This window comes from Treponema sp. OMZ 838 (genome assembly GCF_000775995.1).
In the GTDB taxonomy this organism is placed as follows: domain Bacteria; phylum Spirochaetota; class Spirochaetia; order Treponematales; family Treponemataceae; genus Treponema.
In genome coordinates this window covers 2594029-2651699 of record NZ_CP009227.1, presented here as the reverse complement: position 1 = coordinate 2651699, position 57671 = coordinate 2594029, and the positions used below count along the sequence as shown (strand labels likewise).

The following is a 57671-nucleotide window of genomic DNA, read 5'->3' as shown; positions in this document are numbered from 1 at the left end:
ACTTCTTTCCGACGAGGTTGACGGCAGCGATGCCTTTTTGACTGTTCATGCAGGAGCAGGCGGTACCGAGGCATGCGATTGGGCACGGATGTTAACCCGTATGTATCTCCGCTGGGCGGAGCGCCGCGGCTTTACCGTTGAAACACTTGATGAGCTGGAAGCCGATGAGGGCTTAAAGTCTATCACCCTACAGATAAGCGGCGACTATGTTTACGGTTTCTTAAAGGCGGAAACCGGCGTACACCGGCTTATCCGGATTAGCCCGTTTGATGCGAACGCCCGCAGGCATACCTCTTTTTCTTCCGTGTATGTATTCCCTGTGTTGGATGATACCATCGAGGTAAATATCAGACCGGAAGATTTACGGGTAGATACCTATCGTGCAGGAGGGGCCGGAGGACAGCACGTCAATAAAACCGACTCGGCAGTACGGTTGACGCACCTGCCTACCGGCATTGTCGTAGCGTGCCAAAACGAGCGAAGCCAAATCTCCAATCGGGCAACGGCGATGAGTATGCTTAAAGCGCGGCTGTACGAATACTACCGCAACGAAAAAGAAAAAGAGAACGCGAAATTCGCTGCTGAAAAAAAAGGCATTTCGTGGGGAAATCAAATCAGATCGTATATCTTTCAGCCCTATACAATGGTAAAAGATCACCGTACCAAACATGAAACAGGCAATATTCAAGCCGTTATGGACGGTGATATAGACGGCTTTATCGAAGACTTTTTGAAAAAACAATGGGCAAATCAGCTGATGTATGAGGACAGTCCTGAATGAAAATAAAACGGCTGTTCGTTGCTCTGATTGCGGCGGTAACTGCATTATGCGGTATTGCTCAAACAAAAGGTGAGATTCCTACATGGTCAATTACGGCATCAAAGTTTACACTTACCGATGTGCCTGAATTATATGCATCGTACTCGACCGCATTACCCGCCATGCTCAACCTTTTTTGCGCTGTACCTGCAAGCAGACTTGTAACCCCCGAAGAAAAAAGAGCGCGGCAGCTCATAGATTATGCTGCGAAAAAACTTGCACTTATCCGCGAACGGGCATCATTAATTGCAGAACGTGATTCGCTGTATCTTGCGGTAATGTCCGAAAAAGAGAAGCTGAAGCAGACCGCTGCGTTCAACAAGAAAATAACCGCAAAGGAAGCGGATATTCAAAAAGCTCAAGAGAAAATCGACAAATTACTGAATGATACTTCTTTTACCGCGGAAACACTCCCTGTTATGATATGGAAGGATGGTCAACAGGTATTTGAGCTCCCCGAATATACGAATATTTCGCAAGCGTTGAAGAGCGAAAATATCTCCGCAGTTATTGACGGGTCGATACAGGATTTGTCGGGGTATATGTATGTGTCTGTTGTATTGACAACCGGTTTGCCGGGTATGCCCGATTACCGGTTCAGCGAAGCGGGACCGTATCAATCAATCGAAACAATTGCCCGTTCATTAGCGGCGCAAATTATGACGGCGGTAAAAAATTCTCAGCCTGCAAAGGTTTTGCTGACAGTCGAACCGGAAGATGCGGAAGTGTATGTGGACAGCGAACCGCTCGAAGCAGGAAAAAAGTCTCTTTATATGTATGAAGGCAGTCATCGGCTTGAAGTGCTTGCTGCCGGTTACGATTCAGCCGGTAAGACTATCGAGGTTCAAGCAGGGCAAAATTATTTGCTGAACATAAAATTAAAAAAAGAAAACCTTATTTCCGTCGGGTTTCAGTTTATAAAACCCGATGCGGATGTCTTTTTGCATACGCAGTATTTTGCCGGTACGCCGTTTCAGACCGATGTTCCGGCAGGTAAAAATACAGCTATCAGTTTTTCATATAAAGATGTAAAAACCTACATTGTACTTCGACCTCATGATTTTATGCAGCCAGGGCAGACAACCTATCAGTTGCAAGCGATGCTCAATAAAGAAAAGACCAAGACCTTGATTGACCGGCGGCGGAATGTTCTGTACTGGTCGCTCGGCGCCTTTTATGTGTCGCTCCCTATCTTTATGATTTTACAGGGACTTACTGCAGATATGGCTTCAGCCGCCGCGGATTCCCGTTTGGGGAGTGATGCGGCAGTGCAGAGTAAATATCGTGCACTGTTTATCAGTTCTGCGGTGATGCAGGGAATAACAATCGGTTTAGGTATTAACTATGTGGTACAGCTTGGGCTGTATCTATATGCTGCCGATCAGAGTATTCCAAAAGAGGCTCGTAAGTTATAGCAGGTTTAAGGCGAACCTCTAAAAAATTTCGGTTTTTGGAAGTTCCCAACAGAAATATCGGATATACTGGAGAAAAATATGGCTAAAAGAAGTTTTTCCGAAGGTTTAAAGAAACTGTTCGGCATTCATTCCCGATTGGATGATTCTTTTTTTGAAAGCGTCACCGATACATTGGTAGAAGGCGATATCGGCGCTCAATTTGCATTCGAGATTGAAGACCTACTTCGTGCGGAATGTAAAAAACGGAAGGTTGAACAACAAGAACAGGTATTGCAGATTTTATATGATATTTTACTTCCCTTTTTGCCGGTTGCTTCTTTTACGCCGGAAAAAGATAAAACCTCCGTGTATTTGCTGCTGGGGGTAAACGGCGTGGGGAAGACGACAACTGCGGCTAAGCTTACTCAGTATTTTAAATCCCGCTTTGAATCGCCGATTATACTTGCCGCTGCGGATACCTTTAGGGCAGCCGCGATAGAGCAGCTTGAATATCACGGAAAACAGCTCGATGTGCGGGTTATTGCGCATCAGTACGGCGGGGATCCGGGAGCGGTTATCTTTGATGCTGCACAGGCAGTGCGGGCACAGGGAGGCGGTCTCGTTATTGCCGATACCGCCGGGCGGCTCCATAATAAGGAAAACCTCGTGCGGGAACTGCAAAAAATCAATAGGATCGCCGAATCGAAAACCGATGAGGGGTGTTACAAGAAAATACTCGTGCTGGATGTAACGGCAGGGCAGAGCGGCTTTAGGCAGGCAGAGGTTTTCCACGAGGCGGTCGGAGTCGATGCGGTCATTCTGACAAAATATGATTCAACGGCAAAAGGCGGTATCGCGCTCAGTGTGGGACGGCAGCTGAATCTACCGGTCATTTTTACCGGTACCGGCGAAAAATACGGGGACTTTGCGCCCTTCAATGCCGATACCTATCTACGCGAATTTATCGGTATGCCGGTATGAAACGGGTTGCTTTCTGTTTTTTCATTTTAGCGGTTGTACTTTGCCAATCGCCGTTCGGTGCTGCTGACGGAATTGAATCAACGGATGTTCCGGCCGGTACAACACCGGAGATTCCGGTAGATATTGCTTCGGATGTTCCGGCAGACACAGTGCCGGCAGATACTCCCCAAACAGAAAAGGTTTCTACTGAGGCCGTAAAGGATAGCGGCTCCGTCTCGCCGGCAATAGGCACGGACGGAAAAGAGACTGAAAGCGGCGAAGCGGCTTCCTCAACGGCAGGCGCTGATAGGAAAGAAGCCGAAAACGATAAGCAGGCCGATTTGACTTTCGCCTCAATTCATAGCAAAGGATTAACCGTTGCAGACGGTAATAAATGGTATTACGAAAGTTTTGACCGGCAGGGACGCTCCTCCTTCGCAGTGCTTTATAATGACGGTACGGCAGTTGAAAAAACGGAGTGGGCATATAAAGGTCGTACCCGCCATCCTACAAAAAAGAAGATACTCCGCACAGATAGTTCGGAAATATTTTGCTATGATGATGACGGACGGGAGCTGAGTATCGAGCAATACGAACAAAAAACATTAACATCAAAGACGGAAAATATCTATAACGGCGGCGGTAAGCTGATTGAACAGACGATCACCGCGAGGAAAAATATCGACAAATCGGTATGGGAGTTTGACGGGGATAAGGCTATTTCCCAAACCAAATATCGGAACGGAAAGAAAACCGCCTTTATCGAGTTGGACAATACTCCCCATATTATACACCTGTATATTGATGATAAAGAAGTATATGTAGGAGAGGAACCGTGAAGCGTACTGATCTTGCATGGATTTTGTTCGTATTGCGGCGGTTTAATGCCGCAGATACCAAGGGGCGTTCGGCGATTACCGGAATCCTTTCCGTACTGGGGATTGCCTTCGGGGTTACGGTCTTGATTGTTATCCTTGCTGTGATGAATGGTTTTCAGCGCAGCTTTATCGATACCATTTTGCAGGTAAGCTCGGCGCACGTACAGTTGTACGGATCCGAAGCGGCTCTGGAACAGGCGAAGGCCGTAGGCGGGTTCCAATCCTTTTATGTATTTTCAGAGACGCAAACAATAATGCAGGGCAACTACGGCAGGCAGCAGCCGGCAATACTCCGCGCCGTACCTGAAACGATATTAAGCGATGACCGCGGCTTTGCCGGCGCTGTAACAATGATGGAAGGTGACTTTAACCTTAGTGCGCCGCATTCCGTTGTGCTCGGATACGAGCTTGCCCGTATGCTTTCGGTTTCTGCCGGAGATAAGATTTCGCTCCTCGCGCTTTCGGGCACCGCGGATACCGATATTTTTCCGGAGGATGCTGAATGCACGGTCGCCGGTTTAATGAAGACCGGCTATTATGCAATCGATGCAGGCTTTGCTTTTATGTCAACGGAGACCGGCGCGTTGCTGTGCGGCACTCAGCAGGAGCTGTCAGCCGCAGTAAAGCTTCAAAATTCGGAGGCTGACGGGATATATATCGCCCGCATTTCTGCCGCCGTGCCCGAATTGAAGGCAGAATCATGGCGCACCTATAATCAAGCGTTTTTCGGAGCCTTGCGTATCGAAAAAAATACGATGTTTATGCTCGTTTTTTTGATCTTTGTGGTGGTTACGGTGAATATTTACAACGGAATGCGCCGTTCCATCTATGAACGGCGGGAAGAAATTTCGGTACTTGCTTCGTTGGGTGCTAAAAAAGAACATATCCAAGCCCTCTTTATCGCTAACGGTTTTACGATCGGGCTTTTGGGCGCTTCCATCGGCTTGCTTTTAGGACTGCTGCTTTCCGCGGACATCAATCGGGTCTTTTTATTGGCTGAATATTTGGTAAATGCCGTCATTGAAGCGGCAAATATTTTGTTGGAGCACACATTTTTTACGGGCTTTAGTATTTTCAGTCCTCAATACTTTTACATCGATTCGGTACCCGTGCGTATTTTCTTCAGCGAAGTTTTTTTAGTATTCTTATTCGGCGTCTTTTCTGCGAGTTTTGCCGCTTCAATTGCAGCTCGAAAAATTCTAACCCTTAAACCTGCGGAGGTGCTGCGCTATGAATAAACCGATTTTAGCGCTGACAAACGTTTCAAAAACTTTTCAGTCTGAGGCTGACTCAATCCGTATTTTACATAACTTAGACCTGATAATCGAACAACCGGCAAAAATCGCCGTAGTAGGGGAGTCCGGTTGCGGAAAAAGCACTTTTTTGAATATTGTCGGCGGCTTGGAACAGGCTGATTCGGGAGAGATTATTGCGGGCGGATATGAACTGCACCGGCTCAATGAAAGCGGATTGACGGACTACCGCCGCTTTTACCTCGGCTTTATCTTTCAGTTTCATTACTTGCTCAAAGATTTTACCGCCATCGAAAATGTGATGCTGCCCGCACTTATCGCAGGTATGCCGAAAAAAGAGGTAAAAGAGAAGGCGGCTGCCCTTTTGCAGGATGTCAAGTTGGAAATGCGGCTCAATCACTTTCCCGCTCAGCTGTCGGGGGGAGAGCGGCAGCGGGCAGCCGTTGCCCGTGCGCTTATCAATGACCCTTCGCTCATTTTAGCCGATGAGCCGACCGGCAATCTCGATCCTGCAAATGCGCGCGGGGTACAGGAACTGCTCTTTTCAATAGCGGATAAGCACCGTAAAACGCTTATCATCGTAACGCATGATCAAGGGATTGCCGTCGACACTGACCTGTGCTACCGGCTTGAGCAAGGGAAGCTGCAGCTCTTATGAACTTTTTATTGGCATGGAAGCTGGCGCTGCGGTATCTGGGGCTGAATGCGGGAAAGGCAGTTTCAAACGCGCGGAAGAGTTTAATCGGCGCTGTCTGGGGAATCGGTATCAGTATTATCCCCTTGGTTATCGTGCTTGTGGTGTCAGACGGGATGATCAAGGGTATTACCTCCCGCATGATTGAACTCGGCAGCGGGCATTTGCAGGTACTCGATCTGCGTCCTGCACCCCGCAGCGCACAAACCGCCGATGACCGGAAGCAGAGCGCTCAAGAGGTTTTTGATTCAATCCGCATGAACGCACATCCGGTGCTCACCGGTTCTCGGCGGCAGCAGGAAGGTACCGGTTTACTTATCGGCAAGACCGGCCGTAGCGGAGGCACAATACGGGCGATAGATGCGGGCTATTTTACTGAAAATCCCGCTGCACGGAACCTGTTAACGGTGGTAGACGGCAGTCTTGAGTTCGACGGTACCCGTTCTATCTTGCTCGGCAAAAAGATTGCGGAGCAAACCGGTCTTAAAGTCGGGGACAGTTGCTCGCTGCTCACGCTACTTCCGCAGTATTCAGGTAATCAGACAAAACCGAAGCTCACCCGTTTTAAGGTTGGCGGTATTCTTTCCTCCGGTTATCAGGAATTGGATGCATTATGGATTTTTATCCCATTGGCATCTGCCGATGCAGTGTTGTCGCCTCAGTCCTCGTTGAGCGCTCTTACGGTCAGCATTGCAGATCCTTTTAATGATACTTTGCTTATGGACGCAAAAGATACCATTCAGCAACTGTTGCCGGCGGGATTTTCGGTATATACGTGGCAGGATCTAAACCGCTCTCAATTTTATTCATTTCAGACTTCAAAGAATCTTTTGATGTTCATCATGTTTTTGATTCTTCTTGCTGCCTCGGTCAATGTTTCGTCGGCAATGGTGATGCTCATCATGGAGCGGCGGAAGGAAATTGCAATTCTTAAAGCGACCGGCGCGCATCCGTTTTTTATTACCCTGTCGTTTTTAATTGCAGGTCTCTTTACGGGAGCGGCAGGGCTCTGTATCGGCTTAACCGGCGGTATCCTTGCGGCCTTACACATCAACGAATTGTTTGTTGCTTTTGAACATGTAATCAATGCGGGACAGAGCGCACTCTATTATATGCTGGGAAAAACGGGCAGCCCCGAAACTATCCGTCTCTTAGCGCCCGAATACTATTTGGAATATATTCCCATTTCCTTAAATGCGGCTGAACTGTATATAATTGCTGCCGGAACGCTCATTCTGTCGGTGATTGTCTGCCTGCTGCCTGCCGTATATGCAGGTAAAGAAAAACCCTTGGACAGTATGCGGAAAGTATAGGACACCTCTAAAACCTCGGTTATCTTTGCTTCGCATCCTTCGGAATAGAGGTGCCCTATAGTCTTCAAGCAGTTGTCGATTTTTAAAAGGTTCTCCGCCCCTGCATAAGGTTAAAGAGCGATTCGAATATCTTTTTTACCGTGCTACCGTACCGTGCATCAAGCTGATCCAGTACGGAATCGATCTTTTTTTTCCTTGCTTTTCTGCTTCGGTAATCGAACCGCTTGAGCCCAGCAATGCTATCGCTTTTTCTACCGCAGGGGAATCAATGCCCTCTTGCCGCGCTTGTTCAAAATAAGCGGTAAGCGCCGCAGCATCTTCCGGATGTTTTTCGATATGCAGGATTACAGGTAAACTCTTTTTCCCTTCCACAATATCGTCGCCGCGTTTTTTTCCGGCATTTCCCGTGCTGATATTTTTTACATCATCGAGTATCTGGAAACCGATTCCGGCTCCTGCAAAAAGCGATGCAAAAACATTGCTTTCTTCATGTTCTTTTCCCGCAGCACGCATACCGGTATAGGCTGCAAGCGCAGCGAGCGCCCCGGTCTTTAAACTGATCATCAGCTCATAATCCTGCCGTGAGGGAAAAAAGCCGGCAGTCCGATGCCAGTGGATATCGAGTGCCTGCCCCTCATGCAAGGAACGGATATGCGTAAGCGCCGCGGCATATAAATCGAGCTTTATGCCGGCAGGAGCCTGATAGTCTTCGAGCGATTGCAATGCCCGAAAGTAAAGCCAGCTGCCTGAATTGAGCGCCGAATCGAGTCCGTAGGCCACGTGTGCGGCAGGTTGTCCGCGGCGCAGTTCGGAATTGTCTTCTATATCATCATGGATAAGACTTGCTGTGTGGATTCCTTCTATGAGCGGCGTAAGTGTGTAAATGTCATCACCGCTGCCCCCTGCAAGCTGATAGGCAAGAACCGCAAGCAGCGGTCTCCAACGTTTTCCGCCGCCGGACACCAACGAGGCGCACGGAGCGGATAAAAGTGCTATAGGACTTTGTTCTGCAGCGGTCTCCGGTACATCGGGTAAAAATGCAGTGCGCAGTGCGCCTTCAATCTTTTCAAGCCGTTGCTTAAATTCATCATTCATACTACTATTATATCTTATATTTTATTGATAGAGAACTACTCTTTTGGGGTAAAAAAAGGAACAGATGGGAAATCAGTATCGGGAACCGGACTATTGGTCGCGGAAGGCTTTTGCGGAAGGTTATCCTGCGCGGTCGGTCTATAAATTAGAAGAAATGCAAAAAAAATTTAATCTATTCGGGAAAAATGACAGCGTGCTTGACCTTGGCGCCGCTCCGGGGAGCTGGACAACATTTTTGCTCAGGTTTCTTTCTCCGGAAGGGCGCGTCTGTGCAGTGGATTTGCAGCCCCTTTCGGAATCGATACGGGATCCGCGGCTTTCGTTTTTCCAAGGAGATCTGACCGCGGCTGCTATGGCGGCTGCGGTAAAAAACTGCGGCCCCTACCGTTCCGTTATCTGCGACGCGGCGCCCGCCACCACTGGCAATAAAACCGTCGATACCGCTCGCTCCGCCGCCCTTGTCGATATGGCGCTTTACTATGCCGAAACACAACTTGAAGCTCACGGCAGCTTTGTCGTTAAAATCTTTCAAGGCGGCAGCGAACAGCAGTACCTACAGCAGATGCGAAAGCTATTTAAAACCGCCCGCGCCTTTAAGCCCGAAGCATGCCGCCGCAGCAGCTTCGAAACCTACCTACTCGGCCTAGACTTTAAAAGCCGTGTGTAAGCTCTCGTAGGACAACCGCAGTACAAGTATTTTAAGCGGTTGTCTTCCTCCTGTACGAAATTTCATAGGTATAAGGTGAGCGTCTACAATGATGCCGCTCACCTTAACCGTCAAGTTTTCTTTCGAAAACTTGCGCATTGATGTGTGCGCTTTTCGCGCACGAATGCAACAGTTTCCAAAATTCATATTTTGTTCAATTGTTGCATTTTAAGGAAATAAAATTTCGTACATCTTTTTTTGGCAGATGGGTAAACGCATCAGGCAGAGTAGATAAAAACTGCGGAAAAATTGAAACGATGAGACCATTTGAACCATCTTCAACTGTTGTACATCCGTGTACAACAGTTGAAGGCGAGTTTTGTGCACGCACAAAACATCGCTGCTGTATGGAACTACTGCCATCCTTGACAGTTCTGGTCGAATAGTTTCAATTTTTCCGCAGGGATGTTAAAAAAACGGCCTGATGCGTTTAACTTTGAAGTTCTCGATTATTTCCTTGACAACTCCTATCACTAGCCCTTACAATATATAGTATAGATAATTTTAACATCGTATGAGGAGCTTCGTGATGGGAATTGGAACAGAGAACATAAGAACGATTGCGATTGCAGGGCACGGACAGTCCGGCAAAACAACACTTATTGAAAATCTTGCGGCAGTAACGGGTACAATTGCACGGGCAGAATCGGTTGCAGGCGGTAAAACGGTCAGCGACTATACACCCGAAGAAATAGAGCGGAAAATTTCGATATATTCGGCATTAGTGTCAACAAATTGGAACGATACGGTAATCAATTTCTGGGATACTCCCGGCTCTTCGGACTTTATGGGCGAAGTTATCGCGGCTTTCCGGTCGGCGGAAACGGGATTGATGGTACTCGATGCAAAATCGGGAGTACAGATTGAAACCATTAAATATTGGAGAGACCTTGACCGCCGGAATAAACCCCGTTTGGTTTTTGTTAATAAGATGGATGAAGACCGTGCTGACTTTAATCACGCAATGCAGGATGTAAAAACACAGTTCAAGGCGGATGTCTTTGCGGTTACCTTCCCGATAGGAAAAGGCGCCGAGTTTACCGGTATTGTTGACGTACTCCACGGTACGGCATATCAAACAGATTCAAACGGTAAAGAAAAGGAAATACCTATTCCCGATTCGGCAAAAAAACAATATGAAGAAATGCGCGAGGTACTCGCAGGGGCTGCAGCGGAAGGCGACGAAGATTTATTGGTAAAATTTATCGACGAAGGCGAACTCAGCAGCGATGAAATTGCCAAGGGGCTCACGCTCGCGATGAAGAACAATAGAATTGTGCCGATCTTTGCCGGAGCCGCGCAAACAGGACTCGGGTTAACGGCTCTTTTACGCTTTATCACCGAGATTTTGCCTTCTCCTGTAGGCTGTTTGGAACGTGCGGTAAAGGGTGAAGAAGAGTGTACAATCAAAATCGATCAGGAGCCTGCATTCTCCGGCTTTATCGTTAAAACCGCAAATGATCAGTTTTCCGGGCGGCTTTCGTACATCAAAGTTATTACCGGTACGCTCGTATCGGATGCAGAAGTATATAACATCAATGAACAAAAGAAAGAACGCGTCGGTAAGTTATACCGCGCTGCGGGAAAGAAACTGACCGAAGTAAAAGAACTTGTAGCCGGAGATGTCGGCGTCGCGGTTAAACTTGCGGCAGCAAAAACCAACGATACACTTGCCGCCTCTCAAGATTGCCCGCCGTTTGTAAAACTGCGCAATCCCGATCCTATCTATTCGCTTGCAGTTGCCGCCCTCGATAAGAAAAACGACGACAAACTCGGCGAGCAGCTGCTCCGCGCCTGCGAGGAGGACATGACGCTTTCTTTTGTCTACAACCCCGAAACAAAGCAGAATGTATTCTCCGGCATGGGAGACTTGCATACCTCTATCGTGCTTGACCGCATTAAAAAGCAGACAAAGATTGAAGTGCAAACTTCTATTCCCCGCATAGCCTACCGCGAAACCATTCGGCAAAAAGCGCAAGCAGAGTATACGCATAAAAAACAGTCGGGCGGACACGGACAGTTCGGACGAGTCGTACTGGCGATTGAACCGCTGGAGCGCGGCGCAAAATACAGCTTTACCAATGCGGTATTCGGCGGTGCGATTTCCAAGGGCTACATTCCCGGTGTTGAAAAGGGCGTAAAAGAAGCAATGGAGAACGGTGTCATGGCGGGCTATCCCGTTGTCGATGTCGGTACGACGGTGTTGGACGGTAAAGAGCATCCGGTAGACTCTTCCGAAATGGCCTTTAAGATCGCCGCCCGAAACGCATTCAAAAATGCAATGCGTAATGCAGGTCCTATCCTTCTGGAACCGATTATGAATTTAACGGTCTATGTGGAAACGGCCTACCTCGGCGATATTATGAGCGATCTTTCTTCACGCCGCGGTCGCATTCTCGGACAGTCTCAACTTGCAAACGGTATTGAAGAAATTCGCGCGCAGGTACCGCACAAAGAATTGCTCCGCTACGCTATCGATCTGCGCTCAATGACCAGCGGTACCGGCTCTTTCGAAATGTCGTTTGATCATTACGATCCGATATCCGGTAAAATTGCCGATGAAGTAGTTGCCGCTGCCAAGGCATTTATCGAAGAACAAGACGAGTAATATCTTTAGCTGCAATACTTAAAATTAAGTCATTGATAAATAAAAATTTAATTTTAAGTTTGTTGAGGATGTCCCGAAAGACAGAAACTTTTGGGACATTCCCGTTTCCACCATATAAAAAAGTTGTACCATATACACAGAAAGGAGAATATTATGGCAGAAACAACAGCAATGCAGGAATATCAAAATCCTCCTAAAAGCATTCTTATTTTTGATTTATGTACAAATCTCGGATGGATAGCGGCGAATTTTGTTACCTCACCTTTCGTTGGGAGTACCGGTAGTTTAAGCGAGGTTGTCAGAACAAAAGCTTTTATTATCGGCATCCTGTTGGCAGCGATCAATCCTATCATACGTTACAAAATTATGATTCCTGCAATCATAGACTGGAAACGGAATCCGGACAAAGCAAAAAAGTATATCGTACTATATGAAAGACTTGTTATGATTATCCCGCTTGTAATAGCCTTTACCATTCCTTTTTTTATTTCTATAGAAATGGGGTTGATAGGAAATGTCGGCATCTTCTTATCCGCAGTCTTTAGTACGATTGGAAATATTTTTTTAATCGGAAGTTTGTTTGCTTCAAGTACGATTAGAAGTTTTGAAAAATGGGCATCATTCGTTCCAATCGAAGAAGGTACGCTCTCTCTTTCTATGTTAAAGCGCGTGGCGTTTATGTCCGTTACCTGTATTTTTGCAGTTGTTCTTTTAGTGCTTGCACCGATTGTACGGTACCAGCAACATGATACCCATACCAAGCTGATTACAGCAGTTTTACCGCTTTTTATATATGGTTTAGTTTTTTCAGTATTTAATTTATTGGCCATCATACGTTCATTTGAAAGAAGAATAGCGTTGATACAGCAAATTATTAGAAAATTAGCAAACGGAGATTATCGGCAAGAAATGCTTAGTGCATGGACACGGGATGATATAGCTCTGTTATTATTAGACTTTAATAAATTACTTACATTTAATAAAAACTTCTTAACAGAACTGAATGAAAGTGTTACCGTTTCAACTCATACGGCAGAGGCGTTGTCTTCCAATATGAAGATAACTTCTACGGCTGCTGAGAAGATTGGCGAGAGTGTATCTTTTGTGCGGGATCATATTAAAGAGCAGTCGAGTGGTGTTTTAGAAATGCAGGAAAACATCCATCAAGCTATAGAGAATATCGAAGACCTTGATAATAGTATTGAAACACAATCGACTTCTATCGGCCAAGCTGTTTTCGTTATTGAACGGATGGTTGCCGATATTCAATCGGTTACTCACACGATAGAAAATACCGTTGATTCGATTAAACTTTTAAATAGTGCTGCCGATGCCGGTAATACCGCAGTATCGAATGCTCATACCATTGTAAAAAACATCAGTGAAGAATCTGAAGGCTTGCTGGAAGCGAGCAATGTCATTCAACATATTGCAAGTCAAACCAACTTGCTTGCAATGAATGCCGCAATCGAGGCAGCTCATGCAGGGGATATCGGCAAGGGGTTCGCGGTTGTCGCTGATGAAATTAGGAAACTTGCAGAAGAATCAAGCACGCAAGGCAAGACCATTACGACAGTGTTGAAAACACTGAAAGAAAAAATTGAAGCATTGAATTCGGTTGCGGAAGAAACTGCTATTCAGTTTGCAGAAATTATGCGGCAACTCTCGACGGTTAATAGCGGTAGTAATACTATTATGGAATCGGTGACGAAACAAAATGACGGTAATGCACAAGTGCTCGAAGCTGTCAAAGAAATCAATGTCATAACGGCAAAGGTTAAGCAAAGTTCTTTACAAATACGCTCAGGTAATACGGAAGTTGGTAAAGAAATGACAAGGCTTGTTGAAATTTCTCAAAATATCGACAGTACGATGAATATCGTCAATGACGGCACAAAACAAATAAAAACGATCATCGGAGAGGTTATCGACAGCAGTGCAAAGAACCGGAACGCCGTATTAAACATTATGAAATATCTTGAACAGCTGTCGCTGTAAGTAAGAAATACGTGGGGAGCTTCTGTTGTAACACATAATAGAAAAGGTACTTAAGAAGTTCCCTTCTTCATTAGTATAAAAATGATCAAATCTCAGCTTCATATCTTTACTATCAACATTAATAAATTGACGCGGATAATCGAAAATAATTTCTTTATCTTTAATCCTTGCTTAAAAATCTGACAGCCGATTTGCAAGGCTTTTTTATTACCAAACGCTCGTAAAATCTGAAAATTGAGATACATTTTTAAGAAACAAATCCTCATAGTGAACTTTCGTATTTTTGATGCGTATAAATCCAAAACCTGTATCATCATGAGGATAAGCAATAAGTCCTAATTCATCAAAAACAAAAAAACAATGCCCGTCAATTCCTTCATCCATCATCATTAACAAAGAGAACATAGATATAACATCATAATCCGTAGTGAGAAATTTTTTGAATCCCAAAGATAAACAATTATCATTATCGTAAATAGAAGCGCTAATTGTTTTTATATATCCAAAATCAATCAGATACTTTTCTATGTATTTTATGTAATTGTTTATATTGCTCTTATTTAGATTATATTCTTTTACTTTGAAAATATTAGAAACTATGATTATATTATTTGTATGTTTTTTAAAAAAATGCATAAAATAACCGACTATTTTATTTGCGCGAAAAATAGTAAAAGGCTTATTTCTTCTGCAATATCCTTTCCAGCCTTTACTGTCGGTATAAGAATTCAAATTTACCCATTCTTGAATATTAAAATTTGGGTTATCCATTCTCGTGTCCATCTATCTATTTTTATCCAACCAGTTTTTGATAATACTTCTCCAATTGTTTTATATTCCGTGCTCTTTTTAAAGAATCGGCATCATTTTTATCCGTATAGGTCAGCCATTTATTATATAAGTCATATAAAATTTTCTGTCCGGTTTCGGTTAAATCGAGATTCGTATATAAAAGTTTTACAATTCTGCCTTCTCTGTCTACAGGATTTTCCTTTATCAGCTTTTTTTCATAGGCAAAATTAAGGAATGTAATATTTTCTTCATATAGAGTATAAATAGTTTCGGGATAACCTCTATAACTTTGAAATAAAAATCCTATATCAAGGACAACTTCTTTTAGAAAATATAATTCATAATAGACATAATGTATGATTTTTTCAAGATTCTCCTTATCTTCAAGATTTGTAACTTCAATAAATTGATAATACTTCCAATTAAATAAATTTACCGGTTTAAAACAAGGCTGTATATTTTCTGTTTTTTCAAAAGTTGGTGCATAAAGGACATAAAACTTTTCCTGATACAGCACTCCGATTCGTTTCCCTGACACAAGTACAATATACTCTTCAAAAATGGCTTCCAGTGAAAAATTATTTATTCCTTTGCATTGTTTTTCCATATACTGAGCAAATTTTTTAGTGGTCATTTATTTTCTCTCCCCTAATCCGAATATAAGTCATATCCGTTTTTAGTTTATCAAATTATACATGATTTTACGGTGTTTTTCCATCGTTTAAAGAGTATAAGAACAGCTAGTCTTGTTATAGAAAAACCAGCTTAAAAATGATATAATATAAACAATATTTAATTGGTGAAGGGCTTTTACATGGCAAAAGAAACAAATACTTTAAAAGAACGTTTATTTTCAGCGCTGCAAATAGCGCCGCTGAAAAACACGTCGAGTTTGCTTATCGCAAACATCGCAGATTGTATATGCGCTATCGCGTACGAATGCAACAGTTTCCAAAGTTGATACTTTGTTCAACTGTTGCATTTTAAGGAAGGCATAAAATGGCACGATACGAACTTGGCGCAATTTACGAAATAGATGCAGGCGAAAAATCCTATTATGCCCGCCTTTTAAATTGTGATTTGTATGGAGTATTCGAACCTGTTTTCGGTGAAATATCCGAAGAAGCATTTGAAAATACACCGTATCGCCTGTATATTTCTACCGGTAGTTATGCAGTAAAAAGAGGCATTTGGAGAAAACTTTTTCCTTCGCCCGATAAAACGGATGTTGAACGCTGGAGCCATCCTCTGCATTTAGTTGTATTTACACCTTGGGACATTGAAGGAGCCCTCAACCGCCGAACTTCATTTGACAAATACGGCCATACTGAAATACTTGATGAAGAAACATATGTTCAATGCCTTAAACAGGGATTTGTTTCAATCATTCAACCTATGTATGAAAAAGTCCCTCAGTTCCTCAATAATTATTACGATGATTGGCCTACAAGTGAAATTTACAGCAACGTTCTAATCGGCACCGGCACGCCAGAACATCAACAAAAACAAATGAACAATTTAAAGAAACTCGGATGTGATGTTTCGAAATATTAAAATAGGAGAAATAAAATGCTGACACTGAAAGAATTAATTAAAAATCAAAAAAAATTTAATGAAAGATTCTTTGCGGAAGTGTCGGATAAACTATGGGAAATCGGAGAAATAGAAGAAATTAAAAATCAAACCGATGAAGACTTATTTCTTTTTCATATTGCCGTTAACATCATAGGAAATTGGAAGGGTGACGGTTGGTGGGAATTTATCTGTAATTATCCGCAGCTTATCCGGTATGTTCCCGACACATTGGCAGCATTAAAATTATCCGATATGAAAGCGGCCTTTGAAACCGTAATAAAATGTTTCCCTGAAAATACAGTTTTTGAAGATTCGAGTACCTATGTAGATACGGTCAGTTTTCTCCAAAATGTCAGATTCAAAATAAGCGATACATATTTAAATTCGATTCCTGCAGATAAGAGAAAAGAAATGTCCGAGGCTTTACATAAAAGCATTGATGCTCTTGAATCCTTGACGAATAAACGCTGGGCTTATGATGCAAAAGATGACGGTTGGTTAGACGTAATTAATTTTATCGAAGAAAAGAAATAACGAAGAAAATGATAATGCACTATATCGGAGAATTAACAACATAAATAATAATTTGACAAAATGTGATAATGAAGATGATACTTATAAATTTAATGTACCGAAAAAATACATGAATTATTTAAAGATTAAAAGAGAGGTGCTTAGCACTTCGAGAAATAGGTAAACAAGGAGTTAGTTATGATAACAATCGGAAACATCGGAAGATTTGAATCTATACCGCAAATTTTAAATGATGTACTAAATGAAAATATTTCTGCATTGGAAGAACATCTAATAAAGGGATGGAAGCTTAATAAAGAAATCAGAGTAGGCAAATACACCGATCTCTCTCCTTTGGATTTTGCATTGATAATGGAAAAGTTTCAATCTATAAAATGGCTGACGGAAAAAGGAGCAAGCCTTAATGCAAAGGAGCATCCAAGTTTTCTTCTCGCAGTGAGATATTGTAATGAAGAGGTGATAAGGTATCTTGTTTCCCATGGAGCAAAGATAGATGTAACAAACAACGTAGGTTCGGAAGCTTTTTTAGAAGCGTACTATGGTGAACGCTTTGACAATTTTTTGATTATACAAGAACTTGGGCATACCGCAGCAAAATACGGCGGACAGCTCTTGCGCCACGCGGTTTCTGACCGTAATTATAAAGTTTTAGAATTTCTAATTGAACATGGAGCAGATATTAATTACAATAAGTCCGACATGTTATATTCCAATCAACCGACTCCATTGTGTGTAGCTGTAAGATATGTTGATTTGGAAATGTGTACATTTTTAGTAAAGCATGGAGCGGACGTTACGATTGCCGAAAAAGACGGCATGCGTCCATATAGCATAGCCTTGGAAAAAGGCGATGAGGAAATGGCGGAATATTTTAAATCATTAGAGCCGTCCGAGTTTCATCAAACACAAAATAAATTAGATGAATTAAAACCGTATAAATTGCCAAAAACAATAATTGAATTTTTAACCGGTGAAAACCTACACTTTGATTTAGCGGATTCCGACTTTGGATATATTGACTTCTTCAAACTGATTGATACTATTCCGTTTAAATTCGGCAGACAAAAATTATTAAGACTCTCCCGCTCTCTCGGAGATTACAATGATATTTATATTGTATGGAATCCTAAAACAAAAAAGATTGCAAGCTATGATATGGAGCATGAAGAGCTCATCGATTTGGCAAGCTTTGATGATTTTATAGGAGATATGACAAAATACATGAATTTGATTTTTGAATACTGAGTGAAAAAGCTCAATAAATATAAAACGCATAGTCAGATATTTCTATAATATAGATGAGGAGACGATAGATTGGGGAGATTAATTTTTATTTTGCTGCTTTCCGTTTCAGGACTGATTTTTTTAACAATTATCTTTGGAATGTATATTTATATGAAACGGACTGTTTCCGGTGGAAAATCATTGATGGAAGAAGCAGTAAACGAACAGACCGATACTACAAAAATGGAGCTCAGTGAGTTTTTAGTATATGCCTCTTCGATACTTGGGGCGGTATTATTTGCCTTACAGGTGATAAAAAAGGGCGGTTCAGGATTCTCCAATTTGGCAACATATATCATTTTGCCTCCGGTTATGGCTCTCTTTAACGCACGAAAGCGTACCGGAAGAAGCATTTTTATATTTGTGGCGATCGCAATATTTTCACTTTATATATTTATGGTATATATCATAATCAGTGTTCCGGTGAAGGCTCCGGTTTTTACGATTAACAGCACAAAGATTAAGATGGCACATACAACTGTTGCCGATATAGTTGCAGACGGATTCGATATTTATGTAAAACAGACTAATCCTTCCGGCAGAGATTATAAGAATCTACTTTCCGGTGCTGCTTTTAAAAAATATCCCGTTGATCGGAGTATTCTCGTTGAAAAAGGATTCCAAAGAAATAATACTGCTATACCTTATGCTCATTATCTTCTTGTAAAAGATGGCCTTGTGATCGGGAGCATCGGTTTTTACGGTCATAAAAAGCAAGATACGGTATTAGAGGATTGTAAAATCATTCATTTAAAAATTGACGAATACTGTATCTCCGATGCAAGAGAAAATTCAATTCGTTATTGGCTTGATGATGTTGAGCTGCTCGTTCCATTGCAGCGAGAAACATTGCAAAAAATATTCGATAAAAAACTGTGGTTAGTACCGCCAAGAAATACGAGAGACATAACTCAGCTGCACTACGGCATTAAATGGTCAACTGGAAGCGATCATCTCTTTTGGAATGAATACTTTGCTTATATTCATTTTAATGAAAGCAATGACATGACCGGTTTTGAGATTTCAACCGAAATAGCACGTGATTGGAATGAATGAGAGAGTGCTCAGTCGTTATAATCCCCCATACACAAAGCCGTGCCGTATTTTTTTCTTGCAGTATGATAAGCGATTCGAAAGATGCAAAAATTACAACCTGCATGCCAAGCGTAATCCGAGACTACCTGCATGAAAATCGGGAGTATAAAAGAGCCTGATCGGCAGCACTGCGGTATATATATCGGTATCTATACCGCCGATCCGGTAGGCCGGTAAGCTAACCGTATGTGCAGGGTTTACGTCGTATTCTCCGTATCCGAGGGTATCGTCCGTTACGGCAGGAATGGTTATCATCGTAAACGATACTCCATTTACCCTATAAGTCTTACCGGCAAGCAGTATGTCTGCATTTTCGGCATTTACACCGGCACTGCCGCCTGTCATTACAATAAGTGCCGCTCCTAAAAATAATGTTTTATTCAATTTTCTTGCCTCTGAACATATCTATAATTTATATTTCGGTTTTATAATACTGCTTTAATTTTAACTATCTTTGCCGCTTGTAAAATTGCTTCATCACGGTTTAATACCATCTTACATCCTTCACAATAGTCTATTTTTATTTTATCGCCCATGTCGAAATACAGATTACGCTCGTCACTGTCGCCATATATGCTGGAATAGTTTATAGCTTACCTCCTATCAACATCTTTAGCCGTAGCATTATCCTTTTTATAAATTCTTGGCGACAGTTTTATCACAAAGCCACGCCGTATATTTTTCTTGTGGTATGATAAGTGATTCGATGCCTCCGTTTTCTACTAATGTTAGTCTTATATGTAAGTCGCCGTCTTTCCATTTTATAAAGTCTATCTCGTCATATACATCATAATCTCCGTCAAGACAAGAAATTATATCAATAAACGTGGGAACTTCACTGATCGGATTATCAAACGTAAAGAGCTGCACACTATTAGGACAAGCCCAATAGCATCCGCATACAGCCAGTATATTGTTTATGGGATTATAATATACATCCGTCCAAATAAATGTTTCTCCCGTATTAAGAGAATAGTCCGGAAAAAAGTGCATTATTTGCGTAGTTTCAATATCCAATACACTATATCCGTACAAATCCTGCCTAAAAAGTAAGTAGTCTTTACCGTTTTTATGTGTTATGAGCCGATAAAACTCAGCAGAATTATCAATACAATACCACGTTTTCAATAATATGTTATTATTAAAAAAGGAGCATGCGCTTCCTTTCAAATTGTATTTACCTGTACTTCCTACATATCGGTTTATATCGATACGATATTTCCCTGTTCTTCCTACGAACTCCATAACTTCTTTCTCATCATAATTTTCTTGTGTAAATAGCGGCATTGCTTCTTTTACACGATTTTGATATATATTCGTATTCACTGCATTTGGCATAAACAGCTCCTTTTTTTAAAGTGTTGATGATTAGTTAATCAACAGATATCTTAAAAATACTCGGTTTGATTTTTAAAAGTACCCCAAAATTGCCTTCAACATTCTTGTAGAATATTCTGCATTTTATAATCTATCTTCTATTTTATATTATAGCTTTAACACTGCGATAAGTTCTTCCCCATCCATATCTCCTGTTTCGACAAAACCGAATGAGTTATATAGTTTACGCGCAACCTGATTTTCAGGTTCATAAGACAACCAACAATATTCAGCTTTTCCGCAAGGAAAAGTCTTAACAAAATCTAGAGCCAATTTAACTGCTTCTTTTCCAAATCCATTGTTTTGATACGCTTTATCAATCATCAGACGCCAAAGATTATAATTCCCTTTTGCTATTTCAGGTGCATCAATCCAATAGTCATGAACATCAAAACCGATCATCAAAAATCCGACCGGTGTTTCATTGTCATATATCCCGAATGGAAATGCATAACCATTTGTGGTGATTGCAATGTAGGCTTCAATGATGCTTATATCGTTGGCAGCAACAAAGCTTTTCTGTGTTTCCGATACCTGCAGTTTCAGAATATCCCAAATGTTTTTCCCGTTTACTTTTTCCAAATGAAGCATACTATATCCTTTATGACTTAAATTTATTCTGCAATATTAATTCCTTTCTTGATAAGTTTTTTCTTTGCTTTTTCGGAAATATAAATAGCAGTACCGTCAATAAGTTTTAAGTTTGGAAACTGTGCCAACTCTTCATCGGAAATAGACTTAATATCAAATAAACTACCCTCGCCATCCCATTGCGGAATAAGCTGCATATTAATTTCATTTCCGCCATCAAGAAACAGCTGTGTTACCTTTGGGGCCAATTCAGCAGGAATTTCCAATTGCTGAAACCAGCTTTTTACTTCAGGTATCATTTTATCGTAGTAATCATCGGGATCTATTTCTTTTTTTGCATAATCATTGCAAAAATCATATACATCAAATTTCGGTTTAAGCAGTTCTTGTTTGTACATCAGCTCTTGGATAACAGCAAGTTTAAAATTGAAGTTTGTAAATGTTAACATTTCACCTTCCGCCTTTGGCAGCGCCCATTTACCGCTTGACGCCCTCGGCGGTTTATACCAAAAACTTATATCCCGTATAGGTTCAGGTTCGGCACGTACCAAATCGGCTATCTCATCGGTTTTTGATTTTCTCAAACGCTCCTGAAAAGATATTGCGCCCAGAACCGAGTTTAATTTGCTCGACAATGAGCAATTTATTTTCCAATTTTCCACTTTCATTTCTAAAAATATATGAGCATCTCTCAATGTTTTTTGAGGTATAGCTTCCAAAATAGTTTTACCGTTTATCGTAAAAATGCCGGGAAACACCTGCTTGGGATTTACATCGAAAAACGAAAATTTTACTTTTTTCTCCCATTCCTTATCTTCACATATTCTTATGTCTAGTTCGCTGATACGTCCTTTGGAAACAAAACTTTTTATTCCCATATTATCCCAGATATATATTTCCTCTAAATTATCTTTACTTACTGTTCCATCAGGCGGCTTACGCAATACTTTTCTATATTCACCGAATTTCTCCGCAAGAATATCTATTGATAGGTTTTCAATAAACTCATCATTAATATACAAACCGTTTTTAGTTAAATTGATATGAAGTTTCTGTTGCGGCATAGCCGGCTGTTTATCCTGTTTATTTGATTCCCTGCTTTTTATAATACTCATTTTATAACTCCTTACCATATAATATTTCTTTAATAGCTCTTATGTCAATTTTATACCATGTTTTGTTAACATACATAAGCACATACCATAATTGGATTTTTACTTCACTGCCATCACTATATCGTATTACTATTCTTAAATGAGGTGCAGTCATTTTAAACATCTTTCCGTCATTACTCTCATCATCATATTTTGCAGTATTTAAAATATCAGTTATTATTTTTATATCATCATGTTTAATTCTTCGTAAGGCTGTATCCGTATTATCGGAAAACTGCATTGATACAATTTCATCAGGGCTTATAATACATTGTTTTAAAATAGTCATAAAGCTGTCCTTTCCATCAGCAGATACTGTAAAAGTAATGAATATAAATATACAAAATGCAATTACTTGTTTCATTCTTTCCTTTATTCGTGCGGAGGGTTTAATACCCGCCGTCCTTGGCAACGCTCTGCGTCGGGGTTATTGATTACAGCATGTTCACAATTTCAATCGTATTTTCAGATTGAAGCAGGCTGAACAGTTGTTTATAAGCACTTATGATTTTTTCTCTATTTTCTTTATCTGACAAACCTAAAATATAGCAATCGCTATTTGTATCGATAAGATATAATACCTTGTCACTCATCGAAGCAAGTCTACGGAAAACTTCCGGCGGTTCAAATTCCGTATCTTTATCCAAGTGAAGCATATTCGCTTTTATTTTTTTTGCTAATAGATTGTAACCGTATACAATATCTCCCACCTCCGCCTTCCAATCGAACATTACCAAATAGTTCAAATCTATAAAATCGTTTATCAAAGAGACACAAATATCTTCTTGCTCTAATGCTGTATGGTATATTTTCTTGGCTTTTTGCGGAGATATGCCGAGTAATTTGCAAAGCGATAAAAAAGTTTGTTCCGTATCGGCAGGTAAGCTTTTGTTCCGGCAAGCAAGTTTTTCTTTTGCCTCCCAAATACGTCTGTCTTCTTCTTCAAGTATTTTTATTTGCAGTTGTCCGTATTGTGTTAAAACCGTTTTTATATTCTCAATGATTTTTTTATCAAAAATAGGGTTGTTCTTTCCTATAAAATTGAACCACTCTTGTCCCTCCTCGCCTGTGATGTCATAATCATAAGAAACAATTTCACAACGCTCTCCGATTCTCACAACGGCAAAGATTTCATCTTCACAATAATCAACCATACAGATACTTTCGGGTATAAATGCTCTATGGCCGCCATTCTCGTAAAAGCGATTGGTGTATTTTGAGCTTTTGAGTGAAATACAATCAAAAATATTTTGTTCTTTAATTTGTGTCTCTATCATTTCTTGAGCCTGACTCGAAAACTTTGCGTTGTTTTCCAATATCTGCCGAAAGAGTTGTATATCAAATGCCGACCCACCTATGAGTTTTTCATCTTTGTAGTACACCCACGACACAGTTCGGCCGATATTTTTTCCGTTCATATTCCATTCCTTTTTTTATTTATGAATTCACATTGCATAATGCTATTTCTTTTAGTCCTCTATCATAAAACGAGGTAAGGCATATTTCGCCTGAGATGTTTTCGAGCCTGTGTTTGGACATTCCTCTTGGAAAGGTAATATCGGAATATTCACGTGTGCTGAGTGAAAAAATTTTTTGCTTGCCTTTCCAATCATCGGTTTTAAAAAGAGGAGTCATTATCACATATTGAGAATCAGTAAAGCATCCGTTGATGCCGCCTTTTTTACCGCCTTTTTTTAAGTCATCTGATTCGATAAATTTTTTGATTACTTTCCCATCTTCGGAAATACTTGCAAGAGCATAATAATTCATTCCCCACTTATTAACCGATGTTTGGCTGTCGCCCGGAATAAAGGCATAGATTTCTTTATCCGATATTTTAATGCTGTCTATTTTAGGTGCCTCGCCGCATCTGTCATCTTGATGTGTAAATACCTTTTTATCTATTGTAGAAAAACATTTCCATTCGGCAGATTTTGCAGCAGCATCAAATTCCAAAAGAGCAAAATATCTTGCATCCCCGCAATAAAATTCATTTTCAAAGCAAACGGGAATTGTCTTGCTGTCGGATATATTTTGAAAATACCTCTGTTCAGCCTTCTCCGGTACAATGTTATACCTTAGTAATGATTTATTTTTTATCGGAATTATTTCCGGAGAGGAATGAATGCCGGAGTAATACCGCACTTCTTTTGCCGAAATGATGAGTCCGAACCCTTCTGTATATCTGAAAAGGACAGAATAATCTCTGTTTGACATTGGGGGATATTCAATCGGAATCTTTTTTATGCCATCGACAGAAAGCGCAAGGAGGTAAAATTTATCCCAATCGCTTTTCACGCCTGTAGTCAGAATTATAGCAGTTCCATCCGGCAACAAAACAGAGCCATGCACAAACGAAAGCTCACTATCCAATTCCCATTTTTTCAATAAACTTAATTTTAGGTTCTTCATATTTTTATCTTCCTTATTTGTTTCAATATACTTAATCCTTTCAACCGAGCTTCTTCATCAACTAATCCTCTTCCTTTCATATTCTATTGTATCATTTTTCCTTATCGTTTTTAAGAGGGGCGATGAAAATCTGACAGTAGAAAAAACACCTTAAAAAGGATAGAATAGTGTCAAATATGTAATGAAATGAGAATTGTGCATGGAATGTAGTTATGGAAATGTTGATTATCGATATTTAAGGAATGACTTATCAATCGATAAGCCGGAACGTTCTGCCAGTGCATTATTTTCACAAAAGAGATACAACAAAGAAATACGGAAGAGAAACGATATGAAGCATATGGATTGGGATAATATGCATACAAGATTGGAGGCGCTATATATTTTGGATAATGCTTTGACTGACCCGTCGGAAGACGACTTGCGATTGGTAAGAAAGAAGAAACTCGACTCGAATCTCAAATATGTTATTGATAACGGAGCAGGAGATTCGTTATCTGTAATCTTTACGGAAACAGTGGTGTTGGTAAAAGGCTTTGCGCATGAAAACAGTCTGAACCAATTTGCTGCCGACGAATGGAATCAAAGTATTATAGACAAGATGTACGAAGGGCTTGACGAGAAATTGATGAATCTTTTTTCAGTAGACGAAAGGGCGGAAACGACATTTTTCATTTGGTATGATGGGGAAGTTCACCAAAATCAAACGGATGAACATGATGGAGGTTATTGGCTATTGGGATATGCTTTCGATTCGTATGAAAGATTTCGAGAATTTGTTACAGAATATTACTCTATGAAATTCGATGATAATTTGTTGAGAAAACTATATACGGATTCCGTTTTATCAGATTTTGAATTATCGGAATTGATTGCAGGATGAATAGATGTATTTTACAAATCGTTCAGAGAAATGAGAGGAGGAGCTGAAAATGTCTGTAATCAATTGGTATTATCGTGTGATAAAACGACGGATGATATTGTGAAATGGTTACAAGGAATTTTCAAATAAATCAGCATTGAATGACATATACTATCAGTGAAAGGGAGATAACAAATGCTAAAGATCGGAGAAAATCATACGTTTGAAGATGACTGGAACGGAAGACAGAGCTGTCTGATGTATTTAAAAGAAGATGAATCTGCATCATGGTCAGTGGATGTCGGATTTGCTAAAGGTAATTTTAGGGGCGAAACAATAGCACCTTCTATTTGCATAAATTGGATAGGTACAAACAAAAACTCAGCAGCAGAATTAATTGGAGAATCCTTTTCTGTAATGACAATAGAAGAAAGCGATGACAGAGAAGATTCATTTTATATTTATGAACACGAACCGATGGTTTCATACAAATTAAAAATTCTTGAAATAAGGAATAGCAAGGCTCATATCCAATGCAGCGGAATATTAATAGTGGATGGATATACTGAACCCTATGAACAGGAAAAATTTGAAATCGATAGTTGGATACCTGTTATTGAATCGGTTAAGGACTGGGAAAAATTCGGATTATAGGAAAAGTTAGGCGAGCAGAGGAACTATGAACGAGATTGAGAAATATAGAATATTGAGTGCAGGAAAAGCCTTTGGTCACCGTGCCCAAATTGCTTTGTTGTTGCTTGATAGCCGCACAGCCTATGAAGAACTTAAAGAGGAAGCGGCACAAACTTCAGTTGCCGGAAGTTATGGTTGTACCGGAGGTTTTCCATCCGAAATACTTGAAAGAATAATAACAGAATTGATATGCCGCGATAGCCGTGATACATGGTATTTGCCTGACAATGTAAAATTTTGGGACAGGCGTTTCGGCAGTCTGTTTGAGACCAAGTTTTTTTGCTATGATGATGATGTAGAAACGTGGAGTAAGATACTTTACAAATTCTTTGTAAAACTCAAGTGGATGCCGAAAAGAGAAGATTATACTTCAACAAAAAGCTATAATAACGTTTGGGGATATTTTGCAGAACTTTTAGCGGTTGTAAAACAAAATAATCATCCCGAATTTGATAAGTATTATGAAATTGCAATCAAAAACGAAATGAATGCAGTGATTTTGGAAAGAAAGTTAAAAGAACTGTCTGAAATAAAACAGTCCTTTATCGAGTTTAAAACAATTTGAACTAAAAAACGAATTTGATGAATGATGGATTAGTCGCATTTATAGTAGTGAACTGACTGTTATGTGAATATGGGAGAATAATTATGAATTACTATAATTGGAATGCAAAATAAGATTGATTTATTAAACCGAATGTCGTGGTATGATAATGATTACTGAATGGATAGAAAGAATAAAGCGAAAACACAATTGTAAAGCACATTTTGGAAATGATAGTTTTCAAATGAAAGACTGTATCGTAGCTCCGGTCCACCTGATTCCGGAGGAGATTTATGATAATCAAGAGTTTGATTTCTATATCAAAACAAAATATGATGTTTACCTGCTCCGTATTATAAATAATGAATCTAAGTGCGGGATTATTTATCCGGCAAAACTAAATAGTATTATATATATTGTAAGCAATTTACCTATTAGTAAAAACAATATAACCGAATCTATTCAAAAAACATTAAATCGATTAGAGGAATATGGCTTCCCAAATTTAAAGAACTCAAAATGCAAAATCGCATTTCAAATGGAGTAATAAATTGAGCACTTACACAATGAAAGAAAAAACTTTGGTTACTCTTAAAGATGAAATATCTTTTGAATATCCGTTTTCTGATGACATGCCTATGGTTTACTTAGGCGAGATAGCTAATATGCCGGAACATGGAATTTTTATAGGTCAATCCGGAAAATGTTATTTTGGATATCATATTTCAAATTTTAAAGAATTAAGCGAAGAAGAAGTATAAAAATATTAAGACAGATTGATTGGAGGACTTAATGGAATTAATTGAATACATGCGGCTAAGAAATAAAATGACACAAAAAGAATGGGAAGACTCTTTTGAGAAAAAGGAAAGAGAGATTATTGTTCTAAGACACGAAGGCGGCGGCGGAAGTTTGAGAAACGGTTTTTGGGACTGGGCTGCTTATTTCTTAGCTTATGTGGACTGTGAAACAGGTGAGCTGCATAAAGAAGAAGGGCGTATAGTATATCCTGTCACAGACAAAGAAAATTTACCATATCAATTTGAAGACGAAACCATTTACAAATTAAAGGTGCATGCAAAGCTTCCTGAGGAAGTTCCAAACGGTGTACTACCTGCAAAAAAACATTTTTTAGTTGTGGAAGTTCTTGAAAAAAATGCGGCTTGTAAGGAATTGGAAGAAATACTTGCAGAGTATAGAAAACCTATAATTTTACAAGATGATATATTAGGTGAACTGATTTATGATAAGCCTCTTAAAAGTTTTCAAGGAAGTATTATTTGGCAGGATAGAAAAATAAATATTATATTAGATGTAGATAAGGATAATAAGGGTGAAATAACAAAGGCGAAAAAAGCTCTGAAAACAATGGTGTCAGAGCAGGCAAAATGGGATGCAGACCTGCGTAGTTTTGCTGCAAAAAAGCTTACTAAACTCGCCTGCGAATGGGCAGAATCTGATGATGAAACTTCTGAAATTACAGAAGAAAGTTTTGCAAAAAGAATTAGCCTCAGTTCAATTTGTATGATATCAGGCGGTTCATTTTCTGCCTATTTTGATGATGCCGACCTTTTCTTCGGGCATTGTATAACAGTATGCGGAAGCTTAAAGAAGGGGATTATGTCAGCCGATATGGAAGGGTAAGAAAATATAAGGAGAAGTGATGGAATTTATCATAGCTGAGGAGGGTGCTCCTCAAAGCATATGCTGTGAAGAGGCAACGATAGCATATTATGGGAGTGAGATAGAATTTCATTATGAAACAGTGCCGCCGCATGGAGATGATATTTTTTCTGCAAAATTACCGCTGTTAGATATTAAACTTCCATTTTGGATATATGGAAGAAATCTTATATTTTTAGATGCGTATTATTTACTGGCGGAAACGGTAAAAAAAGGCACTTGGGATCCCATAACAAGCATGCTTATCAATATCCATACGGGAAAGTATGCAAGTTTGGAACACTGGTACAACAACATATCGGTTAAGGAAAAAGAAGTTGAATTAAAAAATGATTATGACGGAAAATCTATGGTTTTAAAAGATGTTAATGGGCTTAAGTGGGTTTAGAAATATAAAATATACAAGTGTCAAATACTTTTGATACCCACATAGTACAATGGAAACTTAATAATTTTGGATTATAACTAAGGAGAAGACTAATGGCAAAGAAAAGAATTACCTTACCTAAAAATTTTGATGAACTGATTACAGCAGGAGATGTTAAAGCTCTTAAAGCTGTCTATGATAAATGTGAGCTTACCGCTCATAACGGTAGATACAGCCTCAATACGGCGCTTCATTATGGCGGTGTTCCTGATGAGCTTGTTATCTGGCTGGTAGAACAGGGTTTAGATGTGAATACTCCTGATTATTATGGGCGTACGCCATTATATAAACATGCCACTCTGGGCAGAGATACTGTAAAACTGCTGTATGAATTAGGAGGAGATATACAAAAACCTGATACATATGGAAGTACCCCTCTGCATACGGCAGCAGGATTTTTCCGCCCTAAGATAGTAAGTTTTTTGATTGAAAAAGGTGCAGATGTTAATGCAAAAAATGATATGGGACGAACTCCTTTAGCCGAAGCCCTTGCTATTTGCAGAAATAGTAATATTGTACAGGCAGCGGAAATTGCAGAAATGTTAATAAAGGCAGGTGCTGAGATAACGACTGAAATGGCGGAAAGAGTTGAAATAATCGGTAAGGATTTTGAATTTCACAGAGAAAACTTTAATAAAGATTACTTGGCTGAAACAGAAGCGGGACTCGAGAAACTCTATACACTGTTTGATGTAAAGCCTGCTCCAAAACGTAAGATACATGACGGCGTTTCTCCTATTATTGTAAAGACAGGTTCTTGGAGAGAACAATACGATGAACTTTGGGAGATGCTGATTCCTTCAAGCGGAGCTGCAAAAACAGTACAAGGCGAAGTTATCCGTATAACAGGCAGGGTGCAGGATGAGCTATATAGAAACGGCGGAGTAAACTGGGATAAAGATTATAGAAATATGCTTAATACCCTGCCAAATCATTTTGCTTCAGGCACACCGCTTTCTGAGGAAGAACTGGAAGAGACCAAAGAGCTTATTTCAAGCATACGTGCAAACGGTGGTGATGAAGACGCTATAACGGAGCGTTTGTGTGAACTTTCAGTTCTCTGGGTGCTTTCAAATCCGACACCTATTCCTTTAGGAAAAACAAATTATAACAGATGATTGAGAATATAAACTTATAAAAATAGTTCTTTGAGGCGGCAAAAATAATGAAGCGCCCTTCATATTGAGTTTTGGGGAGCATAATAGTATAATAATTACAATAAATGCTCCCCAATGGAGAAATAGATAATGCCAACAAACTATAATGAAATACAGGAATTCCTTAAGGTTCGCGCCGATCTTCATGCCAGATTAAGTTTATTGCCGTATGACGGTACACCTGAAATTAAAGAACGCGGCGATGGAAAATATTTATATGTTAGAAAGCGTGTAGCCGGTAAACAGACATCGACATATGTAGGAGTCTATACAGAGGAGTTATATAACCTGCTTCTCCGTAATGCAAAAGAAGTACGAAAAATAAGAAAAGAACTTAGATATGTAGAAACAAAACTTGCTATTGCCGGATATTCGGAAGATGAACTATCTTCCAATGTTATGGCAAATATTGCATTTGCAAGGGCTAATATAAAAATAAATATCTATGATCAAGCTGTCTTGGAGGGAATTGTAACATCTTTTCCACAAACAGAAGAAATTATAGAAAACGGAAGGGTTTCCGGCATGATAGCAACTGATGTGCAAAAGATTTTGAACTTGAAACATGCTTGGGAGTTTATTCTAGATAAAGATGTTATTGCAAGTAGATCAGACTATTATATGCTGAGTCATATTGCAAAACTTGTAAATGAAGGTTTTTTTGCAGAAGGCGGCCGCATTCGTGGTGTTCCGGTAACCATTGGAGGCTCATCTTATGTTCCGTCTTTACCGAATGAAGCAGATGTTAAAGATAGAATTCAAAAGATTACCGAGGAGAATGATGATGTGATTAATATTGCTATCAAATTATGTCTTTATTGTATGAAGACGCAGATATTTCTTGATGGTAATAAAAGAGCCTCTGTTATTTTTTCAAATCATTATTTGATTTCTCATGGCGGCGGTTTTATTGTAATTCCGGAAAAGGAAGTTCCTGAGTTTAAGAAGTTATTAGTAAAATATTACGAAGGAGAAGACATATCCAATATTACCGGTTTCATGAAAGAACGCTGCTGGAAAACAATTTAATTAATATGACAGGAGATAAAAAAAATTGCAAAATATATTTTGGCTATTCCCTATTATTTTTATGCTTCATGAGATGGAAGAAATAATAGGATTTGGAATATGGTTAAATAAAAATATAGATATAGTCAGAAAATATAATAAACTTTATGTGCTATATCAAAATTTTAGCAATGAAGGTTTTTCGATAGCTGTTTTAGAAGAATATTTGCTCTGTATAATCATAACCGGTGTAAGCATTTTTTTCAGAATATATATCGTTTGGATTGGGGCATTTATTGCTTTTTCATTGCATTTGCTTGTTCATATAATCCAAAGTATTATTATTAAAAGATATATTCCGGCATTAGCATCAAGTATAATTCTTTTACCGATAAGTGTATTTCTACTAAATAAAGCAATTTATACTTTTGAATATACATTCTTTAGCATAGTAATTTCATCTGTATTATGTGTTATTACAATGTTACTTAATTTAATGTTTGTGCATAAAATAATGAAAAAGATAACTGAAATAGAAGAAGGTAAGAAAATGGTTTGTGATGATACCGCAAAAGGATATTTGGCTATAGACGATTTGCTGAAAGCATTGGAGAAATAAAATGGATATGAATCAATACTTGCAAGAGACTACAATGCTGGATTTTTCAAATCCGAGCATTCAAAAATTAATAGAAGAAAAACATTGGAAAGAACAAAATAAATTTGACAGCCTTAAAGCTATTTATAACTTTGTAAGAGATGATATCGCATTCGGGTATAATACAGATGATGATATCAGCGCATCTAAAGTTCTTAAGGACGGATACGGTCAATGCAATACAAAAGGAACACTCTTCATGGCTTTGTTACGTGCCTGCGAAATTCCTTGTCGAGTTCATGGTTTTACCATAGACAAACAATTACAGAAAGGAGTAATGAGCGGATTTGTTTATAAAAATGCGCCGCAGAATATATTTCACAGTTGGGTTGAAGTGTATTTTGAAGATAAGTGGTATGAACTTGAAGCCTTTATACTGGATCAAAAGTATTTATCAAAACTGCAAAAACAATTTGCAAACTGCACCGGTTTTTTCTGCGGTTATGGTGTTGCGGTAAAAGATTTTCGGCATCCAATAATTGATTTTGACAGGAACAACACGTACATACAAAGCGAAGGAATTACTCAAGATTTTGGAGTATGGAATTCTCCTGATGAATTATTGAAACATCATCATCAGGAAGTGTCAGGAATAAAAGCCTTTGCTTACAAACATTTAGGAAGGCATTTGATGAATTGCAAGGTAAAGAAAATAAGGAATACCTGAATTACGGGTTATTAAAGATGGGAAAGAAACCTCTGACAGATAACTATATTACATTCAGACTCTATGTGCCGCTCGGTATAATGACTCTCTTAATCGTTATGTTGTTTTTTCATAGGCATCATACACTTAGATACTTATACATCATCAACTTCTTCTGCTTACTTGCGGCTGTATTCGTCTATTTTATTTTCAGAAAACATCCTGTAGGATATGAGTATCCTAATTTATACAGGGAATTTTATCACTGAAAAGCGGATAATGTATAATTAAAGGAGATTATGTGAAATGGCAATAGACGGTGTAAAAATTATAGACAGTGACGATGGGTATGACATTTACAATACTATAGTAGAACGATATAAAGACGGTGAAAATATCGACACAATAATTGAAGATATTTTAAATGACGAGAATAATTTTTGTATAGATTCATTTTACACGGAGATTTACTGGACTGCATTCGCTTATTCTTTGTGGAATGTCGGACATTTGTCTGAGAAGATAAAGAATAAGGCATTAACAATAATTGCAAAAGGTGCTGATGATTTCTGGCTTGAAATTGACGGCAAAGCTTTAAAGCAAAGACAGAAGGCTCTTGATAAACTGGCAGTACAGCTGCAAAGTGAAAATCAGAAACCGATTAAGGTACCGAAGGCAAAAATTAAACGAAATCCGTATTTTAACGTGGGAGAAGTGCTTGCAGTTAAATTTGAGAATGAGTACGGCGTCGTTTTTGTTTCAGATGTTGACCAGACACCAAGAAAAATAGAATATCATTTAGCTTGTACGCGCTTGCTGCAAAAAGATGAGCCGACTATGGATGATTTTTTGAATAGCGAAATTGCCTGCAAGAAACAAAATACGAAATATGCTCTGGATACGGATTGCTGGTTTAATCACAAAGATTTAGGACTTCTATTAGATAAACTTGAAAAGATAGGTGAAGTCGTTTTTGAAGATTATTCTTTAGGACTATTAGCGCCTGCGCATACATTGGAGAATATATACGAAGAAATTACCGCCGACAAGAAGATTTGGCATCTTCGCTTTATAGAAACCTATCATTTGATAAAAGAAATTAACATAATATAGTAGATACATACATGATGAAAAAATTTGAATTTGTGGCAGGAACACCAAAAAGCGACATGATTATGGGACTATGCTTTCCGATAGGCTTTATGTTTCCTATATTACTAACATACCTGCTGTTATTTTATTCTGGAATGATTACTTACAAAGTTCATCCGCTATTTAAATTTTTAGTGTTTTTACCTGCATTTGTTATATCATATCTTATTATAAAAAAAATTCGTAAAAGTGTAGCAAAAAAATTTATTGTTTATATCGATAAGCTTAATATAAGAATTTTAGAAAATGAAAAAGAAATTATGGCCGGTAAAATCTCATTTTGTAAAATCAAATCGAATCATGACAAATTGGTAAAGGTTGATATAGGAATTGATAATCGGAAAATATCATTTATATCAAGACCGAAAGAATACAAAACAATTACAGGCGCACATCCTTTAATCATTTCGGGATAAGCGATATATCAGACATGGCTCAATTATTGACTTTGGAAAAGGTGGTACAAGATCTTATTGAAAAACAAGAGGAAAATTAGATTGACTGGCAGAAATGAATAGCGCATGTTTACATCTCCCTAATTCATCCATTTTTTCATTATTTCAGTAAAATCGGAAATCATTAAATTAAAATCATAATTCAGTATTTTCTTTTTTTGTTTTTCTGCAATAGTTTTAAGCGCAATTAAAAAATACTCTGCCAGTTTTTCTTTTTGCTGACGATGTGTTAATCGGCTGAATTCTTTTTCAAAATGTATAACTACATTTATCTTGCCTGTATCTGCTCTAAATGGCCCGTATTGAAATCGGGGACGCAAGTAATATCCGTTTTCGGAAATCTCTTCTTTTGTGTATAATTTCTGTAATTCTTTTGCGGCTTCTTGATTTGATAATTTGCGTCCCGATTCATCGATGACATAGTTTGTTTTACAATGAGCATTATCATAATAGCTGAAAGCACATTTCAATAAAATACAATTTACGGCTTTGCCGTATTTTTCGGGACGCATTTTTTTATTTAATTCGTCCTGAAGTTTTTCTTTAATGCTTTCTATAACCGGTTTTGAATTTTCATAACAGTTTGATATTGTATGCACAATCCAAACAGGATTTTTAGGAATCCAATTACGTTGACTTTCAATTTTTATGTCTTCTATATTTCCTGTTACGGAGTAATTCCAACATACCGGTTGTTTTTTGTCTTTGCCGTCGGGAGAGGGGTAATAGGAAGTTCTACCCTGTTCCATCGTAAATCCCGTTTTCCTTTTTGACCATATTGCCTCGACAAACCGGAGCTCTCCAAATCTGTTGCAAAAAAAGGTACGGGGATTACCGTTAAAAAACACACCTCTTGACGCTTCCACAGGTTCATGGTTTCCCCAGCCGATTACGGCAAGACATTCACAAAGCCGCACCGCCTTGTTCCACTCCGAGACGCTTTTATAATCCGCATATTTTAAAAACTCGGCAAAAAGTTTTTCACGTATGTTTTCAATAGAGTTTTGAGAATGTAAAAAATCTTCCAGCTCCGATAAGTCGTTAATTGCATAAATTTTGTTCATATTTGCCATCCTTGTCTTTCGGATAGTCCATACCGACAGGCAAATAAGGGGTTCCTAAAAACTTGGAACTTTTTATATCCGTTGTTTCACTGTCGTTTAGGGCTGTCGCAAGAATTTCGACAGAACGCTGCCTGTATTTTTGTAAAGCGGTTTCGTATTCTTTCAGAAAATCAGGAATTTGTTTCATGATTATACTCCTTATATTTAATCCTTACTTAAAAATCTGACAGCCGATTTGCGAGCCTTTTCTATTTTTACCGCATCTTCATTTTCAACAGCGATAGACGATATCCATTTTTTACCGAATAAACTTTGTGCCGACTCTATCATTACGCCGCATGCAAAAAGGTCTTTTTCCACAGCGATTGCCTGTCTAAAAACATCTTTTACATCCGGGAGTATTGTTTGACTATGCAGTCTGTTACATGATAATTGCCATAGCCCAGAAGCTGACCATGCACGGCAAAGACTATCCTCGTCGTGAAGCATTCTGTCATTAAAAATACCAATCTCTTGTGCTGTCCCAACCCACCCGACAGCTATCAACGCTTTCCGCCTCAGAACACAGTCCTTCGTATTTGTAAGCGAAACAAGTATCGGCACAAGACGATTGCATACAGCCGTATAAAAATCGCGATGTTTCAACCTTACAAGAATTTCGGCAATGAGATAGGCGGTGAAGACCCGTATTTTTTCGGTTGAAGCTTTGTTTATAGCTGCAAAAAGAAAATCAATTCCCGCTAAATCGTGTTTATCGAAACTGTTACCCAAATGCAACGGATCATCTCGCTCCCAGTCTTCGCAAATCAATTCGTAATGATAAGCAATCTCATTACTGCCGCCTAAATCGGCTATAAAACCGATACATTCGCTAAGAGGAAAACCGGCTCTTTGTAACTCGGCATACTTTTTTTGCAAATCTTCTTTTGTAATATTTTGACGGCGTAACCGCTCCGCTTCAAGTTCTTGTAAAATCTTTTCCTTCCTTTAACATATCTTCAAAAAAAGGGAGAGGGTCTGCATGCTCCATTTTTAAATTATGAATATAAGAATTGTTTTGCATACAATATCACTCCTTGCATATTTTTAGCAAATTGCGTTTTACAGCTTATATCTTTCCATCATATCAATCAGTACCGAGGCTGTATCAATTTCTTGTGAAAGTAAATCGTCAAACTCTTCTTCAAGCTCATCTTGTCTGTCACAAATCCATGATAAAAATTCTTTTGATTTTTCATAGTTTTGATGAATAAAATAATATTCACCTAAAATACATTTTGCAGATGTAACACTGGCAAGATCATCATCGAGTTTGATTACTTTATTCAAAGTTTCCAAGGCTTCATCATACAATTTTTTATTTAGTTGAAGCATACCCTTTTTTAGATATAATTCTCCGTTCATATTTTATCCCCTTATATTTATTCTATCATCTTTCAACCGTTTTTGTAAGTGTTGTAATTATATCGTCCAGTGTTTCAGATATGGAATTAAAGCCGGCTTTTTTTGCAGCCTTAGGAGTTTTTTTCAATGAAAATGATACGGCTTCTTTTAAAGCTTCTACATCTTTTAGTGAAATAAGATTTTCCTTCGCCACAGCATTCCCAAAAGAGTCTGTAATAATTTTATCATCATTCAAAAGTGAATAACAATTGCGAATCATTATGCCGATATGAGAAAGTGTTATATAATCCCGTTTTTTCTGCATAAGCTCTATGATTACAGGCAAAACTTCGGAAGTTTTCTTTAAATACCAAAGCAGGCTTGCTGCAGCTTGCCGTACAGAGGCATCTTGATGCCCTAAAAATAATCCTCCGAGCTCACGAGCCTTTATTTTGAATTCTGTGTTTCCTTTTTTTGCGATAAAGTTTTGAGAATCTTTTACCAAATAAGCTAAATCAATATAACGTTCACAATATGTTTTAATCAAAAATAAATATTCCCATAACAGTTTCGAATCTTTTTCGGATTTTACTATTTTAAAAAGTTTTGTGTAATTTTTAGTTTCAGAAAACCAATCTCTTATCGGATAGGTATTTTTCGTACCCGTTTCCAAACAAGAAGCTTGTCTTAAAAACTTTATCCCTTTTCTTCTCATACTAATATCGCTGCTTTGCGCTTGCAGCAATGCTTCATCTAATGCTTCTTTTGAATACTTTGCCATATTCTTAACTAATCCCTCTTAAACTTTTAAGAACAATTTCTTTAAACAGCTCGCCATCAAAATTATATCCGGCTGCTTTAAGCTTTTTTTCAATAATTCCGCCTAACTGTATCAACGAGTTTTCCATGAATAGAATAAACTTTCTATCCACTGGAAGAACAGGTTCTAACGACCAATAGTTTTTATCGATACAAAACTCTGTCGTATATTCTGTCTTTGCACGGAAATATCGGGTTGCAGTAATACCCATTTTATCGCAATAAGAAGAAACATCTCCGCTGATATATACGTTGATTTTTATTCTATCTAGCCCTTCAAAAAATATTTTTTTAAAATGCTCTTTCAAGGAGTTTCTCATTTTTATTATCAATGAATGAACAATTTTCCCACCATCAACCTCAACCGTAATTTCACCGCCGATTACCGTACTCAAAATAACTTCCATATTGCTGTCTCCTCATATTTTATTCTATCATCTTTTAGCAATTTTGTAAGTGTACTATTCTTTTATATTGTTACCTTCCTTGCAAGATTATCAAAAACGCTGTCAAAAAAATAAAGAGAAAAAATAACAATAATGGGAATGATGATAAGTTCAATGTAGTATAGTTTAGCCGAAATTGTATTTTGTTGAAAAATTTTTATTTTTCTTGTAAGCTGACTAATAGCTAAAAATAAATTCGTTATTATAAACGATACTAAAAATCTATAACTCTCGATAACAATATCAAAAGAAAATGTAAGAGTTCCGGTAAAAACTCCTGTCTTTGGGAAATAGTACCCGATGATATACACCGCAATATTTAGCATGATGTAGTTCAAAAAAGTTTTAAGATATTTATTTTTAATTTTCGGAAATAAATCGGGAAGTCCGCCCCAAAGAGGAGCTGAATCATTATATCTTCTTTGTTTTATCAGTGTGAAAAATCTTGTGATTAACACTACATCGGCTGTAAAAATTAAAAAAGTAAAAATTACTATTACTGTTGTAGTTACAATTTTATTCATATTAATTTCTAAAGATATGCGGAAAATTTACTGTGAACACTTCCTGTTCTTTGGGAGAAAGATTCTCGAAGTCTTTATTCGTGCGGAGGGTTTAATACCCCGACGCTTGCGTCGTAATAAAGGGTATTAAAGCCGACTGCAACCACCTTATAGAACACACAGTGCGAAACGTTGAGCACTGTGCCCCGACGCTTGCGTCGGGGTTGTTGATTTATCCTTGCAAATATCTTTTTTGCAAGTTCATTTTTAGAATCCTCGGCTAAGTGAGTAATCGTTAAAATAATTGTGCCTTCCAAATAATTCGGAAACATCTTTTAATCCTAAAAATCCCGTGTTGTATCAAAAATTTCCAAGAGTTTTTCTTTATTGATAGATAGAGAAGGCGGTATTAAATCTAAAAGTTCTGTAAGAGCACAATAGATATCCTCTCTTTCTACTGTTTCAATAAAATATTTGCGTTTGTCCATCTTATTAAAGGCTTCAGTGTATGCCCTCACCAAAGCTTCGGCAGTCCGAGCAGCTTCGATCGGCGAGCTTTGTTCCAATTTGAGAATTTCGGCTCTTGTTTTTTTATATACATCTGCTGCTTTCTTGGCATTCGCTGCAGAAATATTTTCTTGTCCGTCCCATGAGCGGAACGGATTGTCAAGGTTCTGCGCCAACCATTCCGGCTTTCGCGGCTTTTGTATCCAAAGATCAAGCCCTTCTTCTTTTCTCTTTTTATAAAGCTGTTTAGCTTTTTTGGCTGCATTTTCCGGCAGGCTGCTCATCCAAAACCAATGTAAGTTAGGTAAACATTCCGGCTCCGGAATGTCTTCGGCAGAAAAACCGAATAAATCAACCGTGGTAAAGCCCTCCAATTTTGTAAATCGGAATAGCATAGAAAGGTTAGAAAGAATACCGGGTTTTCCCCATAGCCGCAATTCCTTCAGCATCGGGTATGCTTCTAGAATCTCGGCCATATCAAGTTCTGTAATCTCTGAGCAATGCAGTTTGCCCAAGTCTTTTAGACCCTGTATTTTAGGCACTATTTCAGTTGCTGTTAAAAGTAATAAAGCTCCGTTTTCAACAGCATGTATTTTACAGTTATTTGTTACTTCACCTAACAGAATAAGTTCTTCCAATTCGTTATTCAGATACAGTTCTTCCACGCCGTTCATATCAATAGAAAGTTTGTGCAAATGCGCATTGGAAAAATCCAATATTTTTTGCTGATGATTTTCAAGTACCAGCTCATCTAAAAACGGACATGATTGTAAATATTCATATAAACCGATATGCCATTTTTTACATGCCAAATAGGATAAGCATGGAAAGGCTTTTAATTCCAGCACATTTTCAAAAGGAACATCATCATGTATGCGATGTCTGGAAATCGCCATTTCTTTTCCGGCAAATATAATTTTTTCCTTACTGCTCTCCGCTTTTTTAAAAGCATCTCTTTGCTCTTTAGGAATCTCCTGCCATTTAAGTTGACGATATACTTCATATCCGTTTCCCCAAGACATTGCATAGGTATTTGTGCTTTCATCGGTTAATGGCTGCATATTACCGATTAACATATGGTTCGCAGGTACCATGACATCAACATTACAAAGATGCAGACCACGTTTCCAGTACATAAAGTCCTGATAAAGCGGCTTTAGTAAAGGTAACTCTTCCTCCTTGACAGGCTGTTCACCCGACCAATCTAACCAGAGCAGCACTGCTTTCGGTTTTTTCTCACCTTCCTCTATCTTGGTTATTTGGCACGCAGTATATTTTTTTAAATATGAATTATACACACAGTATACATCGCCGGTTTTCGCTCGCATAATTATGCCTCTTCTTCTTATATATTATTACATTTCAAAATTTTAATTTTGCGACAAACCATATTCGCTCAATCCTATTTCTTTTAAGTTTACATCCTTGCCATAACCGTCGTATAGGACATTTTTTTAGTGCTTCTATTAATTTTATAATATTTATCCATTTTTTAATTATATCACGGTTTCCGTTCTTTGATAAGTTTATCCAAATATAATTTATCTACGCTAATCCATTCAATGTTTTCTTTTCCGTTTTTATAATTGCGATATTCGAATATCATTTCATCTCTTTTTTGAAATAATGCATTCACAGCCCAATTTTTTTCTAAAGCCCCTGTTTTGCAATCAATAATCAGTTCATCAATTAATTCAAGTGCGGATAAATCAAATGCATAGCATCTTCCTTCAGTAGTACAAACTATTCCGAAACTATCATTGATTTTCTGTACATTGGATAATGAATCTTCTTTAAACAAAGCATATGTATTTTCAGCAATCGGCGTAAAATCGGAGGAGGAAATTTTAAAAAAGTTTGAGCTATAAAAATCTGCAAGCAAAGCATACTTATCGAAGCTAAACATATAAGATAAATTCTCCGGAAACTTATATATTATTTTCAGCTCATTTTGAGTTAATTCTATGCAATAATCTTGAGAGCCGTCCTGTCCTGCTGCAAAAGATACTACTATGCGATTTTCTTTATTTAAACTTGTAAAAGCTATATCTGAATCGCTCAATTCATCTTCCATTTTTATAGAAGCAATTTTGTTTGCAGCTTTATCGAATACCATTATGCGTACACAATTTTCGTCTAGCCGTTTTGCGGCCCAAATAATCTTATTTGTATGAGGCGACTGATAGATAATGTCAGCTTCGCAGCTTATTATTTTTTTAATCTCGGCACTTGTTTTCCTGTTAATGCCCTCTAAACAACCTTTGCTTTTAGTATAAAATTTAGCATAAATCATAGTTTGTTGCTTTCTCTCTAATCCTCATCTGTTTTGTAAGTGCCGATGAAGACAAATTTCTCGGGATTATTCTTAATGTAATCTATCAGTTTATCGTCAATGTCTTCGTTTTCATAGAAGAATTGTAACATTTCTAACCGCTAACTTTCCCAATCGATGGATATGATTTTTGCATCTTCACCGAATTTTACGCAGAGTATTTCATCGCTTTCATCAGGTGCAATCATAAAATCCATTGTGATGTGCGGCTTTTCACTGTCAATCCATAAGCCTACATTCGTTATCTTCATTTTACTTACAAACTCGGTAATATCACTTGGCAAATCTTCCAGTCCGCATTCTTCAATATGAAAGTCAATATAGTAGCTGTCATCTTTTAAATATGTTATCAGCGATTTTCTTGCTTCTTTTATTTTTTCATCTATTTCTTCAAGAAAGCGTGCATAAAGGTCGAGTATGCCGGTAGACGGTTCTACATTTTTGCCGAGCCAAAGCCACGTGTCTATCCCCTGAATCTCTTTTTCCCAAATTACTTCTACATCATCTGTTGTCGCAAGATTCAACTGATCGAAATATTGATGCTCGATTTTTTTCATAACTTAATCTCCGATAAAAACTTTTTGCAGTAAATATCAATTTGCAAAAAAAGTTTTTTCCGTGCTTTTGCAACGAAGTTAAAAAGCACATATAATAATGCGACGTTTGTCGAAAGACAAACTCGGCAGATAAACAGTGAGGCTGAATTCCTGCCGAACTGTTTATCATGACTCCGATAAAAACTTTTTGTAAGTATATCAAAAAATGAAACTTTTGTCTGTGGACACATGTACTGATAAATACTATATTATTTAATCTTTATGTGGAGGTTTATATGATACCGACAAAAGAATGGATTGAAAAATATGAAAAAGTGAAGGAGCTGCTTGTATCTCCTGCGCATTACGGTAACTTGTTTTCTCAAAATGAAGTACAGGGGAAAAAGTTATTTATATTGCCGATGGGAACCGTGCATTTTCCGACGGGAAATGTTCTGGTGCGTGATCCGCTCGTCTACCTTAACAGAAACGCGGAACCGTATCTGCAAAAAGTACCTACAGGAATTTTTCCATTAGAAACTTTGGTTGTTGAAATAGAAGAAGACCATTACCGATATGTTGCAACACGGGTAAAATTTTCCAATGAAAAGGCTGCCGTATATCGTGAAGCCTTGATAGGCAATGAAGATTTGGACAATGTCGATGGAGAAAGTTTTTTCGGGTTTAATGTCGATGCAGGGCTTGCAACAGTTGTCGATGTAAAAACACGGGATGCCTATTGCAATTTTGAAAGTCGTTGGGCAAACGAAAATCCCGACAAAAATATATACGACGATTATTTTGCAAAAGAGTTCAAAAAGAGTTATGTAGCAAATCCGCGCTTTCAACGCGACGGCGGGGACTGGATTAACTATCCTTTAGAAGGAACGGACTTGACCGTTCCCATGATACAAAGCGGTTTCGGTGATGGAAAATATCCGGTATATTTCGGCTACGATAAAAACGATGCCATTTGTGAACTTGTCATCGAATATATTTTCGCCGGATAAAAATGATAATGCAGTAAAAAGGACTACGTATCCATCGAAATATCGAACCAATCGGATTCTTCGGAAATAAGCCACTCAAGTCCGCGCCGCCGTTCCATCAAAACATCGGGATTTAAGTCCTTGATTTCCGTTTCGGGGCGGAGCCGTTTTTCTTCCGTTGCCCAGTGGTAACGGTAGTGCAGATCGAGCATATCCAGTATTTCTTCTATTCCGCGTAACTTACATTGTGCTTTAAACGCAGCTTTCCCATCGGTGTCGCCGACCAGTTTTATCGCTCTCTCCACATCACAGATGTCATTCGGATACGAAATATCCTCGACCAAGCCCAAAGCCCACACAAGCGACCAATAAGCTTCATAAGTCCAACAGACATCGATGACATCCTGTTCGCTGTATGTTCCGTCAAAAAGTCGTTTTTCTTTTTCCAAAAGGCAGTCCGATACTTCGTAGTTTTCAAGCAAACGTAAAAACAGTTCCCTCGATTCTTCATCCCCTTGCTCATTATGAATGTCTTCAGCCAATTGAATCGACAAAAGACATGCGATGGCTCTGTCGCAGATTTCTTCAAGGCTTTTAAGCTTCGCCTCTTTTGATGATTCCACCAAGGGCAGTTCTTCCATACAGGCAATGCCCATTTCCTTTATTTTTGCATTCGATTTTTCACGCCGATCTTCAGGTTTTATGTACATAATAATGCTCCTGTTTCTTGTTTACGCTGCCATTATATCAAAAACCGAAATTATTGATAACTGCTAGGAAAACACCTTAAACATGGTATACTGTTAGCTTAGCACATTTGACTTGGTAAATAGACCGAAATATGATGCAGTTTTATTCAAATGAATTTTATCACTGAAAAGCGGATAATGTATACGGAATAAAGCGTTAAAAAAGGATTTGTAAATGATGAGAAGAATAACATTTCAATGCAATAAATATTCAACCGGTGTATTGTATATTATGGTGTTATTCGGAGTAATAGTTGGACTTTTGACTTTTTATGCATTTCTTGTGTTCTCCGGTATTGAGAAAGGACCGGAACATGGACCGGTATATTTCAGAGAACATCCCATGCATGCTGTTTATATGATATTCGGTTTAATTCCTATTACTATGTCGCTGCCGGCATGGATTGCTGCAAAATGTTGGAGCAGCAAGGAGGAAGAAGCACAGCTTGAACTATATGAAGATCATGCCGTTTTATATTGGAAAAATAAAGAATTCCTCATCAAAAGGGGAGCGGTAAATATTAAGATTCCCAAACCACAACCTTATTGGTATAAAACTTACGTATTAAAAATACCGAGACACAGAGTTGTTTTGGTTGGCTCTATAAAGGAAACAAAAGAAAAGAGAAGAGGGCGACCTTCTTTGGATGTTGCAATGCAGGAACTCTCAGCTTACAAAAAGTAAAAAGCCGTATACAGCCTTATATAATCGGTCGATAAGGGATAATCCGCCCTGGAGTAGGATTACGATGAACGGATTATTGGGGTAACTAACGTTCTTTTTGGCAAACAAAAAAAATTTCTTGACAATATTTTCTTTATCGGTTTATAATCGCCATATCACTACGGCATGGTACTTTCTAACAAAAAATCGATAATATTTTTGTGGATAATGCCGTCCCTGCTGAAATCAAAACGATCTAATGATAGCACGTATTTGGGGAAATTATCTTCAATTGTTTTATATACTCCGAATTCCCGTTCTCGTGTTTGTTCATCGCTTAACATATAGGCAACTTGATAATAAGAGAGCTGATTATTCTTTTGTACGATAAAATCGATTTCTCTGTCTTTTAATTTTCCGATTTTTACTTCGTATCCTCTTGAGGCAAGTTCTACAAATACAATGTTTTCCAGTATTCTTTCAATATCTTTTGTATTGGAAAATCCCTGTGCTTGCCGGAAGCCGTGATCGGTTACATAATATTTTTCGTCTACTTTCAGGATCTTTTTACCTGCCATATCATAGCGGGGTACTTTTTTAATGATAAATGCGTTTCGGCAATATTCCAAATAATTTAAAACGGTATCGATTGAAACAGTCCTTTTCTCATTTTTAAAATAGTTTTTGATGCTGTTCGCCGAAAAAGTATGCCCGATATTTTCGAGCACATACGATAAGATACGATTAAAAATATCGACATCTCGAATGTTATTGTACTGTAATACGTCTTTGACCAATACGGTGTTATACACATCGCTTAAATATTTAAAACACGGAGTTTCCTCCAAATTAAAATACCGTAAAAAAGGCATTCCGCCAATCTGCACATATGTATCGAATAGCGCTTCATTTGAAAGCTGCGTATCTTTAAACGCTTGTGTGAATTCGTCGAAGGTAAACGGATAAATTTCAAATGCCGTATATCGCCCCGAAAGCAGGGTAGCAAGGTCTCCCGAAATAAGCGTTGAATTTGAACCGGTTATATAAATATCACAGTTTTTATCCACGCTGAGGCTGTTGATAACCTTTTCCCAGCCTGTCACCATTTGTATTTCGTCAAAGAAAAAATAGATTTTGGTATGTATGTTTTGTATGCGCGGCTGTAAATAGGCATGCAAAGCCTTTGCAGTCGTTATATCAAAAAAATCTGCCGATTCAAAATTGAGATAGAGTTTGTTTTCAGCGGGTATGTTTTTTAGAATTTCGTCTTTTATCATCATTAAAAGCGTTGATTTTCCGACTCTTCTCATACCGGTTAATACTTTAATAACCGGCTTGTCTACAAATTGCGCAATCTGTTGTATGTATTTCGGTCTGATAATCTGATTCATGAAATTACCCCTATTAACTTCGATTATAATCGAAACATTCGCTGTAATCAATATGTATTTCGATTATAGTCGAAATAATATATAAATCTATTGAAGGTATCGCTAAAGACCTCTTAAAAAGGATCAAGAAAAAAGATAAAATAAGGTATGAACGGCAGAATATCGGCTTTACCGGATAAAACAAAAATACGATATGGTAAATTTTTGACGGTACTCTTTTTTACCTATGCCGCGCTTTTTTTATTTCCGTTGAAAATTGTGCCGAAAAATGTGCCCTATTCGTATGCGCTTTATGATAAAACGGGTGTCCTGCTCGGTGCATCGGTTGCTTCGGACGGCCAGTGGCGTTTTTCGCCCGGCGAGGTTCCCGATAAATTTGCTCAAGCGGTTATCGTTTTTGAGGATAAACGTTTTTATTATCATCTCGGTGTTGATCCGATTGCTGTAGTGCGTGCGGTTGTGTCCAATATACGGGCGGGACGGATTGTTTCGGGAGCTTCGACGCTTACGATGCAAACTATGCGGCTGCTTGCAGGGAATAAGCCGCGTACATTCGGGCAAAAATGTAAAGAATCGTTACTTGCAGTTATGGCGGAAATCCGGTTGGGCAAGGCGAAAATCTTGTCGCTGTATGCCGCTCATGCGCCGTTCGGGGGAAATGTCATCGGCATTGAGGCTGCTTCTTGGCGGTATTTTAACCGTTCGCCGGCTTCGCTGACGTGGGCGGAGGCGGCAACACTTGCCGTACTGCCGAATCAACCTTCGCTGGTGCATCCGGGAGCAAACAGAGCTGTTTTGCTCAAAAAGCGTAATACATTGCTGCAAGAGCTTTATGCGAGAGGGCGTATCGATGCACAAACGCTGGAGCTTTCGCTTGCGGAACCGCTGCCGGCAAAGCCGTACCCGCTGCCTTCAGGCGCCCCTCATTATTTGGAATTGTTAAAGAAAACGAACCAGTCAGCGGCGCGGTTTTACACTGATTTGGATTCCGGTCTGCAAAAAAATCTCTACCGGATTCTGGAACGGCATTCGCGTGAACTTTCCAGAAAAGGGATCGATAATGCTGCAGCGCTGATTATCGAAACCGCTACCGGAAAAGTGCTCGCATACTGCGGCAACACGGGGCTTGACGGCCGGAATGGAACTACATCGGCAGTAGATATTGTGCAGGCGCGGAGAAGTTCCGGCAGCTTGTTAAAGCCGTTCCTTTATGCGGCGATGCTGGACAGCGGCCGGTTATTGCCGGATCAACTCGTCATTGATATTCCGACCCGTATCGGCAGCTATAAACCCGATAACAATGTGCCGCTCTACCGCGGGGCAGTTCCTGCTTCCGAAGCGCTTTCACGCTCGTTAAATATCCCCGCCGTTAGAATGCTTCGTGAATATGGGATCAGTCATTTTCTCGACTATCTGAAGCGGTGCGGTTTTACCACCTTTACGCGGTCGGCCGACGAATACGGCCTGCCGCTCATCCTCGGCGGCGGTGAGATTACGCTCTACGAAGCGGTATATGCCTATGCACAGCTTATGAACGCTGCATGCGGCCGGAGCGGGTACTCCGGTGAACACGTCTTTCCCGTATCAGCTGGCGCTGCATGGTTGACGCTCAAGGCATTGGCCGAGGGGGTGCGTCCCGATGATGAATCGCTCTGGCGCGTTTTTGCCGGTTCCAAAAGAATCGCATGGAAAACCGGTACCAGCAACGGAAACCGCGACGGCTGGGCAATCGGAACCACAGAAGCATATACGGTCGGTGTGTGGTTCGGCAATGCGGAAGGACAGGGGAGGCAAGACCTCCAAAGTATCCGCACGGCAGCGCCGGTGTTGTTTGAAATTTTTGCTTCCCTTCCCGCAGCCCATTGGCCTGCGGCACCATCCGAGAATGTAAAGGAAGAAACTTTCTGTGCCGATTCCGGATATATGGCGGGACGGTACTGCAGCCGTATCGTAAAGGGTTTTCGTCCCGCTCAAGCGCCGCAGGGTACGCTTTGCCCGTATTGCACCGCCGTATCGTTTACCCCAGACGGAAGATTTCAGGCTGATATGTCGGACATGACGGGGGTATACGAAGGCCGGTTTCCGCTCATTCAAAACCGCTTTGTATTGCCGCCGGCAGTAGAGTATTATTATACCCGGTTTGCAGCGACGTATAAAAAACTGCCGCCCTTCGTTGCGGGGCACCAAGGCGCTCATCCTTCGCAGTTGGCAATTTTATTTCCCGAGCAAGGGGCGCGTATCGTTATTCCGATAGAAATCGACGGCAGTGCGGGCGCCATGATTATGCAGGCTGCTGCGCGTGATATCGGCACGGTTATCTATTGGGATATCGATGGCGTATATCTTGGCAGCACGCAGGGAACGCACACAATGACCGTTCGGCCTAAGATCGGTACCCATGTTCTTACCGTAACCGATTCGCTCGGCGCCCGCCGTGTCCGCACCTTCGAAATCCTCGACGCGGGATAAGTTCATCACCCTTTCAGTGCATAAAAAACGGTAAAAAGGAGCTCCATTCGCGGAGACGGATTGCTTCTTCGATGTGCGGTGCCGCAATGACTTCTTCCTGTGCGAGGTCGGCAATGGTACGTGCAATCTTTAAAATGGCATGGCTGCCCCTTCCCGAAAGTTCTCTTTTTTCGGCATTATGGGTAAAAATACGCTCCGCCTCGCCGGTCAGCGGACACAATGCCGACAGGGCTGACGGAGTTAGATGTACGTTTTTGTAGGATAGCTGTGCTGCCGATTGCGCAGTACCGGCGAGGTTGGAGTCTACCGTCTTGTTGTGTACAGGTGTTCCCGCCGCCGCTCCGCCGCTTAATCCTTTACGCATATATGCGGCATACCGTTCTCTTTGTATGTTATCCGAAGCCGCGATTTTTTTGCGCATATCGGCGGTATTGTAACACGGCTTTTCCGGCAGCCCGTATGCTTGAGTCGGAAACACCGGAATCCGCAAGTCGATGCGGTCAATCAACGGTGCTGTCAGTTTTTTCCAGTATTGTTCAACCACGGCGGGCATACACGTGCATACCTTACCGTCTGCGCCGAGATTTCCGCATGGGCATGAGTTGAGCGCCATAAGCAGCTGGAAGCGGGCAGGGAAGGTAGTTGCCCTGCCGGCACGGCTCAAAGTGACGGTTCCCGTCTCCAGCGGCGCACGGAGCGTTTGCAGTACCGTTTGTTTAAATTGTACGGCTTCGTCCAAAAAAAGGGTTCCGCCGTGCGCAAGGGAGATTTCGCCGGGCATACACTTTCCCGCGCCTCCGATCATTCCTTCAAGGCTGGCATTCGGATGCGGCATTCTAAACGGCGGGCGTTTAATCCGCACATCATGACCGCGCATACTCGGTAAAAGACCTGCGATGCTATAGATATGGGTAACTTCTTCCGCTGTTTTCGGGTCTAGGTCGGGTAGTAAGCTGGCAAAGCGCTGCATTGAAAGCGTTTTACCGCAGCCGGGCGGCCCGTAGGCGAGCACGCTGTGCCCGCCTGCCGCCGCAATATGCAATGCCCGTATCAGCTCGCCTTGCCCGTACACCTCCTCAAAAAAGCCGCCCGTACCCGTATTTGCCGCGGCATCCGCTTGACTCGGTTCCGACCATGAAGCGGCTGTGGAAATCGAGTTGCCTGTGTGTCCGATAGCTTCCCGTGCCGGTGCGCCGCTGTTTTTGTCGCCGCCGTTTGATTCGCTATTGTTTTCCACACGCAGCTCCGCTTCAATCGCATAGAGGCATTCCAAAGCTTCCCGCAACGTTTCAACACCGAATATGCGTACGCCTTGCTGGATACGGGCTTCCGCTTCATTTTCTTTCGGTACGATAAAGTACTCGATTCCGGCGGCAGATCCCGAAATCAAAGCTCCTAATACACCCCGAACCGGCCGTACCCTCCCCGATAGTTCCAGCTCTCCGATGACCATAACCGGCATATCGAGCGCACACTCTGCCTGCAATACGGCAAGGGCAATCGGTAGGTCAAACCCGCTGCCTTCTTTTTTCTGGTCGGCAGGGCTTAAATTAATCAGTATCCGTTCTTGCGGGAAAGGCAAATCAGAATTACCGATAGCAGCGCGCATCCGTTCCCGCGCCTCCTTCACTGCGGAACCCGGCAGTCCGACAATATCGATAATCGGCAGTCCGCGCCGCAAATCCGCTTCAACCTTGATAATCTCCCCTTCATAGCCGAAGGAGGCAAAACTCATAATAGTCATGCTCAGCTCCTCATCCTGCGACCGTCTCATAAAAAACACGATGGTTGCAGTTTCTTAAAGGATATATAGGGCATAAGCAGCAATTCGGCTAAAGATTTGAGGAAAAAATTGCTGTTTTTATGAAAATGTTAAGAAAAAATGTACTGTTTTAGTATTGTGGGGATTAAAAACGATGGAAATAAATCTTTAAGACAGGATACTCCATATCAATCGGACACCTGTGTATGTACTTTTTCTTTTATCAAGATGGTTCCTGTAGTGCCTTCGTTAAAGGCAAATTCTTTTGCAGCGGTATTTGCGACAAAGCTTTTGCCTTCGACGGTAACTTCCTCTTTTTGAGTAATCGTTACCGTTTCATCAGCAGGCGCCGATAAGAGGTTTTCTTTTTTTTCCATATAAGGGCGGGGCTTCGGATAGAAAAATCATCTTCAATCAGCTGAAAGGATACCGTTTCGCCAAGCGAGTACTCTTCAGCTTTTTCATCGATGTATAAAATACCGGTTTGCCCCTTCATAGACTCTTTTTGTGTTTTGTTATCATACTGGACAAAACTGATATGCTTGCCCGCCCAAATTTTTTCCTCATCATACATTTCGAGCTCTTGCGCATACACGCTTAAATCGACGATCGCATTCTCGTATCGTTTTAATGTAACGTTTGTAAATATCATATCAGGTTGAGGCGCCGTTTGTTCAGGCAGTTCCTGATAATTAAACGAGCACGCTGTGTAGATAAAGATAATAAGGACAGGCCACAGCTTCATTTATTCCGCATCGCTTCCGGTTGTTTCGATAACGGTTTCGGTAATGATCTCTTCCGCTTCCGGTTTACGGGAATAGCTTACGGAAATATTTTTACCGCGGTACGGAAAATCATTGAGCTTCTCGATTATCTTATCCGCATCTTCATTCATAACCTGCACGAATGAGTAATTGTCGAGAATACGGATATCGCCGATTCGTTCGCGGCTTATATCCGCATTTTGGATGAGCAGCGTAATAATATCACGGGGAAACACACGGCGGCTTCTACCGATGCTCATAAAGATACTTACCGATTCAGACGGATCGAGCATCGGGCGTTCTACCGGCGGGCGGTCGGAAACATATCCCCGTGAACGATCGCCGAAGCGGGGATTCGGACGCCGGCTATACGGTTTCGAGCGGGGGAAGGATGAACCTTCAAATTCTTTGATTAGATAGGCGGCAATGTAAGAACGCAGTGTAAAGGGTACGTTCTTTCTAAAAATCTTACGATAAGCGTTAAGAACATCGGGATCTTCTTCCGTCTTAACGGTTTCTACTACTTCTTTAAGAAATGCGGTGATTTGTTCTTCATTTAATGCGGGTGTCTGTTTTACCACAATATTCTCCTCTTCAACTTAGCTCCGCCTCATCGGAGCATAACATAACTGAAAATCATTCATCGTGCGCCGGATTAGCCGACACTGGAATGCGACAATACTGCCATAGATAGATAATTTACTCAAGGGTAGGTTTAATTTTTGTTTTTAATATAAAACGATATGTTCATTCATTTCTCCATGCATTTTACCGTGATATGTCCGATGGGAATATCTGAAAAGTGGTTACTTTTCGCCATCTGCCTTATCGGATATTGATATAAAAACCGGTGATATACCGTATCCGTGCATCCGCTTCCGCCCAATACTTACTCTGCGGAAAGCTCTCTGTGAGCGTTCTGTATGCGTCGAGGGCGAGTCTGATATTGCGCATGGAACCGTTTAATTCATACGCGCGTCCTTTTAAAAACCAGCCTTCATCCAATTTCTCTTCCGCGGTGGTAAAGAAATTATCCAGATATGTTAAGGCGGTGCCTGCATCCGCTTCTGCGATTGCCGTACGCGCCTTTTCGAGCAATTGATCGGAACTGAGCGGTGCTTCTGCGTCCGCTGCTGCGGAGTTCTGTGCGGTTATACTGCCGGTATTCCCCATAACCGGGGATGCGGCTTCCGGTGTTCCGGCAGCTATGACCTGCTCCGAATTTTTGCTTTGAGAACCGCTGCCTGCTGTTTGCGGAGCTTCAGAGGCAGCTTGTGCCGTGTGTGTTGTCGTGCCGGTTCCGGTGTTTGCGGTCGAATTGCTTGACGGTTGGGAAGCGGTTTCTTTCGTATTTTTTTGGGCTTGTGTTTCTGCCGCATCCGCTTCGTTTTGGTAGTCCGGTGCTTTTACCGTTGATTTCGCTGCGGTTGAACGGGCGGCGCTGACGGATACGGCTACCGCATCAGTGACAAAATCGTTGGTAAATACATCAAAATAGGAGAAATGCAGTACATAATCGCCTTTTTTCTCCGCCGTAAACATAAAAATCGAAGTGTTGTCTTGCAGTTTACGCTGCTCATATTTTAATCCCGGTTGGGATGTCTGCTCACCGACATAGACCCATCCGTGCCCCGGATAGGTGAGTTCCAGCCGCTGCTTTTCTTCGACTGCTACCATGCGGGATACTTTGGGTTTTTGTTCGGTTTCCGGTTCTTTTGAAAGCGCAACGGTGAATATCTGCGGAGAAAAAAAGTCGCGCATCTCTTCCTGAAAGGTAGGCGGAGGTTCGTAGCCGTGTGTACCGCCCTGTTTTTCAAAAGCTGTGATGAGATCCGCAAGCGTTGTTTCGTACGCCGGTACGTTCTGCTTTGCAGAAGGGGCGGGCGTATCGGAAGTATCTGCTGCGGCTGCAAGCGGTACCGGTTCGCCGGTGGACGGAGCTGTCGGAATCTGCTCGGCGGCTGTATCTGCCGTCGCTGCGGGCGGTGCCGGACTCTCGACGGCTTTAGCGATAGCTGCCGCTGCGGGCTGTGCCGGTTCATCAGCGGCGGCAGTGTCGGGATTGGAAGCGGAAGCGGCCGATTTCAGCTCACCGGCTGCTGCAGTAGGCTCTGCCTCACCGGCGGTCTTTGTAGGGACAGACGTATCAGCGGCAGCAAGGGCAGGGGAGGCAGCCGCTGTCGGATTCTGTGCGGTTGTCTTGCCGCTGTTTCCTTCATCGTTTTGTACAACTGTCTCGCTGCTGTCCTGTTTGGAATGCTGTGCAACTGCTGCTACCGTTGGTTCGCTCTGTACTTTCGCGGCGGTTTTATCTGCGGTAGTGTTCTTTTGACCGGCTATTTTATCTGCGGGGGCGGCCGGAGTACGTTGTTTTTTCGATACGGCTGCGCCGCCGGTTGCCATATTTTTGTCGGTTCCTACTGCTTCCGATGCAGGTGTTCTTTTTTGCCGTTGGGATATGGTTGCACCGGACACGGTATCGATTGTCGCACCCGATACCGCATCGGGCTGCGATGCTTGTTTTGACTGCTGGGGGTCTACCGCTGCCGGCTGCGGAGATATCGTATTGCCGGTGTGAGAATCCGCTTCTACAGCAGGCTGTTCCTGCCACGAAGGGGTATCCTGCGGCTTTTCTGCAGCAGTCTTTGTCGTACAGGCGGTAACTGGCACGAGGAGTAATACGAGAAGGATAAGGCAGGGCGGATAGATCGATTTTTTCACGGAACACTCTCCCATAATTTGTTCATTTGCCGTTCATTTATATCGTGCAGTTTTTGCATCTGCTCCGCATCGGGAATCGTATACCAATACTGCAAATCCGAATCAGTCCAGATTTTCTTTTGTTTGCGCGAATATTGTACCGGCGGAAGCTCAAGCGGCTCGTCGGGAAGCATAAAAATCACCGGATCGATTGAAATCATTACTTCATCAGGATCGACACTCGGCTTTTTTGTTCCGCTTAGTAAAATAATCACGGAAATAATCAACATGATAATCAGTAAACCGAGTGCAGAAGCTAGAACGATGAGCTTATGCGTCCGAATCGTTTCCATGATGTTCATCCGGCTGTTCCTCCTGAGTTGTATGTCGTCGCTTCGGCGGCCGTGAGGGAATGTAGATGCCTTCTTCCGGCTCTACATCCTCTTCTATAAAAGTATCGGCATCTTCTTCCGCTTTCTCCTGCTTTAATAACTCAATATCATTGTCCAATTTGATTGCAATGAGTTTGGAGACGCCGGATTCCTCCATCGTAACACCGAGCATGGTGTTTGCGCCGAGTACCGTTTTTTTGTTATGGGTGATGACGATATATTGGCTGACATTCGCAAAGCCGGATAGAGCCGTAACGAAGCGGCTGACGTTCTGCTCGTCCAGCGCTGCATCTATCTCGTCCAAGAGGCAGAACGGGGAAGGCTTAACCATGTAGGTCGCAAAAAGGAGCGCCACCGCCGTCATGGATTTTTCACCGCCCGACAAGAGGCTGATATTCTCCAGCTTTTTCCCCGGAGGCTGCGCGAAAATCTCGATACCCGACTCAAGTACCTGCTTTGGATCGGTCAGTTTGATTTCCGCCCTGCCGCCGCCGAAGAGCCGCCTAAACATATTGTGGAAGTTCTTCTTGATTTTATTGTAGGTAACAAGGAACAGTTCGGTAGACTCCGCCTTTATTTCATCGGTAATTCGCTGCAAATCAGATCGGGCTTTATCGAGGTCGCCGATCTGTCCGGTCAAAAAATCGAATCGGGTTTTTACTTCTTGAAATTCTTCGGGAGCCATCAGGTTGACGCTGCCGAGTTCTTTCAGCTGGCGGCGCAGCTCCGCGAGTTCGGTTCGTAAATCCATGGAAGAAGCGGTGATTTTATACATCCGCTCCTCAAACTCCATCAATTCGCGCGAATGGGTTTCCCTAAAGTTATCTTTGACGTTCTTAATCTCGATTTCGAGGGTCGCCGTATCGACGTAGTATTTTTCGATGAGCGAATTATGCTTGGCAAGTTCCGCATTGAGCGTTTTAAGCGTTCCTTCGTTGCTCGAAAGCTCGTTGTTGCGGGAGGCGATTTCTTTTTCCAGCTGCTCAAGCGCTTCGGTCAGCTGCCGCCCCTTGCGGTCTATCGAGGCGATTTCCCCTTCGATTTCGAGCAGCTGCTCTTTGATCTCGTCAAAGCGTTTTTGCTCCGTATACAGTTCGTTTTCAAGGTCTCGGAGTGCGTTCTGCTGTACCGTCAATTCCTTCCGCAAAAACGCCGCTTGCTGTTCGGCTGCATCGGATTCCGCCTTCATCTTGGTTTTATGGATGCGCAGGTCTTCCAGCGTTTTCCGGTACTCATTGATTTTGACCGCGAGCTGTTCGTTTTCGGTGTGCAGATCCGCGATGTTTTTTCGTTTTTCTTCTATCGTATTCCGATTGGCTTCGATTGCAGCGTCGATACTGCGCTTTTGAGTGATGATACCTTCCGGCGCTAAAAAATCGTCGATAAAACTTGCGGACGATTTTTTGTACTCCTGTAAATACGTTTCCAACGATTCCGTTAAACCGAGCAGTTCCGTAAACGACTGTACGGCATTTTGAGCAAACTGCGCGGTCCCTTTTTCGGTATGATCGCTTAACGCGGCAAAGTCTGAAAAGATATTCTTACGGCCGTTCAGCAGCACCTTTATTTGGCTGATGCAGTCGAACACCTGTTTTTCCAGCTTGCTGCGTCCCTGCGCCGAATAGCCTGCTGCGGAAAGGTTTTTATCCAGCTCCGTAACGATGTCTTCGGTGATGGCGCGGAGTTCGACTTCCATACCGGCTCGTTTTTTATCGAGTTCTTCAATCTGTTCCTGCAGCGTCATACGGGTGGTGTCGTTGTCGGTAATCTTCTGCGAGGCGAGCCGGAGGCTTTCTTCAAAGTCGTCGATGTTTTTCTGAATATCCTGCACCTTCTTTTGGAAGTCGTGCACTTTCGCATCCTGCTCGTCGGCGTCCTCTTCAAGGTTTTCGATACGCTCTTCAAGCCCTGTCTTGCGCAACTCCAGCTGACCGAGTTTGGTTTTAAGCTCGGTTTGCCGCTCCGCCTGTAAGCGCGCCTGATTTTCCTTTCCGCGTTTTTCGATGGCGAGCCCGTAAATCTCTTTTTGATGCTCGTCGAGCTTCTTTTCCAAGCTGTTTACTTCGTCCATGTTCTCGGAAAGCATCGTATGGATGGAATCGATTTTTGCTTGCACGTCGTCGCGCTTTGCTTTTGCTTCTTTTATGCTTTCTTCGCGCTGCGCGTAGTCGTCGGTGAATTTTTTAAGGCGCAGCAGCTGTATATCGAGGTCGTGTTCAAAGATGGCATCTCGCAGCGACCGGTGCTTGACGGTCTTTTCCGCTTGCACCTTTAGAACGTCATACGAGCGGCGTACCTCTCCCAATACGCCTTCCACTTGACGCATATTTTCTTCGGTCTTTTGCAGTTTGCGCTCCGCTTCGGCGCGGCGTACTTTAAACCGCGTAATACCGGCAGCTTCTTCAAACAAATAGCGGCGGTCTTCCGGCTTGCTGGAAAGAATTTGGTCGATCTTTCCCTGCTCCATGACTGAATACGCCGCCTTTCCGACACCCGTATCCCAAAAAAGCTCCCGCAGCTCTTTGAGCCGCACCGGCGTATTATTGATAAAATATTCGCTTTCTCCCGACCGGTAGAGCCTGCGCTTTATGGCAATTTCACTTACTTCAAGATTTAATAATCCGTTTTCGTTGCTGATAGTCAGCGTAACTTCCGCCACATTGAGTGCCTTTCGCGACTCGGTACCGTTAAAGATAACGTCTTCCATCTTCTCCGCACGGAGCGTTTTTGACGCCTGCTCACCCAGTACCCACTTCATCGCATCGACGACATTGCTTTTACCGCAGCCGTTCGGGCCGAGCAAGGCGGTAATACCTTCCGCAAATTCTATCCGCGTCCTATCCGCAAACGATTTAAATCCGAATATTTCAAGACTTTTAAGAAACACCCTGTCTATTAACTCCTCAAGAACTTGCCGTTTTCCATTCATTCAAGATAATCGGCAATCTCTTATATTCTATACTTTTTTAGGGAGATTGTGAACATCCGGCCGAAGGAAATTTTAGGGGTTCCCTATAACGCTTTGTGCTCGCTGCCTTTTACAACGGCATACCAATAAAAATAAGGGAGCCTGTGAGGGCGACGATAAACAGGCTCAATAAATTAACAGTGTTATTTGTTACAAAGTTTAAGCCTGCTGCCGGTAATTGGTTGATGTAAATCGCCTTATCCTGTAGTAAGCCATTTAAGCCCTCGTACTTTCGTTGGAGGGTTGAGCCTAAAATACTGTCTATAACCGAACCGAAAAAACCCAGGCACAGGGTTATAACAAATCCTTTGACGCCGAAGGCGGGAAGAGCAAGCAGGGACATAAGGGCGCTGCCTGTAAGACCTGCTAAAAATCCGCAAAACGAAACGCCGCCCGATAAGCCCCGCGGAAGAGTTTTTCCATTTATAATATTAAAAACCCGTCCCTTACACAGCATACCGACTTCCGAAGAAAAGGTATCTGCACAGGCGGCGGCAAACACAGACATGGCTAACAGGGTAAAAACGGGATTATCCGTTTTCATCATAGCTGAAAACCACACGGAAACCGTTGCAGGAAGAGAGTTGCACAAAACCTGCTTCCAATTCCGTCTCCCGCCCTGCTCTTGAGTGCGTTCGGCTTCCGCTTTTGTACTGTTTTTAAGTTTTGAACTGAAACTTCCGAGGATAAAAAACAAAAGTAGGCTTAGTGCCACCCATATTCCGCCGAAGGTATAGAGCGTTGCCGCTGTTAAAACCGCGGCGACAATGCCGTCTTCAGTGATAGACCTTTTCTTGTATGCGATATAGAGGATACTTCCCGCCGCAAGCAAATACAGGGCAAAGCCGAGGCTCCAGTGATAGTATAAAAATGATGCCAAGAGTCCCGACCCTATCGGAACCGACAGATTGTCGCAACCGCGCTTTCCGGTCAATTCGATGAAAGCCGTAAATAAGCCTGTTACCAGAGCTATCACAGCTAAAATCGGGAACGGGCGCGGAAAATCGGAACGGAGATTGAAATAAAACATCACCGCCAAACTAACGATAAGGCAGGAAATAACAACGGTAAAAAAGCCGACAAGTGATTTTTCTGGCGCAAAGGGAAAAGGCTTTTTCCTTCCCCATTTTTTTCCGATGATTGCCGCAAGACCGTCGCCGTAGGCCATAGTCAATAAGCCTATCAGAGGCAGCATCAGCCAATTCAGCACAAAGCCGATACCGGAAAGAAAAAACATGGCAACCGCATAGTAAACCGTTCCCAAACTGTCATCGTTCCGCTCCATCGATGAAATAAGCTTATACTTTAAGCTCAAACTGTTTACGATTATAAAAATAAAGGGTATCAGTACTACAGCCCATAAGTCAGTAAAAAAAGGAACGATAAACACCCAGTTCCCTACCAGGATGTGTACG

General features: G+C 40.9%; 61 protein-coding genes (2 of these 61 only partly in view). 31 read left to right on the top strand and 30 right to left on the bottom strand.

Annotation, left to right across the window (positions count from 1 at the left end; translation table 11 throughout):
• The 7 genes from prfB to QI63_RS11945 form a co-directional block, all read left to right on the top strand.
• Nucleotides 1–781 (top strand): peptide chain release factor 2 gene (gene prfB, locus QI63_RS11975; protein WP_144389690.1) (it extends 357 nt beyond the left edge of the window). Within the gene, nt 1–781 belong to an annotated coding region that runs on past the window's edge; the region does not span the whole gene.
• Nucleotides 778–2235 (top strand): PEGA domain-containing protein, encoded by a 1458-nt coding sequence (locus QI63_RS11970; protein WP_044016721.1) that lies wholly within the window; start codon nt 778–780, stop codon nt 2233–2235. The genes prfB and QI63_RS11970 overlap by 4 nt, the downstream gene beginning before the upstream one ends.
• A 78-nt stretch (nt 2236–2313) precedes the next feature.
• A complete protein-coding gene (ftsY, locus tag QI63_RS11965) occupies nt 2314–3195 on the top strand; it encodes a signal recognition particle-docking protein FtsY (protein ID WP_044016718.1) in 882 nt (293 codons plus the stop codon).
• Nucleotides 3192–4013 (top strand): hypothetical protein, encoded by an 822-nt coding sequence (locus tag QI63_RS11960; protein ID WP_044016716.1) that lies wholly within the window; start codon nt 3192–3194, stop codon nt 4011–4013. The genes ftsY and QI63_RS11960 overlap by 4 nt, the downstream gene beginning before the upstream one ends.
• A complete protein-coding gene (locus QI63_RS11955; protein ID WP_044016714.1) occupies nt 4010–5290 on the top strand; it encodes an ABC transporter permease in 1281 nt (426 codons plus the stop codon). The genes QI63_RS11960 and QI63_RS11955 overlap by 4 nt, the downstream gene beginning before the upstream one ends.
• A complete protein-coding gene (locus tag QI63_RS11950; RefSeq protein WP_044016711.1) occupies nt 5283–5963 on the top strand; it encodes an ABC transporter ATP-binding protein in 681 nt (226 codons plus the stop codon). The genes QI63_RS11955 and QI63_RS11950 overlap by 8 nt, the downstream gene beginning before the upstream one ends.
• Complete coding sequence (locus tag QI63_RS11945) at nt 5960–7312, top strand: ABC transporter permease (protein WP_044016709.1); 1353 nt, start codon at nt 5960–5962, stop codon at nt 7310–7312. Before QI63_RS11950 ends, QI63_RS11945 begins: the two co-directional genes overlap by 4 nt.
• A 135-nt stretch (nt 7313–7447) precedes the next feature.
• Here the strand turns inward: QI63_RS11945 and QI63_RS11940 are convergent, their stop codons facing one another.
• Nucleotides 7448–8407 carry a polyprenyl synthetase family protein gene (locus QI63_RS11940; protein WP_235619717.1) on the bottom strand — a complete coding sequence of 320 codons (960 nt, stop codon included), beginning with the start codon at nt 8405–8407 and terminating at the stop codon, nt 7448–7450.
• A gap of 64 nt (nt 8408–8471) precedes the next feature.
• Here QI63_RS11940 and QI63_RS11935 point away from each other — a divergent pair, with 64 nt between their 5' ends.
• From QI63_RS11935 to QI63_RS11925, 3 genes are all read left to right on the top strand, one after another.
• A complete protein-coding gene (locus QI63_RS11935; protein WP_044016707.1) occupies nt 8472–9074 on the top strand; it encodes an SAM-dependent methyltransferase in 603 nt (200 codons plus the stop codon).
• A 568-nt stretch (nt 9075–9642) separates the two neighbouring features.
• On the top strand, nt 9643–11721 hold the full coding sequence (gene fusA / locus QI63_RS11930; RefSeq protein WP_044016705.1) for an elongation factor G: 2079 nt from the start codon (nt 9643–9645) through the stop codon (nt 11719–11721).
• A gap of 153 nt (nt 11722–11874) precedes the next feature.
• On the top strand, nt 11875–13719 hold the full coding sequence (locus tag QI63_RS11925) for a methyl-accepting chemotaxis protein (protein ID WP_081984447.1): 1845 nt from the start codon (nt 11875–11877) through the stop codon (nt 13717–13719).
• A gap of 207 nt (nt 13720–13926) precedes the next feature.
• On the opposite strand, the gene QI63_RS11920 is transcribed toward QI63_RS11925, so the two are convergent.
• Nucleotides 13927–14502 carry a hypothetical protein gene (locus tag QI63_RS11920; RefSeq protein ID WP_044016703.1) on the bottom strand — a complete coding sequence of 192 codons (576 nt, stop codon included), beginning with the start codon at nt 14500–14502 and terminating at the stop codon, nt 13927–13929.
• Between the two features lie 10 nt (nt 14503–14512).
• Complete coding sequence (locus tag QI63_RS11915) at nt 14513–15145, bottom strand: hypothetical protein (protein WP_044016701.1); 633 nt, start codon at nt 15143–15145, stop codon at nt 14513–14515.
• Nucleotides 15146–15510: 365 nt separating this feature from the next.
• Here QI63_RS11915 and QI63_RS11910 point away from each other — a divergent pair, with 365 nt between their 5' ends.
• The 4 genes from QI63_RS11910 to QI63_RS11895 all read left to right on the top strand — a co-directional run bounded on the left by QI63_RS11910 (nt 15511) and on the right by QI63_RS11895 (nt 18960).
• Nucleotides 15511–16065 carry a hypothetical protein gene (locus QI63_RS11910; protein ID WP_044016699.1) on the top strand — a complete coding sequence of 185 codons (555 nt, stop codon included), beginning with the start codon at nt 15511–15513 and terminating at the stop codon, nt 16063–16065.
• A 15-nt stretch (nt 16066–16080) separates the two neighbouring features.
• Entirely contained in the window at nt 16081–16620 is a 540-nt protein-coding gene (locus tag QI63_RS11905) for a hypothetical protein (RefSeq protein WP_044016697.1), read from the top strand.
• 177 nt (nt 16621–16797) lie between these two features.
• Nucleotides 16798–17865 (top strand): ankyrin repeat domain-containing protein, encoded by a 1068-nt coding sequence (locus QI63_RS11900; protein WP_044016695.1) that lies wholly within the window; start codon nt 16798–16800, stop codon nt 17863–17865.
• A 69-nt stretch (nt 17866–17934) separates the two neighbouring features.
• Nucleotides 17935–18960, top strand: coding sequence for a hypothetical protein (locus QI63_RS11895; protein WP_044016693.1), 1026 nt, complete (start codon nt 17935–17937; stop codon nt 18958–18960).
• A gap of 90 nt (nt 18961–19050) precedes the next feature.
• Here QI63_RS11895 and QI63_RS11890 read toward each other — a convergent pair whose 3' ends face one another.
• From QI63_RS11890 to QI63_RS11860, 7 genes are all read right to left on the bottom strand, one after another.
• The gene (locus QI63_RS11890) at nt 19051–19383 is read right to left on the bottom strand and encodes a hypothetical protein (RefSeq protein ID WP_081984446.1); all 333 of its coding nucleotides are present in this window, start codon (nt 19381–19383) and stop codon (nt 19051–19053) included.
• A gap of 249 nt (nt 19384–19632) precedes the next feature.
• Entirely contained in the window at nt 19633–20337 is a 705-nt protein-coding gene (locus tag QI63_RS11885) for a hypothetical protein (RefSeq protein ID WP_044016690.1), read from the bottom strand.
• 147 nt (nt 20338–20484) lie between these two features.
• Complete coding sequence (locus QI63_RS11880) at nt 20485–20967, bottom strand: GNAT family N-acetyltransferase (RefSeq protein WP_044016688.1); 483 nt, start codon at nt 20965–20967, stop codon at nt 20485–20487.
• 23 nt (nt 20968–20990) lie between these two features.
• A complete protein-coding gene (locus QI63_RS11875; protein WP_044016685.1) occupies nt 20991–22082 on the bottom strand; it encodes a DUF6892 domain-containing protein in 1092 nt (363 codons plus the stop codon).
• A gap of 1 nt (nt 22083) precedes the next feature.
• Entirely contained in the window at nt 22084–22485 is a 402-nt protein-coding gene (locus QI63_RS11870; protein WP_044016683.1) for a hypothetical protein, read from the bottom strand.
• 70 nt (nt 22486–22555) lie between these two features.
• Nucleotides 22556–23539 (bottom strand): DUF6630 family protein, encoded by a 984-nt coding sequence (locus tag QI63_RS11865; RefSeq protein ID WP_044016681.1) that lies wholly within the window; start codon nt 23537–23539, stop codon nt 22556–22558.
• Between the two features lie 19 nt (nt 23540–23558).
• Nucleotides 23559–24533 carry a hypothetical protein gene (locus tag QI63_RS11860; RefSeq protein WP_044016679.1) on the bottom strand — a complete coding sequence of 325 codons (975 nt, stop codon included), beginning with the start codon at nt 24531–24533 and terminating at the stop codon, nt 23559–23561.
• A gap of 331 nt (nt 24534–24864) precedes the next feature.
• Between QI63_RS11860 and QI63_RS11855 the strand changes: the two genes are divergently transcribed.
• The 14 genes from QI63_RS11855 to QI63_RS11795 all read left to right on the top strand — a co-directional run bounded on the left by QI63_RS11855 (nt 24865) and on the right by QI63_RS11795 (nt 33779).
• Nucleotides 24865–25416, top strand: a complete 552-nt coding sequence (locus QI63_RS11855) for a hypothetical protein (RefSeq protein WP_044017402.1) — start codon at nt 24865–24867, stop codon at nt 25414–25416.
• 174 nt (nt 25417–25590) lie between these two features.
• Nucleotides 25591–26049, top strand: a complete 459-nt coding sequence (locus tag QI63_RS11850) for a hypothetical protein (RefSeq protein ID WP_044016676.1) — start codon at nt 25591–25593, stop codon at nt 26047–26049.
• A 25-nt stretch (nt 26050–26074) separates the two neighbouring features.
• Nucleotides 26075–26653 (top strand): hypothetical protein, encoded by a 579-nt coding sequence (locus tag QI63_RS11845; protein ID WP_044016674.1) that lies wholly within the window; start codon nt 26075–26077, stop codon nt 26651–26653.
• A 148-nt stretch (nt 26654–26801) separates the two neighbouring features.
• Nucleotides 26802–27179, top strand: a complete 378-nt coding sequence (locus QI63_RS11840) for a hypothetical protein (protein WP_044016672.1) — start codon at nt 26802–26804, stop codon at nt 27177–27179.
• Nucleotides 27180–27198: 19 nt separating this feature from the next.
• Entirely contained in the window at nt 27199–27393 is a 195-nt protein-coding gene (locus tag QI63_RS11835) for a hypothetical protein (RefSeq protein ID WP_052185563.1), read from the top strand.
• A 31-nt stretch (nt 27394–27424) separates the two neighbouring features.
• Complete coding sequence (locus QI63_RS11830; RefSeq protein WP_044016667.1) at nt 27425–28276, top strand: DUF2262 domain-containing protein; 852 nt, start codon at nt 27425–27427, stop codon at nt 28274–28276.
• A gap of 19 nt (nt 28277–28295) precedes the next feature.
• A complete protein-coding gene (locus QI63_RS11825) occupies nt 28296–28703 on the top strand; it encodes a hypothetical protein (RefSeq protein ID WP_044016665.1) in 408 nt (135 codons plus the stop codon).
• Nucleotides 28704–28795: 92 nt separating this feature from the next.
• Nucleotides 28796–29860, top strand: coding sequence for an ankyrin repeat domain-containing protein (locus QI63_RS11820; protein WP_044016663.1), 1065 nt, complete (start codon nt 28796–28798; stop codon nt 29858–29860).
• 129 nt (nt 29861–29989) lie between these two features.
• On the top strand, nt 29990–30928 hold the full coding sequence (locus tag QI63_RS11815) for a DUF6788 family protein (protein ID WP_044016660.1): 939 nt from the start codon (nt 29990–29992) through the stop codon (nt 30926–30928).
• A gap of 25 nt (nt 30929–30953) precedes the next feature.
• Nucleotides 30954–31526: an HXXEE domain-containing protein gene (locus QI63_RS11810; protein ID WP_081984445.1), complete on the top strand. Its 573-nt coding sequence runs from the start codon at nt 30954–30956 to the stop codon at nt 31524–31526.
• A gap of 1 nt (nt 31527) precedes the next feature.
• Entirely contained in the window at nt 31528–32232 is a 705-nt protein-coding gene (locus tag QI63_RS11805; protein ID WP_200877757.1) for a transglutaminase-like domain-containing protein, read from the top strand.
• A gap of 17 nt (nt 32233–32249) precedes the next feature.
• Nucleotides 32250–32480 carry an AzlD domain-containing protein gene (locus QI63_RS13555; RefSeq protein ID WP_144389688.1) on the top strand — a complete coding sequence of 77 codons (231 nt, stop codon included), beginning with the start codon at nt 32250–32252 and terminating at the stop codon, nt 32478–32480.
• A gap of 37 nt (nt 32481–32517) precedes the next feature.
• On the top strand, nt 32518–33324 hold the full coding sequence (locus QI63_RS11800) for a hypothetical protein (protein ID WP_044016658.1): 807 nt from the start codon (nt 32518–32520) through the stop codon (nt 33322–33324).
• 11 nt (nt 33325–33335) lie between these two features.
• The gene (locus QI63_RS11795; protein ID WP_235619715.1) at nt 33336–33779 is read left to right on the top strand and encodes a hypothetical protein; all 444 of its coding nucleotides are present in this window, start codon (nt 33336–33338) and stop codon (nt 33777–33779) included.
• Between the two features lie 119 nt (nt 33780–33898).
• On the opposite strand, the gene QI63_RS11790 is transcribed toward QI63_RS11795, so the two are convergent.
• The 10 genes from QI63_RS11790 to QI63_RS11740 form a co-directional block, all read right to left on the bottom strand.
• Nucleotides 33899–34882 (bottom strand): hypothetical protein, encoded by a 984-nt coding sequence (locus QI63_RS11790; RefSeq protein ID WP_044016656.1) that lies wholly within the window; start codon nt 34880–34882, stop codon nt 33899–33901.
• A complete protein-coding gene (locus QI63_RS11785) occupies nt 34860–35069 on the bottom strand; it encodes a YwqG family protein (RefSeq protein ID WP_044016654.1) in 210 nt (69 codons plus the stop codon). The genes QI63_RS11790 and QI63_RS11785 overlap by 23 nt, the downstream gene beginning before the upstream one ends.
• A 17-nt stretch (nt 35070–35086) precedes the next feature.
• Nucleotides 35087–35857, bottom strand: coding sequence for a HEAT repeat domain-containing protein (locus tag QI63_RS11780; protein ID WP_044016652.1), 771 nt, complete (start codon nt 35855–35857; stop codon nt 35087–35089).
• 126 nt (nt 35858–35983) lie between these two features.
• On the bottom strand, nt 35984–36286 hold the full coding sequence (locus tag QI63_RS11775) for a tetratricopeptide repeat protein (RefSeq protein ID WP_044016649.1): 303 nt from the start codon (nt 36284–36286) through the stop codon (nt 35984–35986).
• Nucleotides 36287–36311: 25 nt separating this feature from the next.
• A complete protein-coding gene (locus QI63_RS11770) occupies nt 36312–37046 on the bottom strand; it encodes a hypothetical protein (RefSeq protein ID WP_044016647.1) in 735 nt (244 codons plus the stop codon).
• A gap of 4 nt (nt 37047–37050) precedes the next feature.
• Nucleotides 37051–37491, bottom strand: a complete 441-nt coding sequence (locus QI63_RS11765) for an Imm12 family immunity protein (protein ID WP_002687024.1) — start codon at nt 37489–37491, stop codon at nt 37051–37053.
• A 62-nt stretch (nt 37492–37553) separates the two neighbouring features.
• Nucleotides 37554–38054: a hypothetical protein gene (locus tag QI63_RS11760; RefSeq protein WP_044016639.1), complete on the bottom strand. Its 501-nt coding sequence runs from the start codon at nt 38052–38054 to the stop codon at nt 37554–37556.
• A gap of 320 nt (nt 38055–38374) precedes the next feature.
• Nucleotides 38375–39868: a gliding motility protein gene (locus tag QI63_RS11750; RefSeq protein WP_044016635.1), complete on the bottom strand. Its 1494-nt coding sequence runs from the start codon at nt 39866–39868 to the stop codon at nt 38375–38377.
• A 173-nt stretch (nt 39869–40041) separates the two neighbouring features.
• A complete protein-coding gene (locus tag QI63_RS11745) occupies nt 40042–40833 on the bottom strand; it encodes a hypothetical protein (RefSeq protein ID WP_044016633.1) in 792 nt (263 codons plus the stop codon).
• Nucleotides 40834–40973: 140 nt separating this feature from the next.
• A complete protein-coding gene (locus QI63_RS11740) occupies nt 40974–41429 on the bottom strand; it encodes a DUF2004 domain-containing protein (protein ID WP_044016631.1) in 456 nt (151 codons plus the stop codon).
• Between the two features lie 275 nt (nt 41430–41704).
• Here QI63_RS11740 and QI63_RS11730 point away from each other — a divergent pair, with 275 nt between their 5' ends.
• The gene (locus QI63_RS11730; RefSeq protein ID WP_044016626.1) at nt 41705–42418 is read left to right on the top strand and encodes a DUF4241 domain-containing protein; all 714 of its coding nucleotides are present in this window, start codon (nt 41705–41707) and stop codon (nt 42416–42418) included.
• A 23-nt stretch (nt 42419–42441) separates the two neighbouring features.
• Here the strand turns inward: QI63_RS11730 and QI63_RS11725 are convergent, their stop codons facing one another.
• Nucleotides 42442–43107, bottom strand: a complete 666-nt coding sequence (locus QI63_RS11725; RefSeq protein ID WP_044016624.1) for a DUF4272 domain-containing protein — start codon at nt 43105–43107, stop codon at nt 42442–42444.
• A 217-nt stretch (nt 43108–43324) separates the two neighbouring features.
• Between QI63_RS11725 and QI63_RS11720 the strand changes: the two genes are divergently transcribed.
• Nucleotides 43325–43831, top strand: a complete 507-nt coding sequence (locus QI63_RS11720) for a hypothetical protein (protein ID WP_044017396.1) — start codon at nt 43325–43327, stop codon at nt 43829–43831.
• Nucleotides 43832–43989: 158 nt separating this feature from the next.
• On the opposite strand, the gene QI63_RS11715 is transcribed toward QI63_RS11720, so the two are convergent.
• Nucleotides 43990–45201 carry an ATP-binding protein gene (locus tag QI63_RS11715; RefSeq protein ID WP_044016621.1) on the bottom strand — a complete coding sequence of 404 codons (1212 nt, stop codon included), beginning with the start codon at nt 45199–45201 and terminating at the stop codon, nt 43990–43992.
• Nucleotides 45202–45348: 147 nt separating this feature from the next.
• Here QI63_RS11715 and pbpC point away from each other — a divergent pair, with 147 nt between their 5' ends.
• Nucleotides 45349–47670 carry a penicillin-binding protein 1C gene (pbpC, locus tag QI63_RS11710; RefSeq protein ID WP_044016620.1) on the top strand — a complete coding sequence of 774 codons (2322 nt, stop codon included), beginning with the start codon at nt 45349–45351 and terminating at the stop codon, nt 47668–47670.
• Nucleotides 47671–47683: 13 nt separating this feature from the next.
• Here pbpC and QI63_RS11705 read toward each other — a convergent pair whose 3' ends face one another.
• The 8 genes from QI63_RS11705 to QI63_RS11675 all read right to left on the bottom strand — a co-directional run.
• Nucleotides 47684–49414, bottom strand: coding sequence for a YifB family Mg chelatase-like AAA ATPase (locus QI63_RS11705; RefSeq protein ID WP_044016619.1), 1731 nt, complete (start codon nt 49412–49414; stop codon nt 47684–47686).
• Between the two features lie 206 nt (nt 49415–49620).
• Nucleotides 49621–49809, bottom strand: coding sequence for a hypothetical protein (locus QI63_RS13380; RefSeq protein ID WP_235619713.1), 189 nt, complete (start codon nt 49807–49809; stop codon nt 49621–49623).
• Entirely contained in the window at nt 49761–50177 is a 417-nt protein-coding gene (locus QI63_RS11700) for an LptA/OstA family protein (RefSeq protein ID WP_235619712.1), read from the bottom strand. Before QI63_RS11700 ends, QI63_RS13380 begins: the two co-directional genes overlap by 49 nt.
• Nucleotides 50178–50777 carry a DbpA RNA binding domain-containing protein gene (locus tag QI63_RS11695; RefSeq protein ID WP_044016617.1) on the bottom strand — a complete coding sequence of 200 codons (600 nt, stop codon included), beginning with the start codon at nt 50775–50777 and terminating at the stop codon, nt 50178–50180. It abuts the gene before it with no gap.
• A 244-nt stretch (nt 50778–51021) separates the two neighbouring features.
• Entirely contained in the window at nt 51022–52917 is a 1896-nt protein-coding gene (locus QI63_RS11690) for an outer membrane protein assembly factor BamD (RefSeq protein ID WP_044017394.1), read from the bottom strand.
• Nucleotides 52914–53258, bottom strand: a complete 345-nt coding sequence (locus tag QI63_RS11685) for a hypothetical protein (RefSeq protein WP_044016615.1) — start codon at nt 53256–53258, stop codon at nt 52914–52916. The genes QI63_RS11690 and QI63_RS11685 overlap by 4 nt, the downstream gene beginning before the upstream one ends.
• On the bottom strand, nt 53227–56175 hold the full coding sequence (locus tag QI63_RS11680) for a chromosome segregation SMC family protein (protein ID WP_044016613.1): 2949 nt from the start codon (nt 56173–56175) through the stop codon (nt 53227–53229). Before QI63_RS11680 ends, QI63_RS11685 begins: the two co-directional genes overlap by 32 nt.
• 151 nt (nt 56176–56326) lie before the next feature.
• Nucleotides 56327–57671, bottom strand: partial view of a DUF92 domain-containing protein gene (locus QI63_RS11675; protein WP_044016611.1) — the 3' portion only. The gene runs 113 nt beyond the window's last position; 1345 of the gene's 1458 nt are visible here — the last part of the coding sequence; its start codon lies beyond the right edge, outside the window; it ends in the stop codon at nt 56327–56329.

Bases quoted from the DNA above. Each gene is read 5' to 3' on its own strand.
- QI63_RS11730 (WP_044016626.1), top strand. From the start codon at position 41,705: ATGATACCGACAAAAGAATGGATTGAAAAATATGAAAAAGTGAAGGAG.
- QI63_RS11920 (WP_044016703.1), bottom strand. From the start codon at position 14,502: ATGGACACGAGAATGGATAACCCAAATTTTAATATTCAAGAATGGGTA.
- QI63_RS11820 (WP_044016663.1), top strand. From the start codon at position 28,796: ATGGCAAAGAAAAGAATTACCTTACCTAAAAATTTTGATGAACTGATT.
- QI63_RS13380 (WP_235619713.1), bottom strand. From the start codon at position 49,809: ATGGAAAAAAAAGAAAACCTCTTATCGGCGCCTGCTGATGAAACGGTA.
- QI63_RS11840 (WP_044016672.1), top strand. From the start codon at position 26,802: ATGATTACTGAATGGATAGAAAGAATAAAGCGAAAACACAATTGTAAA.
- QI63_RS11775 (WP_044016649.1), bottom strand. From the start codon at position 36,286: ATGAACGGAGAATTATATCTAAAAAAGGGTATGCTTCAACTAAATAAA.
- QI63_RS11905 (WP_044016697.1), top strand. From the start codon at position 16,081: ATGCTGACACTGAAAGAATTAATTAAAAATCAAAAAAAATTTAATGAA.
- QI63_RS11795 (WP_235619715.1), top strand. From the start codon at position 33,336: ATGATGAAAAAATTTGAATTTGTGGCAGGAACACCAAAAAGCGACATG.
- QI63_RS11880 (WP_044016688.1), bottom strand. From the start codon at position 20,967: ATGCTTCATTTGGAAAAAGTAAACGGGAAAAACATTTGGGATATTCTG.
- QI63_RS11750 (WP_044016635.1), bottom strand. From the start codon at position 39,868: ATGCGAGCGAAAACCGGCGATGTATACTGTGTGTATAATTCATATTTA.
- QI63_RS11785 (WP_044016654.1), bottom strand. From the start codon at position 35,069: ATGAAACAAATTCCTGATTTTCTGAAAGAATACGAAACCGCTTTACAA.
- QI63_RS11700 (WP_235619712.1), bottom strand. From the start codon at position 50,177: ATGAAGCTGTGGCCTGTCCTTATTATCTTTATCTACACAGCGTGCTCG.
- fusA (WP_044016705.1), top strand. From the start codon at position 9,643: ATGGGAATTGGAACAGAGAACATAAGAACGATTGCGATTGCAGGGCAC.
- QI63_RS11925 (WP_081984447.1), top strand. From the start codon at position 11,875: ATGGCAGAAACAACAGCAATGCAGGAATATCAAAATCCTCCTAAAAGC.
- ftsY (WP_044016718.1), top strand. From the start codon at position 2,314: ATGGCTAAAAGAAGTTTTTCCGAAGGTTTAAAGAAACTGTTCGGCATT.
- QI63_RS11945 (WP_044016709.1), top strand. From the start codon at position 5,960: ATGAACTTTTTATTGGCATGGAAGCTGGCGCTGCGGTATCTGGGGCTG.
- QI63_RS11705 (WP_044016619.1), bottom strand. From the start codon at position 49,414: ATGACTATTATGAGTTTTGCCTCCTTCGGCTATGAAGGGGAGATTATC.
- QI63_RS11815 (WP_044016660.1), top strand. From the start codon at position 29,990: ATGCCAACAAACTATAATGAAATACAGGAATTCCTTAAGGTTCGCGCC.
- QI63_RS11865 (WP_044016681.1), bottom strand. From the start codon at position 23,539: ATGAACGGAAAAAATATCGGCCGAACTGTGTCGTGGGTGTACTACAAA.
- QI63_RS11715 (WP_044016621.1), bottom strand. From the start codon at position 45,201: ATGAATCAGATTATCAGACCGAAATACATACAACAGATTGCGCAATTT.
- QI63_RS11805 (WP_200877757.1), top strand. From the start codon at position 31,528: ATGGATATGAATCAATACTTGCAAGAGACTACAATGCTGGATTTTTCA.
- QI63_RS11790 (WP_044016656.1), bottom strand. From the start codon at position 34,882: ATGAACAAAATTTATGCAATTAACGACTTATCGGAGCTGGAAGATTTT.
- QI63_RS11725 (WP_044016624.1), bottom strand. From the start codon at position 43,107: ATGTACATAAAACCTGAAGATCGGCGTGAAAAATCGAATGCAAAAATA.
- QI63_RS11910 (WP_044016699.1), top strand. From the start codon at position 15,511: ATGGCACGATACGAACTTGGCGCAATTTACGAAATAGATGCAGGCGAA.
- QI63_RS11740 (WP_044016631.1), bottom strand. From the start codon at position 41,429: ATGAAAAAAATCGAGCATCAATATTTCGATCAGTTGAATCTTGCGACA.
- QI63_RS11825 (WP_044016665.1), top strand. From the start codon at position 28,296: ATGGAATTTATCATAGCTGAGGAGGGTGCTCCTCAAAGCATATGCTGT.
- QI63_RS11745 (WP_044016633.1), bottom strand. From the start codon at position 40,833: ATGATTTATGCTAAATTTTATACTAAAAGCAAAGGTTGTTTAGAGGGC.
- QI63_RS11915 (WP_044016701.1), bottom strand. From the start codon at position 15,145: ATGACCACTAAAAAATTTGCTCAGTATATGGAAAAACAATGCAAAGGA.
- QI63_RS11850 (WP_044016676.1), top strand. From the start codon at position 25,591: ATGCTAAAGATCGGAGAAAATCATACGTTTGAAGATGACTGGAACGGA.
- QI63_RS13555 (WP_144389688.1), top strand. From the start codon at position 32,250: ATGGGAAAGAAACCTCTGACAGATAACTATATTACATTCAGACTCTAT.
- QI63_RS11960 (WP_044016716.1), top strand. From the start codon at position 3,192: ATGAAACGGGTTGCTTTCTGTTTTTTCATTTTAGCGGTTGTACTTTGC.
- QI63_RS11770 (WP_044016647.1), bottom strand. From the start codon at position 37,046: ATGGCAAAGTATTCAAAAGAAGCATTAGATGAAGCATTGCTGCAAGCG.
- QI63_RS11800 (WP_044016658.1), top strand. From the start codon at position 32,518: ATGGCAATAGACGGTGTAAAAATTATAGACAGTGACGATGGGTATGAC.
- QI63_RS11830 (WP_044016667.1), top strand. From the start codon at position 27,425: ATGGAATTAATTGAATACATGCGGCTAAGAAATAAAATGACACAAAAA.
- QI63_RS11685 (WP_044016615.1), bottom strand. From the start codon at position 53,258: ATGAACATCATGGAAACGATTCGGACGCATAAGCTCATCGTTCTAGCT.
- QI63_RS11845 (WP_044016674.1), top strand. From the start codon at position 26,075: ATGAACGAGATTGAGAAATATAGAATATTGAGTGCAGGAAAAGCCTTT.
- QI63_RS11760 (WP_044016639.1), bottom strand. From the start codon at position 38,054: ATGAATAAAATTGTAACTACAACAGTAATAGTAATTTTTACTTTTTTA.
- QI63_RS11870 (WP_044016683.1), bottom strand. From the start codon at position 22,485: ATGAAACAAGTAATTGCATTTTGTATATTTATATTCATTACTTTTACA.
- QI63_RS11860 (WP_044016679.1), bottom strand. From the start codon at position 24,533: ATGAAGAACCTAAAATTAAGTTTATTGAAAAAATGGGAATTGGATAGT.
- QI63_RS11970 (WP_044016721.1), top strand. From the start codon at position 778: ATGAAAATAAAACGGCTGTTCGTTGCTCTGATTGCGGCGGTAACTGCA.
- QI63_RS11900 (WP_044016695.1), top strand. From the start codon at position 16,798: ATGATAACAATCGGAAACATCGGAAGATTTGAATCTATACCGCAAATT.
- QI63_RS11885 (WP_044016690.1), bottom strand. From the start codon at position 20,337: ATGCCAAATGCAGTGAATACGAATATATATCAAAATCGTGTAAAAGAA.
- QI63_RS11835 (WP_052185563.1), top strand. From the start codon at position 27,199: ATGAAAGAAAAAACTTTGGTTACTCTTAAAGATGAAATATCTTTTGAA.
- QI63_RS11765 (WP_002687024.1), bottom strand. From the start codon at position 37,491: ATGGAAGTTATTTTGAGTACGGTAATCGGCGGTGAAATTACGGTTGAG.
- QI63_RS11855 (WP_044017402.1), top strand. From the start codon at position 24,865: ATGAAGCATATGGATTGGGATAATATGCATACAAGATTGGAGGCGCTA.
- QI63_RS11720 (WP_044017396.1), top strand. From the start codon at position 43,325: ATGAGAAGAATAACATTTCAATGCAATAAATATTCAACCGGTGTATTG.
- QI63_RS11940 (WP_235619717.1), bottom strand. From the start codon at position 8,407: ATGAATGATGAATTTAAGCAACGGCTTGAAAAGATTGAAGGCGCACTG.
- QI63_RS11935 (WP_044016707.1), top strand. From the start codon at position 8,472: ATGGGAAATCAGTATCGGGAACCGGACTATTGGTCGCGGAAGGCTTTT.
- QI63_RS11950 (WP_044016711.1), top strand. From the start codon at position 5,283: ATGAATAAACCGATTTTAGCGCTGACAAACGTTTCAAAAACTTTTCAG.
- pbpC (WP_044016620.1), top strand. From the start codon at position 45,349: ATGAACGGCAGAATATCGGCTTTACCGGATAAAACAAAAATACGATAT.
- QI63_RS11875 (WP_044016685.1), bottom strand. From the start codon at position 22,082: ATGAGTATTATAAAAAGCAGGGAATCAAATAAACAGGATAAACAGCCG.